The sequence below is a fragment of the Citrobacter sp. Cc139 genome, from assembly GCF_030334645.1.
Classification (GTDB): Bacteria; Pseudomonadota; Gammaproteobacteria; order Enterobacterales; family Enterobacteriaceae; genus Citrobacter; species Citrobacter werkmanii.
On sequence record NZ_JAOWDM010000069.1, the window covers coordinates 288,034 to 344,597 of the forward strand.

Here is a 56,564-nt window from a genome sequence, read left to right on the forward strand (position 1 = left end):
CATTTTTCGTTTTTGTCTATGACGTCTCAGACGACGAAATCAATAAACTGCGCGCAACCAGCGATAAAATTCAGGTTATCAATATTGATAAAGAAGAGATTGAGAAATATAACAATGACTTTGCAATCAAACACCTGAACCGTTCAACCTATATGCGCCTTGCCGTTCCGCGCTTATTAAAAGATAAAGTTGAGTACTTTATCTATTTAGATGCAGACACTCTGTGTTTCGATAAACTCAATGATATTAACAGTATTGATATCAGTAACGTCATTTGCGCAGTCAGCCACGACTCGCTCGATATCCATGATACAAAAAATGCCAAACGCCTGGGTCTCAGTACGGGTCATTACTTCAATGCTGGTTTTTTGTATATTAATATCGCAAATTGGATTAAATTCGACATCGAAAACAAAGCTAATACTGTGCTATTTGAACAAGGGAAAACTCTACCTTACTTTGATCAAGATGCTCTGAATATTGCAATGGATGGCAACGTCAAATTTATTGATAATCGATGGAATTTTTTGTTTAACTGGTTTAACGACCAACAAAAAGAGAGTTTCTTCTATCAAAAAGATATCCTGCCACGCATTATCCATTTCACCGGTGGACGAAAGCCATGGTATAAAGAACACACTGGGCTTTCACAGCAACTGTATCTTTTCTACCATCATTTCACACCATGGCAGAACACAGAAATGCGCTCTTATGCTCCACGAATGAGACCTACTGATTATCGGGTTTACTCACGTCAGGAAGCCAAAAGAGGAAATTACTGCGCTTCTATCAAATGGTATCTGAAATATCTCAAGACAAAACTACGCTAAATAAAAAACTCCCTTTCGGGAGTTTTTTTACTTACTTTGTAACTTTGCACGTAAATAGCCGATATAGCTAATTACTGAAGCGAAATACTTTCCTTGTAGCCTTTCATGCCGTGATTTCTTTTTGTATTGCTTTGGTGTTCTGGCTGGTAACAAAGGAACATCAGCCCATGGAGAAGACTTCCACGCTTCAACAAAATACTGTGCTGAAGGATAGTTAGCCCATGAATTCCATGGCTTGGTAACGCCTATATAATGAATCAAAATGGTTTCAGGCGTTATAAACTCTTTATATTTTGAAATATCTTTGCTCTTAAGCTCTTGTTTAATACCATATATTGCATCATAAATTCGTGGTAAGAAAATAGTTTTCCCCAAAAACATGATATTCAAAACATCCTGGTCAAGAAACGCAAATTTCTTAGTTTTATCTAACAGAGTAGAAAATGCTTTAGAGAAAAATTGTTGTTCCTTCCATTCCTTTAAATTAGCAAAAATAACCCCAGCATTAAAATATTGCTCATTAAACTCTGGAACATTAAGACGAGTAGCGGCATATGAGCGACTATCATCAACATCCTGGATAACGGCAGCAACATGATGCTCAAATTTGATATTCGTTAAATCAATCAACGAACCCTTACATACCACATCGGCATCAATATAGAGCAAACTATCGATTTTTTCACTAAGATATTCAAATGCAATAAATCTAAAATAAGTCGCATGAGACCAGGCATTTCCACATGGCAAGACCTTTAGTCCTTCAGCATTCATTACATAGACAGTTATATTAGTAGCAAATTTTTTTGCTAGTTTTTCAAGCCGTTGTCGATAATCTGAATCAATATAATCAGTAAAAAGGTGAAAATGAATGCTGATATCTTGATTATGTAGTAAAACGGACGACATCGAAACTGCCGCTCCGAACATAAAATTCTGATCAACCCCCCATGCAATATTCAGCTGCGGGGTATGATCTGTTGGAGCACCAAAGATCTCAATGGTATCCTTGATAGACTGATGACAATCAAAATTCATGTACTACACCTTTTTTATGCTATCTGAAAATTATCTGCACAACAGACTAGTGCGACCGTGCATTATGTAGTTTATTTTTTATATACATAACATGACTTAGCACAGAACGGATATATTTTCGCTGCACTCTTTCATGTCGTGACTTACGTTTATACAACTTGGCTGTGTTTGCGTTTAACAGAGACTTTTCCGCCCATGCGGATTTCTGATATGCATCAATAAAAAACTTAGCCACCGGGTATTTAGCCCATGAATGCCATGGTTTAGTGACGCCCACATAGTGAATTAATACCGTATCATCGGTAATGAAATCCTGATAAATCTTATCGTTTTTATTTTTGAGCTCCTGATCAACGCCATAAATGCAGTTAAAGTCTCTTCTCAGGAAAATAACATTCCCGACAAACAAAATATTGAGTACGTCCTGGTCGAAATAAAGCAATTCTTTTTGGCGTTTGTCTAATATAGAAAATGCTTTAGTTAACAACTGCTGCTCACGCCATACTTCGAGATTCGCAAATACAACACCCGAATTAAAATACCCATTACTCAGTTCAGGGATACCGAGTCTGGTACCGGATTTAATTCGCACTTCATCAACATCATTAATAACAGCTGCATATTCCCCACAGAAATTAATCTCAGTAAGTTCCCGTAGAGAACCTTTACAAATGACATCGGCATCCAGATACAGTACCGAGCTTAATTCGGTGCTTAAATATTCAAATGCAAAGTAACGATAGTACATTGCATAAGTCCAGGCTTTCGTGCTCGGCAGTTCACGAAATGCCGCATTATCGAAAACAAGGACAGTCACGGTCGTACTGTACATTTGTGTCAGTCGTTTTATGCTTTCCAGATAGTCGTCATCAATATAGTCAGTGGCGATATAAAAATGGATATCAATATCAGGATTATTCACTAATACTGAGGTCATAGAAATGCCAGATCCAAACAAAAAATTACGATCAACACCATACGCAACGCTTAGTTTTTTACTCTTGTCATGCGTAGAGCTGTCGATGATATGTTTTTGAATGATCAACTTCTGGAAATCGATGTTCATAATAAAATAGCCTCAAACTTCATGTGTAATTTATAGCGCTTTTCTTATTGTTCTTTGTCTTATTTTTTGCGCTTTTGTGACAGCCTGTTCAAACAACCTGACTTCCTGACGAAAGATTTCACGTAATGGCATCGAAAAATAGACACGTAAAAAACGGTAGATATCTCTGGACGTTAGACCAATTTCCAGTGAGGAGAAATAGAGCCCGATCAAATCCTTATCCCGCCAGCGGCGTGGTACCTGCTGACGTATTTGAGCACGATGTAGATCAATCACAGAAAGTTTGATATCCGCAACATCTGCTGGCATCGGCTGTTGGAGCAGGAAGTGGCAAATATAACAATCCCGATGATTTACCCCACCTCGATGCATTTTACCCACCATTTCCGCCACGCGGGTAATAATGGTCCGTTTTAATACAAAATCGGGCCGTTCAACTCCCCAATTGGCGCAAAAATCTTCAAGACTGATGGCAGGAGAAAGATCCTCGGTGATAATAAATGAGGTTCGCTCTAACGGATTCAGGCCTTTCTGTCCAAAAGCAACCCCCGTCATTGTTTCCACATTCAGTGCTTGCAAACGGTGAATCGCCAGCCACTCCCGGTCCGCGCCAAGCACAGGCATGCGCAGAGAAATAAGGTTTTTCACCACTTCTTTAAGCGTGGTCCCATGATGATATTTAAGAAAGTAACCTTTTCCCATCATCTCAAAACGCAGGGTACGCCGAGTTTCCAGAGCGCGAAAAACCTCGCCATCCAGCTTAGTGACTTCCGTGAACGGGTCTTTTCCTTGCCATTGCGTGGCAAATGGTTCTTTCAATTCAATCATTTTCGAGACCTAAAATGATATCTGCAGCTTTATCTGCCAGACTGTAGAGATCTTCTGTATCAGCAAAATGTCGCGCATTTCCAGCCCAACGACTTCTCTGCTCATTATTTTGCAGCGCATCGAAAAGCGCTGTATTCAAATTTTCCTGCGCAAAAGGTTCAGGAATCACCACGCCGCATCGGGCGGCAGTGATATAACCTGCGTAGCCGCATACCTCAGTAGTTAATACTGGCAGCCCGGCTACTACGGCTTCTAGCAAGACAATACCAGCGGCTTCCTGAACTGCCGGGTGAAGCAATAAATCAGCAGCGGACATCAATTCAGCGACATCATCTCGCCCCGAGAAGAATTGCACATGCTTTTCAATACCCAATTGGCGGGCCAGAGCACGATAACGATCGGCCTTATCCTGACCAACAACCATCAACTGAGTACGGTGACGTATAGTCTCAGGTAAAGAAGCCAACGCGTGTAAGCTTCTTGGCACACCTTTACGCTTGAAATCTGATCCGACCTGCAGAAGCAGGAACTGATCGAGAGCAATACCATTCTTTTCTCTGACAATCTGCCTGCTGTTTTCAGGTTGCAGGCTGTATTTTCTGTCTGGGTAGATACCTGGCGGCAGAATACGAAAACGCTGGCTCTCGGTATGATAATGCTGTTTGAAATCACCGATTTGCTTATCGGTTAACATCAAAAGCGTGGTACCGGAACCTTGTTGAAACGTCGCTTTTTCAAATGCAGAGTAGTGCCGATACCGACGCGTCAACTTATAGAAGAAGCCCTTCTCGCGAGCGACCTTTTCCGCATAGCAAACGTCGGCGGCGTAATACACATCCAACCCAGGCATTTTATTAAAACCAACGATACGATCGACGGGATGCTGACTTAAATAATTCTGAACCCACTGATAATATTGCTCGTTTTTCCCATGATTAGTTCTGGCTGTGACGGGTACGAGTATAATTTCGAGTCCTTCCGGACGTTCGCCCTGCCATGACTGGGTAAACACCTGGACATGATGACCTCGCGCAGCAACCGTGAGCGCTACTCGCAGAAAATCACGCTGTAGCCCACCATAGGGGAAATACTTGTACAAACAAAAAGCAATATTCATGCATTAATATCCGCATCGCGTCGCCAGGCATAGCAGGTCTGATACATCCAAAGTTTACCGCCCATGTTTTCGAAACGTTTCTGCCGGCTAGCTACCTGAAATTGCGCAGTAGTATATCATTTATTACCACGCATTCCGAAACGAATATTTTTTGAACAAAATAAAGAAATAAATCATTAAAAACAAAAAGATATAAAATTAACGCATTCACCTTAAAACACGCGCCGCACAAGACGTTAAGCCGCGTCAGTACGTTTATAGGCATTTTTAAAAATGCCGCCGATTAAAACAGTGCCGCGACGATTCCATCGTTTTGCTGCGACCTGGATAAAAATGATGGTAAAGCCATAGTTAAATACATAGAATCCCCAGCACATTCATAAGTTAGCTACCATTATGCTCGAATTGCTTTACACCGCCCTTTTCTACCTTATTCAGCCTTTGATCTGGATACGGCTTTGGGTGCGCGGACGTAAGGCTCCGGCCTACCGTAAACGCTGGGGTGAACGCTACGGTTTTTACCGCCGTCCGCTAAAACCAGGCGGCATCATGCTTCACTCAGTTTCTGTGGGCGAAACGCTGGCAGCTATTCCATTAGTCCGTGCTCTGCGACATCGTTATCCCGACTTGCCGATCACGGTAACCACCATGACGCCAACCGGCTCTGAGCGCGTACAATCCGCGTTTGGTACTGACGTTCAGCACATTTATTTGCCATACGATTTACCGGATGCTTTGAACCGTTTCCTAAATAAAGTTGACCCCAAGCTGGTGTTAATCATGGAAACCGAGCTGTGGCCAAATCTGATCGCGGCACTCCATAAGCGCGGTATTCCTCTGGTCATCGCCAACGCACGGCTTTCTGCGCGTTCAGCCGCTGGCTACGCAAAATTAGGCAAATTTGTTGGTAAGCTACTGCGTCGAATTACGTTGATTGCCGCACAGAACGAAGAAGATGGCGCGCGTTTTATTACGCTTGGCGCCAGGAGCAATCAGGTCACCGTCACCGGCAGCCTGAAGTTTGATATTTCCGTCACGCCACAGTTGGCCGCCAAAGCGATTACGTTGCGTCGTCAATGGGCGCCTCATCGCCCGGTGTGGATTGCAACCAGCACGCACGATGGTGAAGAAAGCATTATCATTGCAGCCCACCAGGCGTTATTAAATCAGTTTCCTAATCTTTTGCTGATCCTGGTTCCCAGACATCCTGAGCGATTCCCGGATGCCATTAACCTCGTACGCCAGGCTGGGCTAAGCTATACCACACGCTCTTCTGGCGAAGTTCCATCCTCAGATACACAGGTCGTTATCGGCGACACCATGGGCGAGCTGATGTTGCTTTACGGCATTGCTGACCTTGCTTTTGTCGGTGGTTCACTGGTTGAACGTGGCGGGCACAACCCACTGGAAGCCGCGGCACACGCCATTCCGGTACTGATGGGGCCACATACCTTTAATTTTAAAGATATTTGTGCTCGTCTCGAACAGGCAAGCGGATTGATTACCGTCACCGACGCAACCACGCTGGTGAAAGAGGTCTCTTCTTTACTGACCGATGCCGATTATCGTAATTTTTATGGCCGTCATGCAGTTGAAGTCCTGTATCAAAATCAGGGCGCGCTACAGCGCCTGCTGCAGCTGCTGGAACCTTATCTGCCACCCAAAACGCATTGAGGCAAATCATGCAAAAACGGGCGATTTATCCAGGAACCTTTGATCCCATAACTAACGGCCATCTTGATATCGTGACGCGTGCGACCAGCATGTTCGATCACGTGATCCTGGCGATTGCCGCAAGTCCCAGTAAAAAACCGATGTTTACCCTTGAAGAACGCGTCGAGCTGGCGCAACAGGCAACGGCGCATCTTGGCAATGTGGAAGTTCTGGGATTCAGCGACTTAATGGCAAACTTTGCCCGTGATAATCAGGCTAACATTCTGATCCGTGGCCTGCGCGCGGTAGCAGATTTTGAGTATGAAATGCAGTTGGCCCACATGAACCGCCACCTGATGCCGCAACTGGAAAGCGTCTTTCTGATGCCGTCTAAAGAGTGGTCATTTATCTCATCGTCACTGGTGAAAGAAGTCGCCCGCCACCAGGGAGATGTGACGCACTTTCTGCCGGAAAACGTCCATCAGGCGTTAATGAGTAAACTAAAGTAATACGTCTGCCCGGATAAGACATACAGCTTATCCGGCCAGCAACGAATGTTATTTCTGACAGCGACGGCAGTAGAACGTCGTACGCTGGGCGTGTTTTGTCGCAATGATCGGCGCGCCGCATACGCGACAGGGTTCGCCTTCTCTCCCATAGACCTGCAGCTCCTGGGCAAAATAGCCCGGCTTACCGTCGCTTTGCAGGAAGTCCTTCAGCGTCGTTCCACCCTGTTCGATCGAACGCAGCAAAACCGCCTTAATGACGCGCACCAGTAGTTCGCACTCATCCTGCGACAAAGATGACGCCAGACGATCAGGATGGATACCCGCTGCAAACAGCGACTCGCTGGCATAGATATTACCTACCCCCACCACCAGCTTGTTATCCATCAGCCAGGGTTTAATCGCGGTTTTCTTCTTCGCGCATTTCTGCTGCAGATAACTGGCGTTGAAATCGTCGCTCAGTGGCTCTGGTCCAAGATGAGCGAGAACATTATGCCCATCGAGCTCTGTCGTCCACAGCCAAGCGCCAAAACGGCGAGGATCGGTATAGCGCAGAACTTTGCCGTTACTCATCACTAAGTCGACGTGGTCATGCTTTTCTGCCGGAAGCTCTTCAGGAAGGATACGCAAACTACCCGACATCCCCAGATGAATGATAATCCAACCATCCGGCAGTTCCAGCAACAGGTATTTCGCGCGCCGCTGTACGCTGAGAACGGGTTTATCACTCAACCGGTAGATTTCCTCGGATACCGGCCAACGCAAACGACCGTTACGCACAGTCGCGTGCATAATCGTTGCCCCAACCAGATGCGGCTCAATACCACGGCGGCTGGTTTCGACTTCAGGTAATTCAGGCATAGTATCTCCGGCGATGTATCAGGTCACATTAATATGGGGACGGCCAGAAAACAAAAAACCCCGCCGAAGCGAGGTTTTTTATTACATCAAAGCGAGAATTACTTGATTTTCGCTTCTTTGTAGAGAACGTGCTGACGGACAACTGGATCGAATTTTTTCAGTTCCAGTTTTTCCGGCTTAGTACGTTTGTTCTTCGTAGTGGTATAGAAGTGACCAGTACCAGCAGAAGAAACCAGCTTGATTTTCTCACGAATACCTTTAGCCATGATTTATTTCCTCTTAGTACTTAGTACTTTTCGCCACGGGCACGCAGTTCAGACAGAACTGTTTCGATGCCTTTCTTATCAATAACACGCATACCTTTAGCAGATACACGCAGGGTGACAAAACGCTTTTCGCTCTCAACCCAGAAACGGTGAGAGTGCAGGTTAGGCAGGAAACGGCGTTTAGTCGCGTTCAGTGCGTGGGAACGGTTGTTACCGGTCACCGGACGCTTGCCAGTAACTTGGCAGACTCGGGACATGTCTATTCTCCAAAAATCAAATTAGCTCGAGCTTCGTATGGGGTATCGGCGCCTCGTCAGGCTTTACAGCCCGGTCATCGCGTAGTTCTAAGTGAACTCTCGATTGCCAGGCCCAAATGCCAAACCCGAGATTCTCAAAGGTGGCGTAGTATACGCTGACCCGGCGTTATGCTCAAGTCCCGAACAGACAAAGATCCCGATGGATCGCGTAAAGTGCGTTAAATCCAACCGCGTTCCGCAAAAGAAACGTACTCTCCGCGCCCAATGACCAGATGATCAAGCACCCGGATATCCATGAACTGACAGCATTTCACAACACGCTCGGTGATGAGTTTATCTGCTTTACTCGGCTCTGCACAACCCGAAGGGTGATTATGGGCAAGGATCACCGCTGACGCATTCATTTTTATCGCTTCACGCACAATTTCTCGTGGATGCACCTCAACATGGCTAAGCGTGCCGGAAAAAAGTTTGCTGTGTTTAATCACACGATGTTGAGAATCCATAAAGATCACCAGAAAGATCTCGCGTTCCTCTTGCGCGAGCTGGCTTTGCAGAAATTCTCGCGCCATTTCCGGGCTAAGTAACGCGCGCTCTTCCATCACTCGCACGTTATGGTAGCGCCTTGCCAGTTCGGCAATCCCTTTAAGCTGTGCATACTTCGCCAGGCCAATGCCGTGAACGTGGCTAAACGCCATATAGTCTGCTGATAACAGGCCATACAGCGAACCAAAATGCTGGATCAACTCTTTTGCCAACGTCAGCACATCTTTACCCAGAATCCCGGTGCGTAAAAAAAGCGCCAGTAGCTCAACATCGCTAAGTGAACCAGCCCCCTGCGCCAACAGCTTTTCCCGGGGCATCATACGTCCTGTATTTTCCATGCTTTCCCCTCCTTTCGCGTCCGCATAGTGGCATAACGCTTGTCGCGAATCGACGCTCTGTTATCACTTCTTCGTAGCGGCTCGCAAACTGAAGCGCGGGCAAAAGCACGACTCATTGCGGATTGTGATAAAATATCCGCCTTCTGGTGAAACCCAACAGGAAAGATCATGATGAGCCTGGCCGGTAAAAAAATCGTACTTGGCGTCAGTGGCGGCATTGCTGCGTACAAAACCCCTGAACTGGTGCGTCGTTTACGGGAACGCGGCGCTGACGTCCGCGTGGCGATGACCGAAGCGGCAAAAGCGTTTATTACTCCCCTGAGCTTACAAGCGGTTTCGGGTTATCCCGTTTCCGACAGCCTGCTTGACCCCGCCGCCGAAGCCGCGATGGGCCACATTGAGCTGGGGAAATGGGCCGACCTGGTTATTTTGGCGCCTGCTACGGCAGACCTGATTGCCCGCGTCGCCGCGGGGATGGCTAACGATCTGGTTTCAACGATTTGTCTGGCAACGCCTGCTCCTGTTGCTGTGCTGCCAGCCATGAACCAGCAGATGTACCGCGCTGCCGCGACCCAGCACAATCTGAGCATTCTTGCCTCGCGAGGTTTGCTCATTTGGGGTCCTGACAGTGGTAGCCAGGCATGTGGCGATGTCGGTCCTGGACGCATGCTGGATCCGTTGACGATTGTCGATATGGCCGCAGAACATTTCTCTCCTGTCAACGATCTGCAACATCTCAATATCATGATTACGGCGGGTCCGACGCGCGAACCGCTGGATCCCGTGCGTTACATTTCCAATCACAGCTCCGGAAAAATGGGATTTGCTATCGCAGCCGCAGCCGCAAAACGCGGGGCAAACGTCACGCTGGTGTCGGGACCTGTTTCGTTACCCACACCGCCATTTGTGCAGCGCATTGATGTGATGACCGCACTGGAGATGCAAGCCGCCGTGCAATCTGTGGTGCAACAACAGCATATTTTTATCGGCTGCGCCGCAGTCGCTGATTATCGCGCCGAGACCGTCGCCCCCGAAAAAATCAAAAAACAGGCGACGCAGGGTGATGAATTAACAGTAAAAATGGTCAAAAACCCGGATATTATCGCCGGTGTTGCCGCACTGGATGCTAATCGTCCTTTTGTCGTTGGGTTTGCCGCCGAAACAAATAATGTGGAAGAATATGCCCGGCAAAAACGCATCCGCAAAAACCTTGATGTGATCTGTGCTAACGACGTTTCGCTATCAAATCAAGGGTTTAACAGCGACAGCAACGCATTACACCTTTTTTGGCAGGATGGAGATAAAATCTTACCGCTTGAGCGTAAAGAACTCCTGGGCCAATTATTACTCGACGAGATCGTGACCCGTTATGATGAAAAAAATCGACGTTAAGATTCTGGACCCGCGCGTAGGGCAACAATTTCCGCTCCCGACGTACGCCACTTCTGGCTCTGCCGGACTTGACCTGCGTGCTTGTCTTGATGACGCCGTAGAGCTGGCGCCAGGTGCAACTACGCTGGTGCCAACCGGGTTAGCCATCCACATTGCCGATCCCTCTCTGGCGGCGGTGATGTTGCCACGTTCCGGGCTGGGCCATAAGCACGGCATCGTACTGGGCAACCTGGTCGGCCTGATTGATTCCGACTATCAAGGACAATTGATGGTATCTATCTGGAACCGTGGCCAGGACAGCTTCACAATTGAACCGGGCGAACGTATCGCGCAGATGGTATTTGTACCGGTCGTGCAGGCTGAATTTAATCTGGTGGAAGAGTTTGAAGCCACCGATCGTGGCGAAGGTGGCTTCGGCCATTCCGGGCGCAAGTAACCCGCAGAAAAGTATCCCACAGCGTAATAACGCAATAACACACCGCAAACAGCCGTTTGCGGTCGCTGTGTGGATGCCTGCCTGGCAAGAGCTTATTTTCAGGGGTATTTTGTAACATGGTAGAAAAGCAAACTGCGAAAAGGAATCGTCGCGAAGAAATACTTCAGTCTCTGGCACTGATGCTTGAGTCCAGCGATGGAAGCCAACGCATCACGACAGCGAAACTGGCAGCCTCTGTAGGCGTTTCCGAAGCGGCGTTGTATCGCCATTTTCCCAGCAAGACTCGCATGTTCGATAGTCTGATTGAGTTTATCGAAGATAGTCTGATTACCCGTATCAATCTGATCTTAAAAGATGAAAAGGACACCAGCGCACGTCTGCGTCTGATCGTTCTGCTGATTTTAGGCTTCGGTGAACGTAACCCCGGTCTGACGCGCATTCTGACCGGGCATGCGCTCATGTTTGAACAGGATCGTCTGCAAGGCCGCATTAACCAGCTTTTCGAACGTATTGAGGCCCAGTTACGCCAGGTTCTGCGCGAAAAAAGAATGCGTGAAGGCGAAGGTTACACGGTGGATGAAACGCTGCTGGCCAGCCAGTTACTGGCTTTCTGCGAAGGGATGTTGTCCCGGTTTGTACGTAGCGAATTTAAGTATCGACCAACGGATGATTTTGACACCCGCTGGCCGCTGGTTGCCGCTCAATTGCAGTAACACAATTGCCGGATGGCGACTTTGTCTTATCCGGCCTGTGCAACCCGTAGGCCCGGTAAGCTTAACGCCACCGGGCAATGCAGCGACGATTAAACCCCAAACTCTTCTCGGTATGCCCGCACTGCTGCCAAATGTTCTGCCATCTCAGGCTTCTCTTCCAGATACGCAATCAGGTCTTTCAGGGTAATGATCGAAATTACCTTGCAACCATAATCACGTTCCACTTCCTGAATCGCTGAAATCTCGCCACGACCGCGTTCCTGACGATCAAGAGAAATCAGTACCCCAGCAAGCGTAGCGCCATTAGCCTGAATAATCTCCATCGACTCACGAATTGCTGTTCCCGCGGTGATAACATCATCCACCAGCATGACACGCCCCTCAAGTGCGCTACCTACCAGATTACCGCCTTCACCATGGGTCTTCGCCTCTTTACGGTTAAAGCAGTACGGTAAATCTTTATCGTGGTGTTCCGCCAGCGCAACGGCAGTGGTGGTCGCAATCGGAATACCTTTGTAGGCTGGGCCAAACAGCAAATCGAACTCGATGCCGGAATCCACCAGCGCTTCGGCATAAAAACGGCCTAGCAGTGCCAGATCGCGCCCGGTATTAAATAGCCCGGCGTTGAAGAAATAGGGGCTTTTGCGCCCGGATTTCAGCGTAAATTCGCCAAACTTTAGTACCTGCTTGCTAAGCGCAAACTCAATAAACTGGCGCTGATACGGTTTCATGGATTCGCTCCTCATCTCACTTTATTACAGACAAAAAAAAGGCGACTCTTCAGTCGCCTTTAAAATCAATTTTCTAACGCCGCCTTCTGCGTCGCTACAATGGATTCGATTCCCCCTCGGGCCAATGCCAGTAGGGTGAGAAGTTCTTCATGGCTGAACGGCTCACCTTCCGCCGTGCCCTGCACTTCAATAATGCGACCATCTTCAGTCATCACTACGTTCATGTCTGTTTCTGCGGCGGAGTCCTCAACGTACTCGAGGTCACAGAGCGCTTCACCGTTGACAATGCCCACGGAAACCGCGGCAACCATCCCTTTCATCGGGTTAGTTTTCAGCTTACCGCTCGCCACCAGTTTGTTCAGCGCATCCGCCAACGCAACGCATGCGCCAGTAATCGATGCAGTACGCGTACCGCCATCAGCCTGAATAACATCACAGTCCAGCGTAATAGTGAATTCACCGAGCGTCTTCAGGTCAACAGCAGCGCGAAGTGCGCGGGCGATCAAACGCTGGATTTCCATGGTACGACCGCCCTGCTTACCTTTCGCCGCTTCACGGGCGTTACGGGTGTGCGTGGCGCGTGGCAGCATGCCATATTCTGCGGTGATCCAGCCCTGGCCCTGACCTTTCAGAAAACGTGGGACGCCTTCATCAATAGAAGCGGTACACAGCACTTTGGTATCACCAAATTCGACCAGCACGGAGCCTTCAGCGTGTTTTGTATAATTACGGGTCAGGGTGACGGGACGCACCTGATTGGCACTACGACCTGCTGGACGCATGATAAAATCTCCGGCTTGAAACGAATGTGGCTGCGCATTATACGGACTTCCGACGGTTATTCCTATCCTGACAAGACGTGGATGGCTATAATCCTCCCATCTCATCTTTAAAAACAGGAACGTCTATGATCCGCAGCATGACCGCCTACGCCCGGCGTGAAATCAAGGGTGAATGGGGTAGCGCAACCTGGGAGATGCGCTCGGTAAACCAGCGTTATCTGGAAACTTATTTTCGCCTGCCGGAACAGTTCCGTAGTCTCGAACCCGTGGTTCGCGAACGCATCCGCACGCGTCTGACGCGCGGTAAGATCGAATGTACGCTGCGTTTTGAGCCGGATACCAGCGCTCAGGGCGAGCTGATTCTGAATGAAAAGCTCGCTAAACAGCTCGTGAGTGCTGCTAACTGGGTCAAAATGCAGAGTGATGAAGGTGAAATTAACCCGGTTGATATCCTGCGTTGGCCTGGCGTAATGGCAGCCCAGGAGCAAGATCTGGACGCCATTGCCGCCGAAATCCTCGCTGCGCTTGACGGTACGCTGGATGACTTTATCGTTGCGCGTGAAACCGAAGGTCAGGCGCTGAAGGCGCTGATCGAGCAGCGTCTGGAAGGCGTCAGCGCTGAAGTGACGAAGGTACGTGCGCATATGCCGGAAATTCTGCAATGGCAGCGTGAGCGTCTGGTGGCCAAACTGGAAGACGCTCAGGTGCAACTGGAAAATAACCGCCTTGAGCAAGAGCTGGTGCTGATGGCACAACGTATCGACGTGGCTGAAGAACTGGATCGCCTGGAAGCTCACGTCAAAGAAACCTACAACATTCTGAAGAAAAAAGAGGCGGTTGGCCGTCGTCTGGACTTCATGATGCAGGAATTCAACCGTGAGTCGAACACTCTGGCATCCAAGTCTATCAATGCCGAAGTGACTAACTCCGCAATTGAACTGAAAGTTTTGATCGAGCAAATGCGCGAGCAAATTCAGAATATCGAGTAATTTTGCGTACCATGCCTATGCTATCGTAACGTACTAGATAGCCTGCTCAATGCAGGCTATCCGTATCTCCAGTAAGTACTGGCTTATATAAAATTGAATACTTATTTATCTGGCATATATTTGTCGTTATAAAGACTCTTCAGAATATCAACCCGAACAGCGTTGCTGCTGTTCATCTTCACGACTGTCAGTACTTCATCAGATCCCCTGAGGCGCCAGCATTCTGCCTCTATATCGCATTTTTCCTGTTTTTCATAGCCCACCATTGAGAGATATTCACCAATTTTCCACGTATCCCTGGTATCATGGAACGTCACACTCCATACATCAGCCTTAGGGCCAGAAATGTTCGTATAATTAAAGTCATATACTTGGGATATTCTCGGCATTTTTTTAAAAACCTGGGGAGTGTAATAATCATATTTGGCTTTATCAAACTCTGTATATTGTGCATTACATGCAAGTCTCATTTTAATATTAGGCCAGAAATAAGAGCTGCATATAGCTATTACCATCAGCACTATTATGACTGCCTGTTTCATATGTTTCTCTTTTTTACCAGTTAACGACCGTTCCATCTCTGGAAACTATTTTAACGTTACCAGACCTAAAGTCGCTGTAAGGTATCACTGTTCTCATGAATGAGGGTAAAACACCTTTTACAGGAAGAGCTAAAGCTGATTTCATAGGATCGGGAAATAAAATCGGTTGGAATGAGGTGTTTTTAAAAGAGCCGATTGGACCATAATAATCCCAACGTCTGAGGGCTTCCTCTTTGCTGACGGGTTGCAATAGCGGGAATGGGTTACTATATGAGACTACGCGGTAGAACCCCAGCAAATCGGATACTAAATCCTCACCACTGAAACCGCTGTCGGTGTAAAGATAAAAGGGGAAATTTGACTGTAAACCCTCAAAACGATGAGCAAGCGCCATCATCATGGAAAGCGCTATACTATATCGTTCAAATAAGCTACGCCCTTTTCTAATTCTCCATCTGATGAACTTCCCAATTATAAGCCCTCCTCTTCCCATACTTTGAGTGTATTTTACATCGTAATAATCCTTTCCTGAATGCTCGCCTTGGTGCATATCCGAGAGTAACTTTCTAACATCATCTCCCCGAGCATGTCCCATATCTATCCACCCCAAAACTTCGGTGTAGATTATCCCACTTCTTAAAATTCCAGCCTCTCTGCCATCCTGAATTTCTTCTCTGGCGCTCATATCTACCACTCCGACTGACTAAATGCTGAAGATTTTGCTGTAAATGCCCCTACACACATAGAAGCGATAGCTGAGGGGGCCATTTTTCAGAATAGAGGCCGCTGAATATCAGAGTTTACTCATGATGACTTCCCTAATGGCTTCTGGCGTGTCAACTTGTCCTATGGTCGAGGAGTAATAGCTTGATGAAATATCATACGTAGCCCGCCAGTAAACGGCGGGACTACGTGTTTTTCCCGACGTTTCGCTTCCGCCCCTTCACTTCAAATTACATTTTCTCATCGTTTATTATTACACTCCACACTTCAGACAGCATGCCATAACGCATTTCTGACAAATTCACATTAGCTGTAGTTATTAAAATCGTTTCACCTTAGAAAATCTCAATCGTGACAATGCGCACAAATCGATAACCTTAGCCCCCAGCACAACAGGGGGAATACATGCTGTTACACGTTTTATATTTAATTGGTATTACTGCCGAAGCCATGACCGGCGCGCTTGCGGCAGGACGTCGCCGTATGGATACATTTGGCGTCATTATTATTGCCACTGCGACCGCCATTGGCGGTGGTTCAGTACGCGACATTCTTCTCGGCCACTATCCGCTTGGCTGGGTAAAGCATCCTGAATACGTCATCATTGTGGCGGCCGCTGCGGTACTCACCACCATTATTGCTCCTGTCATGCCCTACCTGCGTAAAATATTCCTTGTACTGGATGCGCTGGGCCTGGTGGTCTTTTCTATTATTGGCGCACAGGTGGCGCTGGATATGGGTCACGGGCCGATTATCGCCGTGGTCGCTGCGGTCACTACCGGCGTCTTCGGTGGCGTGTTACGCGACATGTTCTGCAAACGCATTCCGTTGGTGTTCCAGAAAGAGCTATATGCTGGCGTTTCTTTTGCCGCTGCCGTGCTTTACATCGTGCTGCAACATTACGTCTCCAGCCACGATGTGGTGGTTATCTCTACCCTACTCTTCGGTTTTACCGCCCGCTTACTGGCGCTACGCCTGAAGTTGGGCCTGCCAGTATTTTATTATCGCCATGAAGGCCATTAAGGCATAAAGCCCGTAATACGCTGAGCAGCCAGCCAGTTGCTCAGCGCTATGACCTCCCTGACCTCCAGCCACTGAATAATCTGTCGTGCCCGGCGCTCCCCCATTAAAGGGAGTTGTCGCCAGCTTTGTTCATCACGGTCCTGCAATTGTTGCCACGAAGCATCCCGACTGGCATTCAGCGTTGCCTGTGTTAACGGTATTCCCATGGCTATAACCCAACGTGTGAACGGAAGATGGCGCGACAGGTTGAACTGATGCCACATCTTCTCCCCTTTGCTTACGCCTAATGTGGACCGGAGCTGCTCCTGAGTTAATCCGAGCCAGGAAAAGATATGTTCAAAGTGATACGTCTGATGAAGGTTACGCCATCCCGCTTCACCAATACCTTCTAATTCCAGCACTTCTTTCGCGCCCAGCCAAACCAGTCTGGCAATAAACTGCTCATAACACGCCGGCGTGGCATAAAAGCAGGTCATTGAATTGAAATGTCCCACAGGCGGCGTTGGCTTAGTGCGTTGAGTGCTACGCCAGACCACTTCGTCGATACGCGGGATCCCTTGTCCGGCCAGGCTTATCAGGATCCGATCTCCAGGCGCGATATCCCATTCATTCCAGCGGCGTACAGAGCCAATATTGACGCGTTGCACGCGTTTATCATCCAGCATGACGGGTGCCAGCAGCGCGACTACGGCAATTTTCCCACTTTTACCGACTGAAAACTGAATATCTGTGACCTCGGATACCTGAGCCACGGGCGGATATTTCCATGCCGCCAGCCAGTCTCCCTGCCCAGGTAACCAGTATCGCGCCTGCGGTTCTTTCCCCGATCGCACCACGACGCCATCCGTCACAAAAGGGAGTGCCGAAGTCCACCAACGGGTACGGGCATGCTCGACATCGTCCGCATTTTTCACGGGCTGGGTATAGCGTTGCGTGAAACTGAACCCAGCGGCAGTGAGTTGTTCCAGCCTTTCCGACATGACCGCCGGACCATCAGGCCAGGCCCAGATGAAAATAGCCAACGAACGTAACAATTCCGGGTTGCTCTGGCGCATCATCATTCCAGCGACCTTTGAGCGGGCATTCATTCCCCCGCTCTGTTGCTGGATATGCCCTTCCTGCTGTAAAAATATCTCACCCTGCAACGTACTGTTTGCCAGCAGACCTTTGGAAGTGTGTGGTACGGAAGGTATCCGCAGCACCTTTTGCGTCCAGTCTTCACCTTTCAGGCCATTACCTCGGCTAATCGCTCTTACCAGATTGCCATTGCGATAGACCAGCGTGACCGCCACGCCGTCGACCTTTGGTTGTACCCAGAGATCGCTGCGAACACGCATCCATTGCTGTAACGCTTGCTTATCAGCCAGCTTGCGGACCCCCGTGTGAGGTACTGGATGCGAGACTGTGCCACTTATTGGGGGCGCAGACAGATCAGGTGGAGCTTCATCGCCAAAACAGCACTGCCATTGGATGAGTTGCGCATTGAGCTGGTCATAAACGCCATCATCAACGGCGCTGACACCCTGTTTCCAGTAACTCTCATTCCACTGTGTTATCTGCTGCTGTAATCGTGAAATTTCCTCGCTTGCCCGAGCTGGAGACCAGACAGGGCATACCGCCCAGACCGGCAAATTCCAGAACAATAAAACTATGCCAAGGCATTTCCATAGCCCCATATTGCCTCCGCTAACCAATGTGTTTCCCGGCAGGTATAGCGCGGAGTGCAAGCGAAACAGAGCGACAAAAATTCATCGTGCGAGCAGGCTTCCTGACATTTTCACGTGTTGCTGCAAATTGCCGGTAAAACAGGAAACGGGTACGCAAAACGCAATAAACATGCGCAAAAAGTGTGACAAAGGCTACGTCACATAGCGGCTACGTGTATAATAAGCCCGTATGTAGGCTCTCTTTCGACAATCACATACATTAAGATACTCATGGCTCAAGGCACGCTTTATATTGTTTCTGCCCCCAGTGGCGCGGGTAAATCCAGCCTGATTCAGGCTTTATTAAAGACCCAACCGTTGTATGACACCCAGGTTTCTGTTTCGCACACCACGCGCGCACCGCGCCCGGGGGAAGTGCATGGTGAACACTATTTCTTTGTGAACCATGACGAATTCAGAGCCATGATTGGCAGAGACGCGTTTCTGGAACACGCTGAGGTTTTCGGTAATTACTACGGCACTTCGCGTGAGGCCATTGAGCAAGTATTAGCATCCGGCGTAGACGTCTTTTTAGATATCGACTGGCAAGGTGCGCAGCAAATTCGTGAAAAAATGCCGCATGCGCGCAGTATTTTTATTTTGCCGCCCTCTAAGATTGAGCTGGACCGCCGTCTTCGTGGTCGAGGTCAGGATAGCGAAGACGTGATCGCAAAACGTATGGCGCAAGCTGTTGCAGAAATGAGCCATTACGCCGAATATGATTATCTTATTGTGAACGATGATTTCGATACCGCCCTGGGCGATTTGAAAACCATCATTCGCGCCGAACGTCTGCGCATGAGCCGCCAAAAGCAGCGTCATGACGCTTTAATCAGCAAACTGTTGGCAGACTGAACCCACATTCAGTATCATGCCCAGTCATTTCTTCACCTGTGGAGCATTTTAAGTATGGCACGCGTAACTGTTCAGGACGCTGTAGAGAAAATTGGTAACCGTTTTGACCTGGTACTGGTCGCCGCGCGTCGCGCTCGTCAGATGCAGGTAGGCGGAAAGGATCCGCTCGTACCGGAAGAAAACGATAAAACTACCGTTATCGCGCTGCGCGAAATCGAAGAAGGTCTGATCAACAACCAGATCCTCGACGTACGTGAGCGCCAGGAACAGCAAGAGCAGGAAGCCGCTGAATTACAAGCCGTTACCGCTATTGCTGAAGGTCGTCGTTAATCACAAAGCGGGTCGCCCTTGTATCTGTTTGAAAGCCTGAATCAGCTGATTCAAAACTACCTGCCGGAAGACCAGATTAAGCGTCTTCGGCAGGCGTATCTCGTTGCACGTGACGCTCACGAGGGCCAGACACGTTCAAGCGGTGAACCTTATATCACGCACCCGGTAGCGGTAGCCTGCATTCTGGCCGAGATGAAACTCGACTACGAAACGCTGATGGCTGCGCTGCTGCATGACGTGATTGAAGATACCCCAGCCACCTACCAGGACATGGAACAGCTTTTTGGTAAAAGCGTTGCAGAGCTGGTAGAAGGGGTATCTAAGCTTGATAAGCTTAAGTTTCGCGATAAGAAAGAGGCGCAAGCTGAAAACTTTCGCAAGATGATTATGGCGATGGTGCAGGATATCCGCGTCATTCTCATCAAACTCGCCGACCGTACCCACAATATGCGCACGCTGGGCTCATTACGCCCCGATAAGCGCCGCCGCATCGCCCGTGAAACCCTCGAAATCTACAGTCCGCTGGCACATCGTTTAGGTATTCATCACATTAAAACCGAGCTGGAAGAGCTGGGTTTTGAAGCGCTGTACCCGAACCGCTATCGCGTGATTAAAGAAGTGGTAAAAGCCGCCCGCGGCAACCGCAAAGAGATGATTCAAAAAATCCTCTCGGAGATCGAAGGGCGTTTGCAGGAAGCTGGCATTCCGTGTCGCGTAAGCGGTCGCGAGAAACACCTGTACTCGATCTACTGCAAAATGGTGCTCAAAGAGCAGCGTTTTCATTCGATCATGGACATTTACGCTTTCCGCGTCATCGTTCATGACTCCGATACCTGCTATCGCGTACTCGGCCAGATGCACAGCCTGTACAAACCGCGCCCAGGTCGCGTGAAAGACTATATCGCCATTCCCAAAGCGAACGGATATCAGTCTTTGCATACCTCAATGATCGGCCCGCACGGCGTGCCTGTTGAAGTACAAATTCGTACCGAAGACATGGACCAGATGGCGGAGATGGGGGTCGCGGCACACTGGGCGTACAAAGAGCATGGCGAAACCAGCACCACGGCACAAATCCGCGCACAACGCTGGATGCAAAGCCTGCTGGAACTGCAGCAAAGCGCCGGTAGCTCGTTTGAATTTATTGAAAGCGTTAAATCTGATCTCTTCCCGGATGAGATTTATGTTTTCACACCGGAAGGGCGTATTGTCGAGCTGCCTGCCGGTGCGACGCCTGTCGACTTCGCCTACGCCGTACATACCGATATCGGTCATGCCTGCGTTGGCGCACGTGTCGACAGACAGCCTTATCCGCTTTCCCAACCGCTGTTTAGCGGTCAGACCGTTGAAATCATTACCGCGCCGGGCGCCCGGCCGAATGCGGCATGGCTCAACTTCGTCGTCAGCTCGAAAGCGCGAGCAAAAATTCGCCAACTGCTGAAAAACCTTAAGCGCGATGATTCCGTCAGTCTGGGGCGTCGACTGCTTAACCATGCCCTGGGTGGTAGCCGTAAACTGGCTGAAATCCCGCAGGAAAGTATCCAGCGTGAGCTTGAGCGTATGAAGCTCGCCACGCTTGACGATCTGTTAGCGGAAATCGGTCTTGGCAACGCCATGAGCGTGGTGGTAGCGAAAAACCTTCAGCAGGGCGAAGCATCGGCGAACGTTCCTGCGCAATCTGGTCATGGTCATCTGCCGATCAAAGGCGCAGACGGCGTACTGATCACCTTTGCCAAATGCTGTCGTCCAATTCCTGGCGATCCGATCATTGCCCACGTCAGTCCGGGTAAAGGTCTGGTGATTCACCATGAGTCCTGCCGTAACATTCGTGGCTACCAGAAAGAGCCAGAGAAATTTATGGCGGTGGAATGGGATAAAGAGACAGAGCAGGAGTTCATCACCGAAATTAAGGTGGACATGTTTAACCACCAGGGTGCTCTGGCGAACCTGACGGCGGCAATCAACACGACGACCTCCAATATTCAAAGTCTGAATACTGAAGAGAAAGACGGTCGTGTTTATAGCGCCTTTATTCGCCTGACCGCTCGCGATCGCGTGCATCTGGCGAATATTATGCGCAAAATCCGCGTCATGCCGGACGTGATTAAAGTCACCCGCAACCGAAACTAGAGATATGAACTCAAAACGCTATGAGCGCATTTGCGAAATGCTTGCCAGGCGTCAGCCCGATCTGACCGTCTGCATGGAGCAGGTCCATAAACCTCATAACGTTTCTGCGATCATTCGTACCGCAGACGCAGTCGGCGTACATGAAGTCCACGCTGTCTGGCCGGGTAGCCGTATGCGTACCATGGCCTCTTCTGCCGCGGGCAGTAACAGCTGGGTGCAGGTTAAAACCCACCCGACCATTAGCGATGCGGTCACGCAGTTAAAAAGCCAGGGCATGCAGGTTCTGGCGACCCACCTCTCTGATAAAGCCGTCGATTTCCGCGAAATTGATTACACGCGACCAACCTGCATCCTGATGGGCCAGGAAAAAACCGGCATTACTCAGGAAGCACTCGCTCTGGCAGACCAGGACATCATCATTCCGATGATTGGCATGGTGCAGTCACTGAACGTTTCAGTTGCCTCTGCGCTGATTCTGTACGAAGCACAGCGCCAGCGACAAAATGCTGGCATGTACCGACGAGAAAACAGCATGTTGCCGGAAGAGGAACAGCAGCGCTTGCTGTTTGAAGGCGGTTATCCGGTGCTGGCGAATGTCGCTAAGCGCAAAGGACTTCCCTACCCTCACGTAAACACGCAGGGCGAAATTGAAGCCGATGCAACGTGGTGGGCCACTATGCAGTCTGCGAAATAATCGCGATGAAAGGCCGTTTACTGGATGCCATCCCGCTCAACTCTCTGACGGGCGTTGGCGCAGCACAAAGCAGTAAACTGGCGAAAATTGGCTTGCACACCGTGCAGGACCTCCTGCTCCACCTCCCTCTGCGCTACGAAGACCGTACTCATCTGTACCCCATTGGCGAACTGCTGCCGGGCGTCTATGCCACCGTTGAAGGCGAAGTGCTGAACTGCAATATCACTTTTGGTGGCCGCCGGATGATGACCTGCCAGATAAGCGATGGCTCCGGCATTCTCACTATGCGCTTCTTCAACTTCAGCGCAGCAATGAAAAACAGCCTCGCCACCGGGCGTCGGGTACTGGCCTATGGCGAGGCGAAACGTGGCAAGTACGGCGCAGAAATGATCCACCCGGAATACCGCGTACAGGGCGATCTCAGCACGCCGGAACTGCAGGAAACGCTCACGCCGGTGTATCCGACCACGGAAGGCGTTAAGCAGGCAACGCTGCGCAAGTTGACCGATCAGGCGCTGGATCTGCTCGATACCTGCGCCATTGCCGAGTTGCTCCCTCCGGAGTTACTACAAGGCATGATGAGCCTGCCGGAAGCGTTGCGCACATTACACCGTCCGCCGCCGACGTTACAGCTTAGCGACCTTGAAACCGGACAACACCCGGCTCAGCGACGCCTGATTCTGGAAGAACTCCTGGCGCACAATCTCAGCATGCTGGCGCTTCGCGCCGGGGCGCAACGTTTTCACGCCCAACCGCTGAGCCCTGACAATCGGCTGAAAGATCAACTGCTGGCGGCGCTCCCCTTTAAACCAACCGGCGCACAGGCCCGGGTCACTGCCGAAATTGAACGCGATATGGCGCTGGATGTCCCAATGATGCGCCTGGTGCAGGGCGATGTCGGTTCCGGTAAAACGCTGGTTGCAGCACTTGCCGCCCTGCGTGCGATTGCGCATGGTAAGCAGGTGGCGCTGATGGCCCCCACTGAATTACTGGCTGAACAGCACGCAAATAATTTCCGCAACTGGTTCGAACCTTTGGGCGTTGAAGTGGGTTGGCTGGCGGGTAAGCAAAAAGGTAAAGCACGCCAGGCACAGCAGGAAGCCATCGCCAGCGGTCAGGTACAGATGATTGTCGGCACGCACGCAATTTTCCAGGAACAAGTTCAGTTCAACGGGCTGGCGCTGGTGATTATCGACGAACAGCACCGTTTTGGCGTGCATCAGCGTCTGGCGCTGTGGGAGAAAGGCCAGCAGCAGGGTTTCCACCCACACCAGCTCATTATGACCGCCACCCCGATCCCGCGTACGCTGGCCATGACCGCCTATGCCGATCTCGACACGTCTGTCATTGACGAACTGCCGCCGGGGCGTACGCCGGTCACCACAGTGGCGATTCCCGACACCCGCCGTAGCGACATCATTGACCGTGTGCGCAACGCCTGCACCCACGAAGGGCGTCAGGCGTACTGGGTTTGTACACTAATCGAAGAGTCTGATTTATTAGAAGCGCAGGCGGCAGAAGCCACATGGGAAGAACTTAAGCTTGCCTTACCAGAGCTGAATATTGGCCTGGTGCATGGGCGCATGAAGCCCGCCGAGAAGCAGTCGGTGATGGCCGCCTTTAAGCAGGGTGAATTACATCTGCTGGTCGCCACCACGGTGATTGAAGTGGGTGTGGACGTGCCGAACGCCAGCCTGATGATCATTGAAAACCCGGAGCGATTAGGCCTGGCGCAGTTGCACCAGTTGCGTGGCCGCGTAGGCCGCGGCGCCGTGGCTTCCCACTGCGTGCTGCTCTACAAATCGCCGCTGTCAAAAACGGCGCAGAAACGCCTGCAGGTTCTGCGGGACAGCAATGACGGGTTCGTGATTGCACAAAAAGATTTAGAGATCCGCGGACCCGGCGAGCTGTTAGGTACGCGCCAGACCGGAACGGCAGAATTCAAAGTAGCGGATTTATTGCGCGATCAGGCCATGATTCCGGAAGTTCAGCGTATAGCCCGCCATATTCACGAACGTTATCCGCAACAGGCTGCCGCGCTGATAGAGCGCTGGATGCCGGAAACCGAACGTTACTCCAACGCATAATCGACTTATCGCGGCGGATGTTACTCCGCCGCACAGCCGTTATTGCGCAAAAATCGGCAGCAGCAGATACAGCTTAATCACTAACGCGTTGACGATATCGATAAAGAACGCCCCCACCATCGGCACCACCAGGAACGCCATATGGGATGGTCCGAAACGTTCGGTAATTGCCTGCATGTTAGCAATCGCCGTTGGCGTTGCGCCAAGTCCAAAACCGCAGTGGCCGGCTGCCAGTACAGCGGCATCGTAGTTTTTGCCCATCATGCGCCAGGTAACAAATACCGCGTACAACGCCATAAAAATCGTCTGCACAACCAGTATCGCCAGCATCGGCAGCGCCAGAGATGCCAGCTCCCACAGTTTCAGGCTCATCAGCGCCATCGCCAGGAACAGCGACAGGCTCACGTTGCCCAGCACTGAAACCGCCCGTTCGAACACCCGATAAAAGCCCATGAGCGCCAGGCCATTACTGAGGATCACACCAACAAACAGCACGCAGACGAAGGTTGGCAGTTCGAGCACCGTTCCGACCAGCATTTGCGCAACGATTTTACCTAACGTCAGACAGATAGCGATCAGCGCGATAGTTTCAATCAGCACCAGCGAGGTGATTATGCGTCCAACGTCCGGCTTTTCAAACGCGGTCGGTACAGCCTGATCGTCCGGCATACCGTCAGGCGTGGTGGAGTGTTTAACCAGATAGCGCGCCACCGGTCCGCCAATCAGCCCCCCCAACACCAAACCAAAGGTTGCGCAAGCCATTGCGACTTCAGTCGCATTGGTAAAACCGTAGCGCTCAATAAACAACTTGCTCCACGCAGCCCCGGTTCCGTGTCCGCCAGAGAGCGTGATCGAACCGGCAATCAGGCCCATCAACGGATCCAGGCCCAGCAGGCTCGCCATACCGATACCGATGGCGTTCTGCATCAACAGCAGTCCCACAACGACAATCAGAAAAATACCCACCACGCGGCCACCGGCGCGCAGGCTGGCGATATTAGCGTTCAGGCCGATGGTAGCGAAGAACGCCAGCATCAGCGGATCACGCAGGGTCATATCGAAGTTTACTTCCCAGCCCATGCTTTTTTTCAGCACCAGCAACGCAATCGCCACCAGCAATCCACCGGCTACAGGTTCGGGAATAGTGTATTTTTTCAGGAAGGAGACAGACTGGACGAGCTTACGTCCCAGCAGCAATACAAGGGTTGCCGCAACCAGAGTAGATAACGTATCGAGATAAAACATTTACAGCTCCATTAGTACGTTTAGCACAATCACGCACGATGCATTCCAGACCGATTTTTTAGCTCTTATTGAGTTTTCGGGGTGGATTTTAAGCAGAAAATGATGAAAAGTTATATAAAAAAGTTTGTTTATCCGTTTTAAATATTAAGAATAACTGCTGGCAAACGTTTGCTTTTCCGCCCTGGTCAGATAAAATCACCGCTTTTCCACCATGGGATTGCCTCTGATGTCCGTTAACGCCGTAGAGTCAACAAATGCGCAACCGGTTGCGCAGACTCACAATAGTGAACTGATTTACCGTCTTGAAGATCGCCCCCCGTTAGCCCAGACCCTGTTTGCCGCCTGTCAGCACCTGCTGGCCATGTTCGTCGCGGTGATCACCCCGGCACTGTTAATTTGCCAGGCGCTCGGTTTGCCGGCTCAGGATACTCAACACATTATCAGTATGTCGCTGTTCGCTTCCGGCGTAGCTTCTATCATTCAGATCAAAGCCTGGGGGCCGGTTGGTTCCGGGCTGTTATCTATTCAGGGCACCAGCTTTAATTTTGTTGCGCCGCTGATTATGGGTGGCACGGCGCTAAAAACCGGTGGCGCAGATGTCCCAACCATGATGGCGGCCCTGTTTGGTACGCTGATGTTAGCGAGCTGCACTGAAATGGTTATCTCGCGTGTACTGCACCTGGCGCGGCGTATTATTACCCCGTTGGTTTCAGGCGTGGTGGTGATGATTATCGGCCTGTCGCTGATTCAGGTGGGTCTGACGTCGATTGGCGGTGGTTATGCCGCAATGAGCGATAACACCTTTGGCGCACCGAAGAATTTACTGCTGGCTGGCGTTGTGCTGGCGCTGATCATCCTGCTTAACCGCCAACGCAACCCGTACCTGCGCGTTGCGTCCCTGGTGATTGCGATGGCGGCAGGCTACCTGCTGGCATGGTTTATGGACATGCTGCCGCAAAATACCGCACCGGTAAGCCAGGACCTGATCATGGTGCCAACGCCGCTGTATTATGGCCTCGGTATCGACTGGAGCTTACTGCTGCCGCTGATGCTGGTCTTTATGATTACGTCGCTGGAAACCATCGGTGATATTACGGCGACCTCCGATGTTTCCGAACAGCCGGTTTCTGGTCCGCTGTATATGAAACGCCTGAAAGGCGGCGTGCTGGCGAACGGTCTGAACTCGTTTGTTTCCGCCGTGTTCAATACCTTCCCGAACTCTTGTTTTGGTCAGAACAATGGGGTCATTCAGTTAACGGGCGTAGCCAGTCGTTACGTCGGTTTTGTGGTGGCGCTGATGCTGATAGCATTGGGTCTGTTCCCGGCAGTTAGCGGTTTTGTACAGCATATTCCTGAACCGGTACTGGGCGGCGCAACCCTGGTAATGTTCGGTACTATCGCCGCATCTGGCGTACGTATTGTCTCTCGCGAGCCGCTGAACCGCCGCGCTATTTTGATTATTGCGCTGTCGCTGGCCGTTGGCCTGGGCGTCTCCCAGCAGCCGCTGATTCTGCAATTTGCCCCGGATTGGGTGAAAAATCTGCTCTCCTCAGGCATTGCCGCAGGCGGTATCACCGCTATCGTTCTGAATCTGGTGTTCCCACCAGAGAAGCAATAAGCAAAATGCGGCGTTGGCTCTGAATCAACGCCGCTGTAACGCTCTTTCACCATTCCTGCCTTGAGCATTGCCTCTAAATCGTGCATAACTTGACTATGTGCACTTCGCGGGATGGAAGACCATGAAATTTATTGGAAAGCTGCTTCTTTACGTGCTGATCGCCTGTGCAGTGGCGATTCTCGGCCTTTATTTTCTACTGCAAACCCGTTGGGGCGCAGAGCACGTCAGCGCCTGGGTCTCAGAGAACAGCAGCTATCATCTGGCATTTGATGCTATCGATCACCGGTTTTCTTCCCCTTCCCATATTCTGCTGGAAAACGTCACCTTTGGTCGCGATGGTCAGCCCGCAACGCTGGTCGCTAAAACGGTCGATATTGGGCTGAGCAGCCGCCAAATCACCGACCCGCGGCACGTAGACACTATCCTCTTGCAAAACGGCACGCTGAATCTTTCCCAGCAAACCGCACCGCTACCGTTCCAGGCCGATCGCCTGCAGTTACAGGATATGGCGCTCAACAGCCCCGGCAGCGAGTGGAACCTGAGCGCCCAGCGCGTGAACGGCGGCGTGATTCCCTGGAGCCCTGAGGCAGGTAAAATTCTCGGCAGCAAAGTACAAATTCAGCTCAGCGCCAGCTCATTGACGCTGAACGATGTCCCCACCACCAACGTATTGATTGAAGGCAGCATTGACCATGGTCGGGTGATGCTAAGTAATATTGGCGCAGACGTCGCGCGTGGCGCATTAACCGGCGTGGCGCAGCGCAATACCGACGGTAGCTGGGTGGTAGAGAATCTGCGCCTGAACGATATCCGGCTGCAAAGTGACAAATCGCTGGCCGACTTTTTTGCGCCGCTAACCACTATTCCATCCTTGCAAATTGGTCGTCTGGAAGTGACGGATGCCCGTCTGCAAGGTCCTGACTGGGCGGTCACGGACCTTGATCTGAGCTTGCGCAACATGACGTTTAGCAAAGATGACTGGCAAACACAGGAAGGAAAACTGTCGATGAACGCCAGCGAGTTTATCTACGGTTCACTGCATTTCTTCGATCCGATTCTGAACGCCGAGTTCTCGCCGCAGGGCATTGCGCTGCGCCAGTTCACGACCCGCTGGGAAGGGGGAATGCTCAGAACATCCGGAAACTGGATGCGTAACAACAAAGCGCTGGTTCTCGACGATGCCGCGATTGCCGGCCTGGAATATACGCTACCGGAAAACTGGAAACAGCTATGGATGAAGCCTCTGCCAGCCTGGCTAAACAGCCTGACGCTGAAGAAATTCAGCGCCAGCCGTAATCTGGTGATCGACATTGACCCGGCCTTCCCGTGGCAACTCACCGCCCTGGACGGTTACGGCGCTAACCTCGGGCTGGTACAGAACAACCAGTGGGGGATCTGGAGCGGTAACGCCACGCTCAACGCCGCTGCTGCCACCTTTAATCGCACCGACGTGCGCCGTCCTTCGCTGGCGCTCACGGCGAACAACAGTACCATCAATATCAGTGAACTAAGCGCCTATACAGAAAAAGGGCTGCTGGAGGCCACCGCCAGCATTTCGCAACTGCCTCAGCGTCAGGCACAGGTCAGCCTGAACGGGCGCGGCGTGCCAATGACCATCCTGCAACAGTGGGGCTGGCCAGCACTGCCGCTTTCCGGCGACGGTAACATTCAAATCACCGCCAGCGGCAACATTCAGGCCGATACGCCGCTCAAGCCCACAGTCAACGGCCAGTTACATGCGGTGAATGCAGAGAAACAGCAGGTCACGCAGACCATGCAGGCGGGTGTGGTATCAGGTAGTAACGTTGTCGCCCCACCCGTTGCGCAGTGATTATTGCCCGGTGGCGCTTCGCTTACCGGGCCTACCGCTCATAAACGCTTATATTCACTGCATAACAACCACTTCACCGGCTCGTCTTCTTCTATCGTCGGGAAACGACCGCCCGGTTCAAGGAAGTGATTGTCATGCTGGTCGTCATTGACCATCGAGATTTCCCAGCCCAGCACAAAAGCTTTCTCAGCCCAGAAACGATGATACAACCGCGGCGGCAGACACACACCCTGCCCCGGTTTTAGCACCAACGTATCACCAGATTTAACGGTACGCCGCTGACCATCGACGCTAACATCAACAATGCGCCGGGGATCATACCCATCATCGGACATGGACCATGCCAGCTGCATACACAAATCGCCGCCGCCGCGGTTAACGATATCTTCCATCTTATGGCGATGAAAATGCCACGGTGTTTGTTGATCCTGCTGAATTTGCAGCATCTTTTCGGCATACGGTTTGGGGTAATCGGCTGACCCCATCAGACCATTGCGCAACGTCAGTAACGTCAGCCCCGTTTGCGCAAAATCCCCGCGCCCAAAGTCAGTAACGTCCCAGCCCAGCTGGAGATCGCGCACTTCACGCCACAAAGCAGGGTCCTGTTGTCGCCAGGCGTCGACCGTTAAATACGCAAAATCAGGCAGACAGACCCGAAAGGTCTCGGCGATGGCATGCGCTTTATCGATGACATAATTAATATGTGAACGCTTCATTGCACTTTTCCTTGTTGCGAAAGAGGCGGGTCACCCCGCCTGCATGCCGTTAGTAAAGTGACGCTTTGCCGGTTGAGCCAAACAGTTTCATTTTGTGGCGGATCACGTCCCGCGCGGCGCTGATGGCTTCCGGGTAGATGACGTTCGGGTCCCACCAGGTCTCTTTTGCCAGGATTTCGCGGACTTTCTGGAAGTAGGCGTATTTCATATCGCTGGAAATGTTGATTTTGCCCACGCCGAGCGTAACGGATTCAGCGATTTCCGCATCCGGGTTCGCGGAACCGCCGTGCAGCACCAGCGGAATGTCCACCCGCCCGGCGATATCGCGCAGGATGTTCATTTGCAGCTCTGGCTGCATCCCTTTCGGGTAGATTCCGTGCGCGGTACCAATCGCCACTGCCAGCGTATCGGCCCCGGTACGGGTGATAAAATCCTGCGCCTGGGCGGGATCGGTGTAGGTAACCTTCGACACGCCGCCTTCCACGGACGTTCCGGTCTGGCCAATCGTTCCCAGCTCGCCTTCAACCGAAACGCCTACCGCATGCGCCAGCTTGACCACTTCACGGGTCAACGCCACGTTCTCTTCATACGGCAGCAGCGAGCCATCAATCATCACCGAGGTAAATCCACACTGAATTGCCCGCAGGACATGCTCTACCGAAGCGCCGTGATCCAGATGCAAAGTAAAGGGGACCGGGCTACGCAGGGTGATATCTCGCACATAGCTAAAGAACGCATCGCCGAGGAAATCATGTTCGCTGGGGTGAATGGAGATAATCGCTGGGGTGTTGGTCGCTTCCGCTTCTTCCACCACCGCACGCACAAAGCAGCTATCCGCTACGTTGAATGCGCCGATGGCAAAACCGTGCTGACGGGTCGGTTGCAGTAATTCTTTCATCGAAACTAACATGTTAATTCTCCAGTTTCAGGGTGTAGAAAGCCCTGCCAGTGCGTCATCGCAGAGGCATAAAAGGCGTTACAGAAAATGAATCAGACCTGGTCGATAGCGCCGCTGGCCTGTAGATACGGAATAATGGCTTCCTCGCAGGCCTGCTCCATCAGGGCCAGGGCATCAACAAGTTCGCAGGATGTGTCGCGACACAAGGTGTGCAATAGCGCGGCCTTTCCGGCTTCGAAGACCGCCGCGCCAACATTAATCTTGGCGACGCCGAACGTCGGGCAACGCTGTAGCTGGTCAAACGGCGTCCCGCTACCGCCATGCAGCGCCAGCGGCACCGTTGATAAACGGGCAATTTCCTCCAGCCGTTGAAAATCAATGGCTGGCGTTACGCCCGGCGCGTACATACCGTGCGCCGTACCGACCGACACCGCCAGTAAATCAATCCCGGTCTGTTGGATAAATGGCTCCACGTCAGCGGCCTGAGTCATCAAATCAGCGTTAGCGGCATGGTCATAGCGCGGGGCGTCGGCCAGGTGGCCCAGCTCGCCTTCCACGCACAGAGAAACGCTGGCTGCGAGCTCGACCACCGCCCGGGTCTGGCGAATGTTTTCTTCCAGCGCAAAGGCGGAGGCGTCGATCATTAACCCGCTGAATCCGGCGCGAAAAGCCTGGCGAATGCGTACAGGATCCTTTCCATGATCTAACGCCAGCGCGATCGGTACCGAAGCTTCCTCTGCCAGCGCTTTGACCACCGCCGCCGCTATCGGTGCCGGAAAATGGTCCAGATGCCCCTGATACAGATTCAGAATAATGGGCGCACGGTGTTTCTCTGCCACCCGCACCGCCGCACGGGCGCTTTCCAGGTTCATACAGTTGATAGCCAGCAGCGCATACTGCCCGCGCCAGGCTTTCGTCACCATGCTTTTCATATCGGCAAACATACGACCTCCGGTTATTCCAGGGTGAAGGTGATCTCTTCGTCTTTCAGCTTTTGATCGCTGAGCTCATCAAACTCTTCGTCACGCTCGGTCACCGGTTTCTTCCACAGCGATAGCATGACGCCGCAAATCACCGTCCCGATCCCCAGCGCCAGGCAAAACAGCAGCGGATGCGTAAAGAGTGGAACCACAAACATGCCGCCGTGCGGTACCGGGCTTTCGACGCCCCATACCATAATCAGGCCACCCGCTATCGCCGAGGCCACCACGCAGGAGCCCACCACGCGCAGCAGATCACGCGCCGCAATCGGAATAACCCCTTCGGTTATCATGCAGATCCCCATCGGGAATGCCGCTTTCAGCGCCTCACGTTCCGCACGGGTGTACTTGTGGCGCGTGAGCAGGAAGGAGAGCGTAATGCCGAACGGAGGGATTATCGAACCGACAAACTTCACCGCTTCGGGGCCATACACGCCGCTGACCAGCATGCCGTCAGCGAACAGCGACATGGTTTTATTCACCGGACCGCCGAAGTCGAATGTCGCCATTGCGCCGAGAATGGCGCCCATCAGGAAGCGTGACCCGCCTTGCATGGACTCCAGCAGATGAATTAGCGCGTCCTGCAGCCAGGCTATCGGCTTGCCAATCAGCGTCATCATCAGCAACCCGCCGATGACGGTGCTCAATACGGGCAGCACCATGATGGGCATCAGACCCTGCATCGACTGCGGTAAACGGATATAGCGTTTGAGCAGCAGGACGGTATAGCCAACCAGAAAGCCGCCCAGCATCCCGCCAATAAAACCGGTATGAATTTCGCCGCAGACAAAGCCGACAATCAGACCCGGCGCAAATCCGGGGCGATCGGCAATGGAGTACGCAATCGCCGCGCTAATCAGCGGCACGATTAACCCCATCCCCCAGCCGCCAATCTGATTGAGCATCCAGGGGATAGTTCCTGTTTTTTCACCCACGTTAGTACCGCCAAGTATTTGTCCGAGGGCAATACAGATCCCGGCGGCTACAATTAACGGGATCATCCACGAGATCCCCGTTAATAAATGTTTTTTTATTTCCTGAGATAGCGGAATTTTATTTTCACTCATGTGAAACCCCTCCAGAATGAGGATCGCTACTGGTTATTATTAGCTAATGATTTTTCGACCTTTTCAAGGAACTGAATGGGCGATTTTATGACGATTTCGGTTTTTACTCGCACAATACGTTTATTTGAGAAGCGTTCCTCCCCTTTTATTTTGACATCGACGGCAAGAATCACGACATCCGCAGCAGAAATATCATCTGCCAGCAGTTCGTTTTCCGTACCGATGGTGCCCTGGGTTTCAACTTTTATATTATGCCCAAGCGCTTTAGCACCTTTTATTAATTTTTCACGGGCAATGTAGGTGTGCGCAATACCCGCCGTACAGGCGGCAACACAAACAATATTCATAACATGCTCCACATTTTATTTAGCAGACGTTGGATTCAGCATATTGGCTAAACAGCTCAATAATTTTCTGTGGACTACTTTCAACTAAGAGTTGTTCAATAATGTCGTCATCCGCTAGCGCGCCGGCAACCTGCGAGAGCAGACGAATATGGGTAGTGTTTTGATCTTCAAGACGTACGGCAAACAGAATGATGCAGCGCACATTGCTGCCGTCCAGGGTTTCCCAGGGAATATCCTGACGGGTACGACCAATCGCCAGGGTGGTATTAACCACCGCCGAGGATTTCCCGTGGGGGATCGCAATATGATTTTCGAAGCCGGTCGAGCCTTCGGATTCACGCTGCCAGACATCCTGAATAAACGTTTCCCGGCAGCTAATTGCCCCATCCTTTTGCAGAATATCAGTAAGTTCCTCAATAGCCTCCGTTTTGTTCGTAGCCTTCATATCCAAAATAACGCGATTTGTATTGAGAATTTTCGTGATGTCCATCAATCATACCTCATGGAGTTCAGACATTAATTTTCAACGACCAGCGACGTCGCCCGATGTAATTTTTCCGTAATAACCGTTTCCGTTACCCGCTTAATATCCGCATCATTGAAAAAGGCGGTGACATAGACGACCGGCATGGCAATGGCGGGTAAATTAATGGTCGATACCACCAGCTCAATATCGTCCGTCAGTACGGAGGGCAAACTGCCAGCTGACACCACGCCGACAATTGTCCAGTCCGGAAAGGCGCGCAGAATGCGGCTCTTGAGTAAATGCGAAGTGCCAATCCCGGTTGAGCAGACTAACAACACCCGCTTACGCGCTATCTGGCGCTCCATTGCGGCCTGAAAATGGACGGTTAAGTATCCCACCTCATCTTCCGAAACGGCCCGCTCGCCCCAACCGCAAAATACCCGATTCACCGCACACTGGGTCAAACGCCAGACGTCCTGCAACTCGCCTTTGATATCCTCCAGTAGCGGATTACGAATGCGGATCTGGTAGTTCAGGCGGTTAATCAGCGGCTTAATATGGATCAGCAACCCGTCATACAGCGCAGTATCCTGGCTGAGATCGCTGTCGACCATCTCGGCGAAGATGGCAATCAGTCGATGGGTAATCAAGCGCGCTTCGTCGCTGGAGTGCATATGACCAATCACGCTCACATCATTATGTTCCTCAATCACCACGCCGGACGAGATAATATATTGATAGATAAACCAGACCTCGTCTTCCGGCAGCGGGTGAGCGATGCGTTTTTCGATATGCTGAATCATACGACTGGCAATAGAAAAAATATTCTCGTCGCATGAGGTGATGTTTTCATCTTTTCTCGGCAGCGCATTTCCGCGTGTGATGCGGTACATCATGATCAAAATATGGGTGAAGATATTGACGTAATAAGGCTCCCCCAATGACCAACACAGGTCGTTCTCCATTTCCTGCAGCAGCGTCTGGACAAATAAAACGTCTTCCTCGCCGAAGTAATGCACCAACGCTTTATAGCTGCCGGGATCAAGACGCGAATACACCATGCTGCCGGGTTCATTATGGTTAATCACACCGTTAATCAGCGATGCCATCGCCTGGCGCACGCTGCTCTCACTACCTTCAATGTGCGTGCCGCTTTGACTGCGGATAAGCGATAACCCCAATGGCGTTATCCAGGATTCAATCACTTTCAGATCGTTAACAATCGATGCGCTACTAATAAAATAACGCTCAGATAATTTACTGATCGACGTTTCATGCGGCGTTTCGCTTAATAATTGCGATGCTATCTTAACGCGCCGCGAATTACTCATCATACCATCAGTATCATCACCCTCGTTCCCTAATAACTGGTCCAGATACAAAAGGTCTGTAATATTATCGGCACTTAATATTACGCCTGCGCCAGTACGTTTATCGATGGCTATTTTCCATTCCGCTAACCATGGTTCCAGTAACCGCAGATCGCGCTGCACGGTTTTCTCTGAAACCGATAAATATTCGGCAATTTTCAGCAGCGTGACATATTCCTTCCGGGACAGGAGGAATTTTAATAATCTGTTTTGTCGCGAGGTAATCATTTGCATTATTTACCCTTATCACACACCAGATTAAATATCTAAAGAAGCGTTTATGCTCCACGTGTAATCCGTGATGATAAATATAAGAGGACTACGATGCGCCAACAATACTAAATCGTGTCCTGTATTCCGGACAGAAATAAGACAAAACGGGGAAATAGTGAGATATTTACGGCGCAGATCACATTTTTTACGGGAATTAGAGTGATAGCGCTCGCAAATATGGGTAGGTAAAATTTTAAGTCAAAATATTTTTGATTTTCAGATCTGGAACGCTGCTCGCAGCGTGGGCCGGATAAAACACATCCGGCACCACGTAGACTGAATTTACAGGGTAATCGTCAGAGTATCACCTTCAGGCGTTACCACTACGCCCTGCTCACTGCCGGCATATGAACCGCCCTTCACGCCGCTAATTTGCGGGATATTACGCAGGCACAACGTCCAGTTACGCGCTTCACCGCGACCTTGTACGGTGATGGTTTTACCCGCACGTATCGCCTTCAGCGTGAAGATAACCGACCCGTCAGCAGCCGGGACCTCACAGACCGCTTCCCTATCCTCTTGCAAATGGAACAACTGGAATGCGGTCCCTTCATGCCAGGCATAGTCCGGCTTCTGGTTATTACTGCCCAGCGCCAGCAGGGTGTTGTCGCGCACATACACCGGCAGACTGAGGAAGTCATGCTGCTGTTTGTACCAGCGGCAGCCCTGCACTTCGTCGTTGTGCCACAGATGCGTCCAGCGGCCTTCCGGCAGATAAAACTGCACGTTACCGGCTTCGGAGAAGACTGGCGCCACCATTACCGAATCACCCAGCATATACTGGCGATCGAGATAGTCGCATGCAGGATCGTCCGGGAACTCCAGCATCATGGCGCGCAGCATCGGCGTGCCGTGTTCGTTCGCCAGCGCGGCCTGACGATACAAATACGGCATCATGCGGCATTTCTGCTCGGTGAAGTAGCGCACCACGTCGCAGGACTCCTCATCGTACGCCCATGGCACGCGGTAGGATTTGCTGCCGTGCAGGCGGCTATGGCTGGAGAGCAGCCCGAATGCACACCAGCGCTTGTAGACGTCCGCCGGGGCGGTGTTTTCGAAGCCGCCAATGTCGTGGCTCCAGAAGCCAAAGCCGGAGAGACCAATGGATAAGCCGCCGCGCAAGCTTTCGGCCATGGATTCATAGTTGGCGTAGCAGTCCCCGCCCCAGTGCACCGGAAATTGCTGCGCGCCCACGGAGGCGGAACGGGCGAATAGCACCGCCTCTTCTTCTCCGACGGTCTCTTTCAGCACGTTCCACACCAGTTCGTTGTAGATGTAGGCATAATGGTTGTGCATTTTCTGCGGGTCTGAGCCATCAAACCACTGCACATCCGTTGGAATGCGTTCGCCGAAATCAGTTTTGAAGCAGTCCACGCCCATCTCCACCAGACCTTTCAGCTTGTTGGCATACCATTCGCAGGCTTGCGGGTTGGTGAAGTCATAAATTGCCAGCCCCGGCTGCCATTTATCCCACTGCCACAGGGAACCGTCCGGGCGTTTGAGCAGATAACCTTTCTCTTTCAGCTCCTTGAAAACAGGTGATTTCTGACCGATGTACGGATTGATCCATACGCAGACCTTCAGCCCTTTCGCTTTCAGGCGCTGAATCATGCCTTTCGGGTCCGGGAAGGTCACCGGGTCCCACTCGAAGTCACACCACTGGAAAGCCTTCATCCAGAAGCAGTCGAAGTGGAAAACGTGCAGCGGTAGATTGCGCTCGGACATGCCGTCGATAAAGCTGTTCACCGTCGCTTCGTCATAGTTGGTGGTAAACGAGGTGGTCAGCCACAGGCCGAACGACCAGGCGGGCGGTAGTGCTGGACGACCGGTAAAGCGGGTATAGCGATCCAGCACCGCTTTCGGCGTCGGGCCGTCGATGACGAAATATTCCAGATACTCGCTTTCGACGCTGAACTGCACTTTCGATACTTTCTCAGAGCCAATTTCAAACGATACGCACTGCGGATGGTTCACCAGCACGCCGTAGCCACGGTTGGTGATATAGAACGGGATGTTCTTGTAAGACTGCTCGGTACTGGTGCCGCCATCGCGGTTCCAGGTCTCTACCGTCTGCCCATTACGCACCAACGCGGTAAAGCGCTCGCCCAGCCCGTACACCGTTTCACCGACGCCCAGATCCAGGCGCTCGAACATGTAATTGCGTCCGCTGTTGGCGTCCTGTACATAGCCGTTGTTTTTCAACTGGCTGCCGGTAATGCGTTCACCGTTACGCAGGAAATCCAGCGACCAGAACTCGCCTTTGGTGACGCGAACGCTTAAATTACCGCTCTTCAGCTCAGCGAACTCAGCGGTGTTCTGCATCTCTACGTTTACGTCCTGCTGCACGTTCAGCGGGTAATGCGGACCGGTATCCAACGCGCCCTGGAAGTGTTCCATCCGGATACCCACCACGCCTTCCTGCGGCGAAAAAAGGCGCAGCGTGAACAACGGGGTATCGAGTTGCCAGGTCCGTTCACGCACGTCACGCGGCGCAACGTAGACCAGCATCTCATTACCTTGCTGTTCAACCTCGAACACCTGGACAGGGTTAATCACATTCAGGCCAGGCTGAATCAGCCAGTTTCCGTCGCTAATTTTCATAATCGGTTCCTTAGTTCTGTAATTCTTTCGTCGTAAAATCTTGCTGATTACGGTGCGCACCCTGCGCCAGCTGACGCATAATTTCAGTCAGATACGGGGTTTTCAGGGTGTAGAAGCGTTTGGCAATCACGGCACTCAGCAGGTAGCAAATAGCCGGAATAAGGGTGAACAATGCAATGATGATGGTGATGGTGGCGCTGTTTTGCGTTTTCGCCGCGGCATCGTAGCCACCGCCTGCCAGCATCCAGCCAATCAGCGCCCCGCCAAGCGCCAGACCCAGCTTGAGCACGAACAATGTTCCTGCAAAACTGATGCCCGTCAGACGTTTGCCGTTACACCACTCGCCGTAATCAACGGTGTCGGACATCATTACCCACTGGATTGGCGTTACGAGCTGATGCAGGACGCCAATCACGAAGATAAAGACGAACATGGTGATGTTGGCGTGCATCGGCACGAAGAACATCGCCACGCTGATGACGGCCAGCAGGGCATTCGTCCACCAGAAGACGCTGACTTTGCATTTCCAGTCAGTCAGCGGTTTTGCCAGCGCAGAGCCAATCAGATTGCCGACGCAATAGGTGGTAAGGAAAGCGACAAATACTTCCGGTGTGCCCAAAATCCAGGTGACGTAATACATCATCGCACCGCCGCGAATGCAGACCGCCATAATGTTGAGGATGGTGAGCAAGCCGACAATGCGCCACTGGTCGTTCTGCCAGATATCACGCAGGTCTTCACGCATTGAATTGTTGGTTGGCGGCGCTTCAACACGTTCTTTGGTAGTGAAAAAGCAGAATGCGAGCATCAGGAACGCCACAACCGAGAGCACTGCGATTCCCCCCTGGAAGCCCAGCGCCTTGTTTTCACCGCCAATCAGCTTTACCAGCGGCATCATCAGGACGGTGGAGAGCATGCCGCCCGCCGTTGCCAGCACAAAGCGCCACGATTGCAGGGAGATGCGCTGCGCCGGGTCATTGGTGATCACGCCGCCCAGCGCGCAATAAGGGATATTGACCACGGTATAAAGCAGGGTTAGCAGCGTGTAGGTGATGACGGCATAAATCATTTTGCCGTGCAGGCTGAAGTCCGGCGTGCTGTAGGCAAGCACACAAACCAGACCAAACGGCAGCGCGCCAAACAGCACCCACGGACGAAATTTCCCCCAGCGTGAACGGGTTCGGTCAGCAAGCAGCCCCATGCAAGGGTCTGAGATGGCATCCAACGCGCGGGCCAGTAAGAACATGGTGCCGACAAATCCGGCGGGGATACCAAAGATATCGGTATAAAAGAACATCATATATAACATGACATTATCGAAGATGATGTGGCTGGCGGCATCGCCCATGCCGTAGCCAATCTTCTCCTTAACAGACAGAATCTCACTTTTCATTACGCATCCTTGTTTGCACTTTCACACGCACTGGTACCGGTTACAGTTCTTGTAAACCATCCCTGTGAGCACGGGTATTGCGATATCTCGTTATCAAATTACGATTCTTGTTTTCTGTGATCAGGGTAGCGTCTAAAAATGTGTCCAAGTGTAAGTAATGGATTTTGCGAGGATTTATTTGAAACGGGTCATGGTATGGAGAAACGGAAGTTAAAAAAGTGAGTGAGGGGGTGTGGAAACCCGAGGAAGTAGCTATAATGCGCCCCGCCTCCATGTAGCAATCGAGGCGCGGAAGATCGTCATCTCCGGTGAGGTGGCTGGACTTCAAATCCAGTTGGGGACGCCAGCGTTCCCGGGCAGGTTCGACTCCTGTGATCTTCCGCCAAAATTTATTAAAAAATCACGCTAATTGTTTTTACTTTTCACAGAATTAATAACATCATTAAATTAATTACTCTGGAAAAACTAAAAATTTTGTGACATTTTGATATATATTTTCTAAATCATAGATGAGGGTATATGACTCCTGGCGAGATTGCTGCATACATTGGCGCGGCTGCATGGCTTCCTCAACTCATTAATGTATTCTATAAGTACATAACAAAGCCTAAACTTAGAGTATTTTTCAATAATACAGCTGAGATAAGTTACACTTCTTTAGGGCCAATCCTCAATATTAGAATGGGCGTATTGGCGGAAAAAAAATCTCTTTTGTTAGAAGACATATCTCTCGAAATCAGGCATTCCGATGGTGATTTACACTTTTTGAAATGGGCGGGAATTACTGAGATTCATAGCGAAATAATTGATCAGAATGGAAACAAGCAAGTCATTTCAAAAGAACAACCTCCGATTGCATTGAAATTATTTCAAGATTTACTTACAGAAAAATTCATAAAATTTCAAGAGCCAAAATATCATGAGCAAGATTCAATATTAATTAATGAATTAAACTCACATGTTAGCTTTTAGCCAGTATAGATACCACTGATGTCGTTGCCGAAGCTCTCAAATCATCTCAATTACATAATGTTCTTACTTATCGAGAGAATTATTTTTGGTGGAAGAAGGGGAAATATATTGTTAAGCTAAAAGCTAAGTCCCCCGATAAATTTAGCTTTGAGGGAAACACCTTTAGCTTTACGTTAAACCAAACAGAAATTGATTTATTAAAATTTAACAGTAAAAGTTTGTCCGAATTTTTAAATGCACATATTGAGAAAAAAGAAGAAATTGCAAATATAAAATGGAATTGGATAAACCCCAAAATTACTAAAGGCGAATAAAATCTTAAGGCCCTAATTGTATGGGCCTATCACTTAGTTCCTTCACTCATATCTATTCCAAGCCTTTTTAATTCCTTTCTCCCCAAAGTTTTGAGCCAATTCCCCAAACTCATCCCCTCTGCTTTTGCAGCAGCCTCGAACTGCGCCTTTAACTCAGGCGTGATACGAATCTGAAAAGTTGGTGCTTTTCCAGATTTAGACTGATTTGGATCACGTTTAGCTGTTGACATGTACGTACCTAGAAGCGCAAGATATCACCAATCAGGTACGTACCTTTTTTTTCTGCCGACCTGACTTATAAACGCCCTCGCCCGGTATTCGCAGTACCCGACGAGAGCTAACCTCACCAACTATCAAGGAGTTGATTCTGGCTAATTCGCATTCTACCTCAGACACCGACCAATCCGGAACCGAACGTTCGGTAATTGTGGGATATCGCCCGAATGTTTTCGACAAATCCACGCCAAAAATTATTCTTTCCGGCAAGTGGCTACGCGACGCGGGGTTTGATACCGGCCAACAGATTACCGTAAAAGTGATGAATGGCTGTATCGTCCTGATGGTCTATGGCGAGCAGGAACAACGGTTGCAGGATGAACTGAAAGAGGCCAGTCAGAAGCTGAACAGAATCGAGAGCACACTGGCGACTCTCCAGTGAAATACGGCTGAACCTGCAAGCGGTACTTACAGGTTCACCTGGTGCCGGATGGCGCTGACGCGTATCCGGCCTACTTTCACAATACCCTCTGTCTGACCACCCACCTCATAGTGACCACCAGAAAGATATCGACTATACTGAACGAATCGAACGATTCATGCGAAATGGTGACAATATGCATACTCTTACGGCAAATGAAGCCAAAACCCAGTTTGGCGATATGCTACTTAAAGCGCAGCGAGAGCCTGTGCAAATTAATCGTAACGGTAAGCCTGTTGCAGTTGTTGTTTCCATTGAAGACTATGAACAAATGGAAGCCATGAAGCTCCAGTTACTGAAGGCCAAAATTCAGCGTGCTCAAAACGATATTCATTTGGGCAATATTGTTGATGGTGATGCTTTTTTTGATGCGTTGATGGATCAACACAAAGGATAAAAAGTGAGTTACAAACTTACTGGAGAAGCACAGCACGATATTATTGAAATCCGTGATTACACATCAAGAAATTGGGGCGCTAAACAGTCCAGGGATTATCTTAGAAAATTACAGGTCGTTCTCTCTCAGTTAGCTGAAATGCCAGGCATGGGTCATCATCGAATTGATGATTTTGGTGAAGATATTTACAGCTTTCCTTATGTTAGCCATATGATTTACTACAGTGCACAAGACACAAATATTGTTGTACTGGCAGTCTTACACCAAAGCCGAGTACCAACAAAACATCTGGGACAACGTTTGTAGCCCACCACCTTATTTGCCGGATGGCGCTTGCGCTTATCCGGCCTACGGGCTGCACGCAACAAGTGACAACATTGCGGCTTTTTATTGCAGTTGTTCGGTTTTACCGAACAACTGCAATAACCATCATATTTCATACGTAATAAAGCCGCAGATCGGTTAATCAGCGGCTTTTCCATTACTGCATTACATCAGAAATTATATTTTACGCCGAGCATACCGCGGGTATCGCTGTAGCCTTTGTCGCCAACCTGTTGGGCCACGTTGCTCCATACGTTGAGGCGCGGAGTAATTTGACCTTCAACACCCACTTTCAGCTCGCCGATGTTCTTCGTGCCGCGCATGTCGTTTCTCACATCGTCCATCTTCACGCTGGCAGTCTGCGTGTTATGTATCCAGTTGGCTTCGACAAACGGCTGGAACTCGCGAGATTTACCGTCATCGATGGCGTTGTGACCGTTGATAAAGGCTTTTACACCCAGACGGGTCATCAGGTTGCCATCGGTGTTGTCCTTCACGCGAGTACCGTTTGCTTCACGGTGGCTGTCGGCCTGCACGTCCATCCACACCACCTGCGCTTTCGGTTGCAGCCAGTAGCTGTTGCGCTCGTTTTCACCCAGTTTGAAGCTGTAACCGGCTTCAACCGAGGCGGTGATACCGCTGGATTTATATTTCTCTGCCGCCTGCTCCTGACCCATCACTTTGTTATCAAACCAGTTGTACAGCGCCCAGGTATCCACATAGGTGCCGGTCTTGTCTGCGTCATTGGCATACCATGTGCCGTACAGCCCCACGCTATAACCGGTAATCTGCCCACGAGAATGGTAGCCGGTCAGGCTGGACTGTGTGCGGTTCTGGCTGTTGGCATAACCTGCCATCGCACCAATGTGCCAACGGTCAAGGCCATCGCTACTCCACTGCGCCAGATCGCCGCCTAACTGTAAGACATAGCTGTTGCTTTGGGTTTTCAACTGCCCGCTACCGTCTTTGAAACGGGTATGCGCGCCAACGTTACGCATCCACAGACTGGTCACTTTTTTCTCACCGGTCAGCATGTCGATGTACTGGGTTTCACCCAGACGATCGTGCAGTCGGGTCATGAACAGTGTGTTAGCCGCATAGTTGTTGGCCAGATAACTGCCGGCTTCCGGGCGATACTGCTGCTCCGTGACCGGCGGAACATGAGGCTCTTCCGGCTCAGGAATAACCGGGTCCACAGGATCGATCGGGTCCGGGTCTACGGGATCGGGGTCAACAGGGTCCACCGGATCGGGCGGAGCAGGAATAAAGCTGGTCAGATACCAGTTGCTGCCCTTCTGCACTACGTTATAGTCGTACGCCCCGGCGACAATACGGCTCGCTTTCTCAAATGTACCGTCAGAGTTGCCAGCAACCTCGATTATCTCAATGCCTTCAACGGTCTGCGCCCCGGTACCGCCAATGTTGTTTACCGCCACAAAGGCATTACCCGTCGTGTTGCCGAGCACTGTCAACTTATTGGTTTCGGAGGCATCGTCATTCAGGACGGTATTGAAAACCAGTTTGCCGCCATTCCCGGTAAAATCTTCGTTAATCGTAAGCGTCTGCCACGGTTCGCCGTCAGCATGGCCAAAGTTAACCACTGCCCCACTGTTCAGCGTCAGGTCGGTCAGCGTTGAGCTGTTGGTCATATTCCATGTCGCATCGCTCATTTGCAGCGAGATGACCCCCGTCCCGGCAGTCGCGCTGGTGATATAAGACGCCCCGCTCCATAGCGAGTTGTCGGTCATGTTGAGCTTAATCGTACTGTTTTGCTGGGGCAGGCTGCTGGTCGCGTTTGTCCCTCCGGCAGCATGAAGATCGCCGTCGATAAGAAAGCATCCACCGGCGGATCCGTCTACGGTGCCGCCCGTTTCGGTGCTGATGGCATAGCTTTCAGTACTGTGGTCGCCCACCATAGTAATCGCGGCGCCGCCGGCCAGGTTTATCGCCCCGCGTGAAATCGCAAACAGGCCGCGTGGCGCTTTGCTGTATGAAGCCGCTTTTCCAGAACTGTTCACGCTAATGGTCGCGTTATCGCCCAGGTTCACGGTCGCGTTGGTGGAATAGACCGCATGCGCGCTCGCGCCGTTAACCGTAATAGTGGCGTTATTACCCAGTTCCGTTTTAGAAGATGTGGCGGCATAAATGCCCGTTGAGGAGGCGCCAGACGTCTCGATGGTAGCGTCATTGCCAAGCAGGATTGAGGAACCGCTCTGCCCGGAGCGAAGACCTTCAGAGCCGTCGCCGGTCGTCACAATATGCGCACGATCGCCAACGACAATCGTATTTTTGGCAAGCGTCGCATCTCGCATGGCATTGGCGGTGATACCACGCCCCTGGTTACCCGTCGTTTTAATGTACAGATCATCACCGACGTAGATATTAGCCGAGCCTATCCAGCCCTGGCCTATCGCGTTATAACCGGCGTTAATACCGTCACCATCCTGACCGTCTACATAAATACTGGTGCGATCCCCGGTGATGATAAAGACCGGGTTATCCGGCGTATTGGCCCCATGCGTGCGGATACCGTCAACATCTTTACCATTATTGGCGGCATTCTTTGACTGGGTGCGGATCGTCAGGTCGTCACCAAAAATAACGCCCGGACTACCCGTCGCGCTGTTCTGAATAACAGTAACAGAGTGCTCAAAAGCTTCAGCACCGGGTCCATTTAACGTTAATCCATTACCATAAACAGGAATGGTGCCCGCACTCCACTGATAAACATAATTTGGCATGGCGCTGGTTTTAGCGAAATTGGCATTGGCCTGCGCAGGGATTATTGCCTGCAATTCCGGGGGCAGACTGCTAACCAGACCGCTGGAAGGAAGACTATCAACATCAACCCAGGCTGCATGGGCTGAAAATACCATAGACGTTAATGCGGCTGAAACCGCGATGGCAATACGAGAGTAAGATTTGGGATTTGGCATATTAGCCTCCTGCTATCAGGCGTAGAGCGTCCACCACATCGCAAGGATGTGAAATAATAAAAATCAGAAATGCGTTATAAAATATTCGATAGTATTTGATGAATACTATGGCCCAACTTATCTTCAAGCCGGAGCTTATAGACGTATATTTTCTTAATATCAATATTATCTATTTGGGTAATTTGCTGAATACTTTTTCCTGAGACAAATCGCTTCAGTAATATCATTTCTGTATAGTTGAGTGTGCGCCCACGTTTACTGTTAGCGAGATGACCCGTAAATAATCGTCTCATCTTCTGATGCTGTACGTCATCATCATCATCAGAATATATAATGCCTTGTATTTTATTGCTTTTCGACAGCCAGTAGTTGGCTAACGGCGCCAGGTTCCGGTCCGCAATCAAAACAATACGCATACCGCTATACGCCAGACGATCAACCCATTTCGGGTCAGCGAACAGGCGCAGGTTGGGGAAGGAGAAATCCACAAAAATAAACCCGCGGGATAAATGGTTTTGATTATTAAGCAAAAGTTTTTCAATAACGCCTCGTTGTAAAAAACCGTTTCCCTCAGGCCAGATCGCAAAAGCGGCACGGTGACAGTAGCTGGCGCGTACCGCAGTATCCGGAAATAATTGACAGGATAATTCACAGCTTATGCAACGAATACTCTGTGATGGGGATCTGTTCATAAAAAATGACTCCTGTTATTTTTCCATAAATATTTCATCGGTAAATAAATGTGTCAATCCGACACGTATGACATTCCTTGTCAGTTAATAACAGCAACCCTAAAAAAATGTAATAAACTCTTGATGCGATAATATGTACGTACGGTAAGCAATGCCATACCGCTAAGTTTTTTTGTGTTTTATCTCAGAATAACAATCTGGGCATTAGGAATTTTATGCATAAATTAAAACCCTAGGATAAATCTTAAAAAAGCACTATTTGCTAAAAAATAACCGCTGTAAAGGTTACTCGTTAATTACACAATTCAGATAACTCAATACCCCTTGTTGCTCTGTGGATAAATATAATGATAACCCAGATAAAACTGTAATGAATTCTCATTATTTAACATTAGCTAATTCCCACCTAAGAAATTAAGTTAATAACATATTGTATTTGAAGGATTTTTACCCCCTAAGTGAAATTCTTATCTTAGATCATGTACAAAGATAGAGGCGTCTTATCGATTTGGATGTAAAATTTAAGGGGTGTGCAAGGACACGCTGTGATACGTTTTGGTTACTGAGGGCTGGGCAATTGTATCTTATCAATCAGTTGGTCGAATTTAATCCTGATAGCAAAAGTCTGGTCAATCGTCAGACCGGGCGCACAATACAACTCCAGCTCCCAGCTTCGCTCTGTTTTCTCTATTTAATTACTCACGCAAGTGACATTGTTTCCCAGAACACGTTGATGATAGTGGGTTGGGGAGAGAGAAATAATGTCACCAGCACCAACACGTTCTACCAGGCAATTCTGACGTTACGTAATGCGCTGGCGGAAGTGGGACTACCGCGTGATACGGTGAAAACTATTTCCCGGCGAGGGCTGAGATTGAATGAAAACACTCAAGTAGAAGTGATAACGGATCCTCAGAGTGACGTTTCCCAGTTACCGGTTATTGAGGAGCGCGCGCCTGCAAAGGTAATTCTTACCGCACCACAACAAACGACGCAGATCTCCTGGTGGAACATTTTATTTAGCGTTAGTGTTGTTATTGCCACTCTGGTTATCTGGCTGGTGTGGTATCAGACTCGCCCGGTTATGCCATTTAGTAAGTTTGTCTCTGTTTCCATGCAGATCCCTTCGCGGCAAAACTGCAAAATTTATTACTCTCCGAATGAGTACGACCAGCATGGCTATTTCAGTCTGATGCAACTTCATCCTTTTCTCTGTGAAAACAACAAACACGTGTTTCTATCCGGCTACCTCAAAGCAGAAAGGATGGTGGCATTTGTATGCGATAAAGATGCGCGGATTGATGCCCACGCATTTTGTACTACCCATTATTACTGGATGCGCGGGCAATGAAAAAAACACGCCACATAATCTTGCTCACTATTGGCCTGGTTACCTTGCTCGGTTCGGGCAGTTGGCTATGGTATTCGCGCTATGCCGAAAAGCCGCTGAATTGCGTTGGGAACGTTGAATGGAATATTGGCAGCAACCGCTTTGCCGGTACGGTTTCATTTCGGATGTACAACCAGGAAGGATTATCAACAATTACCGGTAAACTGTATGGGCGTAATACCTCAGACATCAGCAGGAACATCTATTTCAGCTACACCCAACAGCGTGATGCGCGGGTGTTACAGGCCATGCAAGTCGTCAAAACCTTCGCCGACACGGCCGATGAAGCGGATATCAACAATACATTGCCCGGGTTTTATCGTCAGACCGGACGCAGCCTGAGCCTGGTCATGGAGGAGTATAAGGGCGCATGGATTTTCGCCAGTTCCAATGTTCCCTCGCTGTATTGCCGCAAAAGGTAACGTCATATCCGGAAACAAAAAGCACGGTGCTGCCACGGGATTCACTTTTGTCATCATTAACTTACGCGACACAGGTCACTGAATCCACTAATAAGCCATTCTATTCTTCACCGCGAATCAGGAAACATCCTGAATATCAGGATATTCGTTGCGTAATAATTAAGCGAAATGGACGTTTTATTTTGTCCAGAAGACTTCAACCTACGCATGAATATTTGGAGAAGACGTGGGCAGGGGCGTTTATCTCTCTCGCGAGACATGTCTGAGCATTCAGACGTTATCGCATTTCAGGAAACGGTATGTTTCCGGTGTATTTTTGGCGTACATATGAGGGATACGTAATGTTTACTTTTAAAAAGTGCCTGATTGCACTTTCAATAAATTTGGCGGTTGTTTCATCAGGTTTTGCTTGTACGACCCTGCTGGTCGGCAATGAAGCATCCGCGGACGGCTCCATGTTGGTCGCCCGTAGCGCAGACAGCGATGCCCTGAAAGCACAGCATTTTGTCATTCATCCGGCAAAACAGAATCAGACCGGGGTATACAGCACCAAAGCACATAATGGCGCGAATGATTTTACCTGGCCACTGCCGAAAAACTCTCTGCGTTATACCACCGTCCCAAACTGGAAAACTCAACTGCACGGCGCGACCGGATTTAACGAACTGGGCGTCGGTGTGAGCGGAACAGAATCTATTTTTGCTTCACCAAAAGCGCTGGCCGCCGACCCGTATGTTGAGGATAAAGGGATCACTGAAGACGATATCCCGGATATTCTGCTGTCGCAGAGCAAAACCGCACGTGACGCCGTTGCGCTGCTGGGACATATTGTTGAAACCGTCGGTGCGGGCGAAGGCTTTGGCGTTGCCGTCGTCGACGATAACGAGATCTGGTACCTGGAAACCGGCAGCGGCCACCAGTGGATGGCGCAGCGCCTGCCTAATAACCAATATTTCGCCACCGGTAATCAGGGCCGCCTACAGGATTACGATCCTAAAAACCCGGATATGATGGCGTCAAAAAATCTGATTCAGTTCGCAACGGAAAAAGGTCTGTACGAACCGGCGAAAGATGGCAAATTCAACTTCTCTAAAGCCTATACCCGTGATGACGAGCGTGACCGTACGTATAACGATCCTCGCGTATGGACCATCCAGAAAACGTTCAATCCTTCCGCAAATCAGGATATGGCCAAAGGACGTGAATTCCCGGTCTTCATGAAGCCAGAGAAGAAAATGACGCTGGACGATGTAAAAGCCGTGCTGCGTAGCCACTATGAAGGCACCAGTCATGACCCGTACACCAACGGCCTGAACGGTAAAGAGCCGTGGCGTCCGGTCAGCGTCTTCCGCACCTATGAAGCGCACGTTATGCAGGTACGTCCGTGGTTGCCAAAAGAGATCGGTGAAACAACCTACATTGGTCTGGGTATGGCCGATCTCACCGCCTTTGTTCCGTACTACAGCGGCCTGAAAGCATATCCGGCCAACTATACAATGGGTACAGATAAGGCTGACGATCAATCCATCTACTGGAAATATCGTAAATTGCAGACGCTGACGATGACCGATTATCCGAAGCTCGCGCCAATCGTCAAAAAGGCCTACAAAGCGTGGGAAGATAAAGTGGCGAAGGAGCAAAAAGAGGTCGAAGCAGAATATCTGAAGATGGCGAAAACCAATAAACCTGCCGCAGATAAAATGCTGAATGACTTCAACCTGCGCATAATGGCTGATGCAGAGAAGTTAACGGAAGATCTCACTAATCAGTTGTTTACCATCCGCACCAAAGACATTCAGTCTGATATTTTCTTTGCTAACGCAGCGAAAAAAGACTAAGTCACACCACAGTAATGTACTGGCGCAAAGCGTATCTTAGCTCTGCGCCAGCATTTCACATCGCGCCTTCACGGCGTCATGCAGCAAGCGTACCGCCGTTGAAAGCTGCTTACGATGCGGGCAAATCATATTCAGCGGGACTTTCTCTCCCTGATAATCCGTCATCAGCAGCTGCAATCGCCCTTCGCGTACATCCTCGCTAATATCCAGCCACGACTTGTAGGCAATCCCCTCACCCGCAATCGCCAGCCGTCGGATCACTTCGGCATCATCGCTCATAATCGTGCCGTAGACCTGCACACTGCTGACCTCGCCGTCGTGCGTAAAGGTCCAGCGGTCGTGCAGGCGTCCACGTAAGACAAAGGTCATGGCGTTCAGTTGCGCTAAATCTTCCGGGGTTTTCGGCGCTCCGTTTTGTAAAACCCAATCCGGGGACGCCACCAGCACGCGTCGGTTACCCGGCGCAACGGGCAGCGCAATGTATGACGCATCTTCGGTATTGCCATAACGAAATGCGACGTCGACAGGATCTTTAAAGACATCCGTCACCTGATCGGAGAAAAAGATCCGCAAACGCAGCGCAGGATAGCGGCGTCGAAAAGATTGAAAGACCGGCAGCAGCAAATTCCGCCCAAGATCGGAAGGAACGGCGATTTGCAGCGTGCCAGAAACTTCATCTTCCGGGGTCTGAATTTTTTGCAGCCCGGCATGCATCACGTCCAGCATCTGGCGGGCATAGGGCAACCAAATCTCGCCTTCCGGCGTCAGGCGCAGGCTGCGTGTGGAGCGAGCGAACAGGCGGATAGTCAACGTAGACTCCAGACGCTTGATAGCAGAACTGACCTGAGCAGGCTGAACGCCGGCTTCGCGTGCCGCATCGCTAAAACTATTCAGCGCCGCGGCGCGGACAAACAACGTGAGATCTTCAAGCCGGAACATTTTCACTCCCCGAGTATAAGTCCTGTCGCCGTAGGGCTATTTTTCCCGTTCTGCTGCCGGTTTACCATCGAATTATTCAACTGATTCCTGTGACCGGAGAGACTATGAAAGCCATCGCCATTACCCGCGCCGCGACCGACGGCAATAACATTGAATTTTTACAAGAGATTGACCTGCCCATGCCAGTTGCCACAGGACATGACCTGCTGGTTGAAGTAAAGGCCATTTCCGTCAACCCCGTTGATACCAAGGTCCGCGAAGGTTTTAACGCTGATGTGCCGCGCGTACTGGGCTGGGATGCCGTTGGTGTGGTGAAGTCCGTGGGCGAAGCCGTTACTTTGTTCTCGCCTGGCGATGAAGTCTGGTACGCCGGGGCCCTGGGACGTGCGGGCAGTAACAGCGAATTTCAGTTAGTTGATGAACGAATCACCGCGCTGAAGCCGCAATCGCTGGATAACGCCTCTGCGGCAGCGCTACCGCTGACCGCAATCACCGCCTGGGAAATGCTGTTCGACCGCCTGGGCATTGAGGAAAATGGCAACGAAGGCGATGTGTTACTGATTGTCGGCGCGGCTGGCGGCGTGGGTTCTATTCTGACGCAACTGGCCAGTAAGCTGACCAAAATGACCGTCATCGGCACCGCATCACGTGCGGAAAGCCAGAAATGGGTACGTGAAGCGGGCGCTCATCATGTGATTGACCACAGCAAGCCGTTGACGGAAGAGCTGGCACGGATAGGTATTAAAGAGGTGACACACGTTGCCAGCCTGAATAATACCGAACAGCACTACTCGCAAATTATTGCTGCCCTGGCTCCACAGGGGAAACTGGCGCTGATTGACGATCCGCAAACCCTTGATGCGCGTCCGCTGAAGGCAAAAAGCATTTCGCTGCACTGGGAGTTTATGTTTACCCGTTCGATGTTTACCACCCACGACATCATTGCCCAGCATCAGCTATTGACCCGCGTGGCCCAGTTGATCGACGACCACACCATCCATACCACGCTGGGTGAACATTTTGGCGCGATCACGGCGGCGAATCTGCAAAAAGCGCATGCGCAAATTGAAACGGGTCGCTCGGTCGGCAAGATTGTGCTGGAGGGGTTTTAACATGTCTGATGCAGAAGTGATTTCAATTATTGCCGTACTGAAAGCCAAACCAGGGAAAATCGATGCACTGAAACAGGCGCTACAAGCTCTCTTACTGCCCACGCGCCGGGAGGAGGGCAATATTGAGTATGCGTTGTTCCAGTTACGCGACACGCCAGATGTATTTTATGTGCGCGAATCCTGGCGCGGTCAGGCTGGTCTGGACGAACATATCGCCCTGCCGCATTTCCAGTCGTTTGTATTGCAAATGAACGATCTACTGGCCGAGCCGCTACGACTGGATTATCTGACGCCTATAGAGCCGTAATATTAATACCGTGCTTCTCTGCTGTTCGGGGGAGCACAATAAATATCAACTTGAGAATTTACTTAACTCAATAATAACTTAGAAAATAAAATAGACATGATCATTATCCTCTGGAAAACTGTGGCATTAGTCACAAAATTGACATTGAAGATATATCGTTAATATTCATTTTATTTCACAATAATAATAACCATATAAAAATAAATCACTCAGAAACACCCGCCGAATCTCCATCCCCTTACTTCCAGTACACACCATAAAATAATGTGAATGCAGAAATATAATTTCATAATAACAAGTATTGTTATTTTAATGGGGCAGGAGGAAATTAATTCACTAAGGCAATTCTGATAAAGATAGCTTTAGCCTCCCCCTGAAATTAACCATGAAGATGTCAATAATGGTTAATGAACTGTAGAGCAAAAATGGATATCGCCCAGGCGATTTAGACTTTACTGCAGGTTAGATAGCCTGCAAAAAGCAACAACAAGGAATGGATCATGTCTACACCCGCTAATTTTAATGGCCAACGCCCAGTGATTGATGTCAATGACGCAGTTATGTTGCTTATCGATCATCAAAGCGGCCTGTTCCAGACCGTTGGCGATATGCCAATGACTGAACTGCGTGCAAGAGCTACGGCTCTGGCAAAAATCGCCACCTTATGCAAAATGCCGGTGATTACCACCGCCTCTGTGCCGCAGGGGCCAAACGGTCCGCTTATTCCGGAAATTCATGAGAACGCGCCTCACGCACATTATGTCGCACGCAAAGGTGAAATTAACGCCTGGGATAACAAAGAGTTTGTTGCGGCAGTAAAAGCGACAGGCCGTAAGACGCTGATTATTGCTGGTACCATCACCAGTGTATGCATGGCATTCCCGGCCATCAGCGCGGTAGCAGAAGGCTATAAAGTCTTTGCCGTCATCGATGCTTCCGGTACCTACAGCAAAATGGCGCAGGAGATCACCATGGCCCGCGTCGTACAGGCTGGTGTCGTGCCGATGGATACTGCCGCGGTTGCGTCTGAACTGCAGAAAACCTGGAATCGGGAAGACGCAGCGGAATGGGCTGAAGTCTATACCAAAATCTTCCCGGCTTATCAGTTACTGATTGAAAGCTATACCAAAGCCCAGGATGTTGTGAAAAATAACGAGCTGCTGGACTCTCAGCGCGCTTAACTTTTCCGATCTTGCACAAACGCCTGTTTCGTATAAGCAGGCGTTTTGTAATGCGCAACATCAGCCCCTGTCAGCGATTACGTCCAGCCATAACACCGCCATCGACATCCCAGACAGCGCCAGTCACCCAACCCGCCTTGTCGGACAGCAGGAACGCGACGGTTTCGGCAACGTCAAGCGGCTTACCGACCCGACCGATCGGGTGGAAACTGTCAAAGCTGCTCATCACACCTTGTACATCTTCTTTCGGGATAAACCCTTCATAGATGGGGGTATGCACGACCGCTGGCGAAACGGCGTTCACGCGAATCCCATGCGCACCCAGCTCAATAGCCAGATTTTTGGTTAAAGCATGCAGACCCGCTTTGGCCATCGAATAGGCCGATGAAGGTGTCGCGCCCACCGCTTGTTGCGCCCACATTGAACCAATATTCACGATGGCGCCGTTTATATTGTCTGCCAACATATTGCGCACCACGTCGCGGGTGATGAAAAACGTCGCCCGATTGAGGCTCATATATAGCTCATAATCTTCAACTTCATGTTCAGTAAAAGGTTTCGGGAAAAACACGCCAGCCGCATTCACTAACAGGTTGATGTCTTTATGATCAGCATTCACCGTTGCCATCACCTGCCTAACCCCCGCTTCCGACATCAGATCTGCCACAATGACGGAGACGTCACCCAGCTCCGCCAAGGCCTGACGGGCCCGTTCCGCTTTCTCGGCGCGGTTGCCTACCAGCACCACGCTACCGCCGCCCTGGAGGATCAGTTTCGCCGTTTCGAACCCCATCCCACTGGTCCCACCCACCACTAATAATTTCTTTCCGGCAAAGAATGCGCTCATCGTTAACCTCGTTTAAAGAATTCGTTGACGCGCTAAAGATGCCACTCGGCTCAGGAGTTGACGACTGAGAAGAAATAGCATCTCAAGAAAGAAAATCTATCTCGCTGGCGTATACTGGAAACAGTTAATAAGAATGGAAAAAAGCAGATGCGTTCACTCAATCGGCTAAAATGGTTACACGCTTTTGAAGCCACCGCCCGCCATGGCAGCTTCACCGGCGCGGCGCAGGAACTGGGCGTGACGCCTGCAGCCGTTGGTCAACTGGTACGTGCGCTGGAAGATTGGGTAGGCCATCCACTGTTACATCGCACCCGCACGGGCAAAGAACGTCTCACGCTGGTCAGCGAAGCACAGGACGCATTGCGCGACATCACTCTGGGACTGGATAACCTGGAATCCGGACTCAACAAACTGCGCGGCCGTCGGGCGCGCTCGGTGGTGATCATTACCGCGTCGCAGGTCCTGGTCATGAACTGGTTGATGAGTCGTCTCAATCGTTTCTCACAAACGCATGAAAACATCGAATTACGTTTGAATGTGACGGAAAAGCTGATGGATGTCGCCCACGGCGAAGCCGATCTGGGCGTACGCTGCGGCAAAGGTGACTGGCCCGGCGTCAATAAAACCTGGTTAATGGATGAAGAAGCCGTTCTGGTCTGCAGCCCACGAATGGTACCGGTAGATAAAATCGCCTGCGGGGAATGGCTGGCCGCGCAAAAGCTGATCCACGACGATACCCCCCACCCCGGCGCTCATTTTCCTGCGTGGGATGATGTCTTGCACGCTACCCATGCCCCGGCCGTCCGCGACAGTGGACTGCACATTAACTCCACCTCTGCGGTGATCCTGGCGGCAATCAGCGGCCAGGGGGTGGCTATCGTTCGTCGGGCGCTGGTTCAGCAGTTACTTACCGACGGACAGCTGGTGCAACTTCATCCCAACACCCGTTGGCCGCTGGCGTGGTCATACTACATCGTCACGCCGCAACACGCGGTAATGCGTCCGGAAGTGAAAATCTTTAATGACTGGCTGATTGCGGATGTGCTGGCAGAAATCGCAGCTATCTCTGCTATGATGCCTGCACACAAATAAAACAAAACAACATGCCGAGGGAAAGATGGGTTCCACCAGAAGAGGGATGATGAACGTCCTGATTGCCGCCGTATTATGGGGAAGTTCGGGCGTTTGTGCACAGTACATCATGGAGCAAAGTCAGATGTCATCTCAGTTCCTGACCATGACGCGTCTGATTTTCGCCGGACTTATTCTGCTGATGCTCTCCTTCGTTCACGGCGACAAAGTATTCTCCATTATCAAAAACCGCAAAGACGCGGTTAGCCTGCTGATTTTCTCGGTGGTAGGCGCGCTTACCGTACAGTTGACCTTTCTGTTAACTATTGAAAAATCTAACGCCGCCACCGCGACGGTACTGCAATTTTTGTCACCAACCATCATCGTGGCGTGGTTTTCCGTAGTACGTAAAGCGCGACCAGGCATTTTGGTGCTAACCGCGATCCTGACCTCGCTCATTGGCACGTTCCTGTTGGTCACCCACGGTAACCCGACGTCGCTGTCTATCTCACCTGCCGCGCTGTTCTGGGGAATTGCCTCCGCATTTGCCGCCGCGTTTTATACCACCTACCCTTCAACGCTTATCGCGCGCTACGGTACGCTGCCGGTTGTTGGCTGGAGTATGTTAATTGGCGGGATGATCCTGCTGCCGTTTTATGCCGGGCAGGGAACAAACTTTGTCGTTAATGGCAGTTTGATTCTGGCATTTTTCTATCTGGTGGTTATCGGTACGTCACTGACGTTTAGCCTGTACCTGAAAGGTGCGCAGATGATTGGCGGCCCGAAAGCGAGCATTTTGAGCTGCGCGGAACCGCTAAGCAGCGCGTTGTTGTCTCTGCTGCTGTTAGGCATTACGTTCACCCTGCCTGACTGGCTGGGCACGATGCTGATCCTCTCGTCGGTAGTGCTGATCTCAATGGACTCACGTCGCCGCGCCAGAGCGGTTTAACCCCAACCGGCGCGGCAACGGGTTAATTACCAGCCCGGAACCGCGCCGCCGTTGAAGATGGATTCCGCCGCTTTTGCCACTTCCGGTGATTGATAAGATTGCAGAAATTCTTTCACGTTTTCGGCATCTTTGTTGTCTTCTCGCGCCACCAGGATATTCACATACGGCGAGTTCTTATCTTCGATAAATACGCTGTCATGCACCGGGGAAAGTCCGGTTTGTTGGATATAAGTGGTACTGATAATCGCCACATCCACTTTCCGATCGTCCAGTACGCGTGGTAGCTGCGCGCCTTCCAGCTCCATGATATTCAGATGCCGTGGATTATCAGTAATATCCAGTGCCGTAGGCAGCAGGCCTGTCCCCGCTTTCAGGGTGATTAACTTTTCTTTTTGCAGCAACAACAGCGCCCGCCCAAGGTTGGTCGGATCGTTAGGTATTGCAATCGTTGCGCCGTCTTTCAGTTCCGCTACCGTTTTGATTTTCTTCGAATAACCGGCCATTGGAAAAACAAAGGTATTTCCCACCGCCACCAGCTTATAGTTATGCGCTTTATTATCCTGTTCAAGGAACGGACGATGCTGGAAGACGTTGGCATCCAGTTCACCATGATTAGTGGCATCGTTGGGTAATAATGAACCGCTGAAGCCCACCAGCTCGACGTCCAGGCCGTATTTCTCTTTGGCTACTTTCTTCGCGACCTCCGCCACGTCCTGCTCTGCGCCGTTAATCACGCCCACTTTAATATGTTTCGCGTCGTTGCTCTGCTGATCGCACCCTGCCAGCAATAATCCCGCCAGTAATACCACCGTCCCGGCTGCAAAATGAGGTATCTTCAGTTTCACGTTTTTATCCTTTTGAAATAACCGCCTGATGAGTAATGAAATGACTATAGCGGGAAGGCCACTGCGGTTTAAAAAACGAAAAAGCAT

General features: G+C 50.6%; 56 protein-coding genes and 1 tRNA gene (1 of these 57 running past the window's edge). 28 read left to right on the forward strand and 29 right to left on the reverse strand.

Features of this window, described 5'->3' with window-relative positions:
- Nucleotides 1-830, forward strand: partial view of a glycosyltransferase family 8 protein gene (locus OGV69_RS06015; protein ID WP_069323710.1) — the 3' portion only. The gene continues 115 nt to the left of window position 1, outside the view; only the last 830 of its 945 coding nucleotides appear in the window; its start codon lies beyond the left edge, outside the window; the stop codon is at nucleotides 828-830.
- A 27-nt stretch (nucleotides 831-857) separates the two neighbouring features.
- Here OGV69_RS06015 and OGV69_RS06020 read toward each other — a convergent pair whose 3' ends face one another.
- Genes OGV69_RS06020 through OGV69_RS06035 form a run of 4 tightly spaced genes read right to left on the reverse strand, consistent with a single transcriptional unit; the run spans nucleotide 858 to nucleotide 4,879 of the window.
- Nucleotides 858-1,868, reverse strand: coding sequence for a glycosyltransferase family 8 protein (locus OGV69_RS06020; RefSeq protein WP_069323709.1), 1,011 nt, complete (start codon nucleotides 1,866-1,868; stop codon nucleotides 858-860).
- A gap of 46 nt (nucleotides 1,869-1,914) precedes the next feature.
- Nucleotides 1,915-2,934, reverse strand: coding sequence for a glycosyltransferase family 8 protein (locus tag OGV69_RS06025; protein ID WP_038635351.1), 1,020 nt, complete (start codon nucleotides 2,932-2,934; stop codon nucleotides 1,915-1,917).
- A 30-nt stretch (nucleotides 2,935-2,964) separates the two neighbouring features.
- Nucleotides 2,965-3,762: a lipopolysaccharide core heptose(I) kinase RfaP gene (rfaP, locus tag OGV69_RS06030; RefSeq protein WP_069323708.1), complete on the reverse strand. Its 798-nt coding sequence runs from the start codon at nucleotides 3,760-3,762 to the stop codon at nucleotides 2,965-2,967.
- Entirely contained in the window at nucleotides 3,755-4,879 is a 1,125-nt protein-coding gene (locus OGV69_RS06035) for a glycosyltransferase family 4 protein (RefSeq protein WP_069323707.1), read from the reverse strand. Before OGV69_RS06035 ends, rfaP begins: the two co-directional genes overlap by 8 nt.
- Before the next feature lie 396 nt (nucleotides 4,880-5,275).
- On the opposite strand from OGV69_RS06035, the gene waaA reads away from it, so the two are divergent.
- Together waaA and coaD are read left to right on the forward strand one after the other, a co-directional pair.
- Nucleotides 5,276-6,553, forward strand: coding sequence for a lipid IV(A) 3-deoxy-D-manno-octulosonic acid transferase (gene waaA, locus OGV69_RS06040; RefSeq protein ID WP_069323706.1), 1,278 nt, complete (start codon nucleotides 5,276-5,278; stop codon nucleotides 6,551-6,553).
- 8 nt (nucleotides 6,554-6,561) lie between these two features.
- Nucleotides 6,562-7,041: a pantetheine-phosphate adenylyltransferase gene (gene coaD / locus OGV69_RS06045; protein ID WP_003024099.1), complete on the forward strand. Its 480-nt coding sequence runs from the start codon at nucleotides 6,562-6,564 to the stop codon at nucleotides 7,039-7,041.
- 48 nt (nucleotides 7,042-7,089) lie between these two features.
- On the opposite strand, the gene mutM is transcribed toward coaD, so the two are convergent.
- The 4 genes from mutM to radC form a co-directional block, all read right to left on the reverse strand.
- Nucleotides 7,090-7,899, reverse strand: a complete 810-nt coding sequence (gene mutM, locus OGV69_RS06050; RefSeq protein WP_069323705.1) for a bifunctional DNA-formamidopyrimidine glycosylase/DNA-(apurinic or apyrimidinic site) lyase — start codon at nucleotides 7,897-7,899, stop codon at nucleotides 7,090-7,092.
- Between the two features lie 98 nt (nucleotides 7,900-7,997).
- Nucleotides 7,998-8,165 carry a 50S ribosomal protein L33 gene (gene rpmG / locus OGV69_RS06055; RefSeq protein WP_003024094.1) on the reverse strand — a complete coding sequence of 56 codons (168 nt, stop codon included), beginning with the start codon at nucleotides 8,163-8,165 and terminating at the stop codon, nucleotides 7,998-8,000.
- Between the two features lie 20 nt (nucleotides 8,166-8,185).
- Nucleotides 8,186-8,422 carry a 50S ribosomal protein L28 gene (gene rpmB / locus OGV69_RS06060; RefSeq protein ID WP_003024071.1) on the reverse strand — a complete coding sequence of 79 codons (237 nt, stop codon included), beginning with the start codon at nucleotides 8,420-8,422 and terminating at the stop codon, nucleotides 8,186-8,188.
- A gap of 218 nt (nucleotides 8,423-8,640) precedes the next feature.
- Nucleotides 8,641-9,306 (reverse strand): RadC family protein, encoded by a 666-nt coding sequence (radC, locus tag OGV69_RS06065; RefSeq protein WP_038635368.1) that lies wholly within the window; start codon nucleotides 9,304-9,306, stop codon nucleotides 8,641-8,643.
- 171 nt (nucleotides 9,307-9,477) lie between these two features.
- Between radC and coaBC the strand changes: the two genes are divergently transcribed.
- From coaBC to slmA, 3 genes are all read left to right on the forward strand, one after another.
- Nucleotides 9,478-10,698, forward strand: a complete 1,221-nt coding sequence (gene coaBC / locus OGV69_RS06070) for a bifunctional phosphopantothenoylcysteine decarboxylase/phosphopantothenate--cysteine ligase CoaBC (RefSeq protein WP_087857269.1) — start codon at nucleotides 9,478-9,480, stop codon at nucleotides 10,696-10,698.
- The gene (gene dut, locus OGV69_RS06075; protein WP_006687626.1) at nucleotides 10,676-11,134 is read left to right on the forward strand and encodes a dUTP diphosphatase; all 459 of its coding nucleotides are present in this window, start codon (nucleotides 10,676-10,678) and stop codon (nucleotides 11,132-11,134) included. Before coaBC ends, dut begins: the two co-directional genes overlap by 23 nt.
- A 116-nt stretch (nucleotides 11,135-11,250) precedes the next feature.
- Entirely contained in the window at nucleotides 11,251-11,847 is a 597-nt protein-coding gene (gene slmA, locus OGV69_RS06080) for a nucleoid occlusion factor SlmA (protein WP_003024060.1), read from the forward strand.
- A gap of 89 nt (nucleotides 11,848-11,936) precedes the next feature.
- Here the strand turns inward: slmA and pyrE are convergent, their stop codons facing one another.
- Entirely contained in the window at nucleotides 11,937-12,578 is a 642-nt protein-coding gene (gene pyrE / locus OGV69_RS06085) for an orotate phosphoribosyltransferase (RefSeq protein ID WP_061066836.1), read from the reverse strand.
- 65 nt (nucleotides 12,579-12,643) lie between these two features.
- On the reverse strand, nucleotides 12,644-13,360 hold the full coding sequence (gene rph, locus OGV69_RS06090; protein ID WP_003024054.1) for a ribonuclease PH: 717 nt from the start codon (nucleotides 13,358-13,360) through the stop codon (nucleotides 12,644-12,646).
- Between the two features lie 125 nt (nucleotides 13,361-13,485).
- On the opposite strand from rph, the gene OGV69_RS06095 reads away from it, so the two are divergent.
- Nucleotides 13,486-14,349, forward strand: a complete 864-nt coding sequence (locus tag OGV69_RS06095) for a YicC/YloC family endoribonuclease (protein ID WP_069323703.1) — start codon at nucleotides 13,486-13,488, stop codon at nucleotides 14,347-14,349.
- A 101-nt stretch (nucleotides 14,350-14,450) separates the two neighbouring features.
- Here OGV69_RS06095 and OGV69_RS06100 read toward each other — a convergent pair whose 3' ends face one another.
- Together OGV69_RS06100 and OGV69_RS06105 are read right to left on the reverse strand one after the other, a co-directional pair.
- Entirely contained in the window at nucleotides 14,451-14,891 is a 441-nt protein-coding gene (locus OGV69_RS06100; protein ID WP_069323702.1) for a hypothetical protein, read from the reverse strand.
- Nucleotides 14,892-14,904: 13 nt separating this feature from the next.
- Nucleotides 14,905-15,576: a hypothetical protein gene (locus tag OGV69_RS06105; protein WP_038635407.1), complete on the reverse strand. Its 672-nt coding sequence runs from the start codon at nucleotides 15,574-15,576 to the stop codon at nucleotides 14,905-14,907.
- 443 nt (nucleotides 15,577-16,019) lie between these two features.
- Between OGV69_RS06105 and OGV69_RS06110 the strand changes: the two genes are divergently transcribed.
- Nucleotides 16,020-16,637: a trimeric intracellular cation channel family protein gene (locus tag OGV69_RS06110; protein ID WP_038635410.1), complete on the forward strand. Its 618-nt coding sequence runs from the start codon at nucleotides 16,020-16,022 to the stop codon at nucleotides 16,635-16,637.
- On the opposite strand, the gene ligB is transcribed toward OGV69_RS06110, so the two are convergent.
- Nucleotides 16,634-18,313 (reverse strand): NAD-dependent DNA ligase LigB, encoded by a 1,680-nt coding sequence (gene ligB / locus OGV69_RS06115; RefSeq protein ID WP_069323701.1) that lies wholly within the window; start codon nucleotides 18,311-18,313, stop codon nucleotides 16,634-16,636. The genes OGV69_RS06110 and ligB overlap by 4 nt on opposite strands.
- A 261-nt stretch (nucleotides 18,314-18,574) precedes the next feature.
- Here ligB and gmk point away from each other — a divergent pair, with 261 nt between their 5' ends.
- From gmk to recG, 5 genes are read left to right on the forward strand one after another with little or no spacing between them, the layout of a single operon-like run.
- Nucleotides 18,575-19,198, forward strand: coding sequence for a guanylate kinase (gene gmk, locus OGV69_RS06120; RefSeq protein ID WP_038635416.1), 624 nt, complete (start codon nucleotides 18,575-18,577; stop codon nucleotides 19,196-19,198).
- Between the two features lie 54 nt (nucleotides 19,199-19,252).
- Nucleotides 19,253-19,528 (forward strand): DNA-directed RNA polymerase subunit omega, encoded by a 276-nt coding sequence (rpoZ, locus tag OGV69_RS06125; RefSeq protein ID WP_000135058.1) that lies wholly within the window; start codon nucleotides 19,253-19,255, stop codon nucleotides 19,526-19,528.
- A gap of 18 nt (nucleotides 19,529-19,546) precedes the next feature.
- Nucleotides 19,547-21,658, forward strand: coding sequence for a bifunctional GTP diphosphokinase/guanosine-3',5'-bis pyrophosphate 3'-pyrophosphohydrolase (gene spoT / locus OGV69_RS06130; RefSeq protein ID WP_038635422.1), 2,112 nt, complete (start codon nucleotides 19,547-19,549; stop codon nucleotides 21,656-21,658).
- Nucleotides 21,659-21,662: 4 nt separating this feature from the next.
- Entirely contained in the window at nucleotides 21,663-22,352 is a 690-nt protein-coding gene (trmH, locus tag OGV69_RS06135; RefSeq protein WP_069323700.1) for a tRNA (guanosine(18)-2'-O)-methyltransferase TrmH, read from the forward strand.
- Nucleotides 22,353-22,357: 5 nt separating this feature from the next.
- Nucleotides 22,358-24,439: an ATP-dependent DNA helicase RecG gene (gene recG / locus OGV69_RS06140; RefSeq protein ID WP_069323699.1), complete on the forward strand. Its 2,082-nt coding sequence runs from the start codon at nucleotides 22,358-22,360 to the stop codon at nucleotides 24,437-24,439.
- A 39-nt stretch (nucleotides 24,440-24,478) separates the two neighbouring features.
- Here recG and gltS read toward each other — a convergent pair whose 3' ends face one another.
- On the reverse strand, nucleotides 24,479-25,684 hold the full coding sequence (gene gltS / locus OGV69_RS06145) for a sodium/glutamate symporter (RefSeq protein WP_069323698.1): 1,206 nt from the start codon (nucleotides 25,682-25,684) through the stop codon (nucleotides 24,479-24,481).
- A gap of 226 nt (nucleotides 25,685-25,910) precedes the next feature.
- Here gltS and xanP point away from each other — a divergent pair, with 226 nt between their 5' ends.
- The gene (xanP, locus tag OGV69_RS06150) at nucleotides 25,911-27,302 is read left to right on the forward strand and encodes a xanthine/proton symporter XanP (RefSeq protein WP_038635433.1); all 1,392 of its coding nucleotides are present in this window, start codon (nucleotides 25,911-25,913) and stop codon (nucleotides 27,300-27,302) included.
- A gap of 121 nt (nucleotides 27,303-27,423) precedes the next feature.
- Nucleotides 27,424-29,133 carry an AsmA family protein gene (locus OGV69_RS06155; RefSeq protein WP_069323697.1) on the forward strand — a complete coding sequence of 570 codons (1,710 nt, stop codon included), beginning with the start codon at nucleotides 27,424-27,426 and terminating at the stop codon, nucleotides 29,131-29,133.
- A 38-nt stretch (nucleotides 29,134-29,171) separates the two neighbouring features.
- Here OGV69_RS06155 and OGV69_RS06160 read toward each other — a convergent pair whose 3' ends face one another.
- The 9 genes from OGV69_RS06160 to OGV69_RS06200 form a co-directional block, all read right to left on the reverse strand.
- Nucleotides 29,172-29,849 (reverse strand): D-lyxose/D-mannose family sugar isomerase, encoded by a 678-nt coding sequence (locus OGV69_RS06160; protein ID WP_069323696.1) that lies wholly within the window; start codon nucleotides 29,847-29,849, stop codon nucleotides 29,172-29,174.
- A gap of 49 nt (nucleotides 29,850-29,898) precedes the next feature.
- Nucleotides 29,899-30,759: a ketose-bisphosphate aldolase gene (locus tag OGV69_RS06165; protein WP_069323695.1), complete on the reverse strand. Its 861-nt coding sequence runs from the start codon at nucleotides 30,757-30,759 to the stop codon at nucleotides 29,899-29,901.
- An 80-nt stretch (nucleotides 30,760-30,839) separates the two neighbouring features.
- Nucleotides 30,840-31,691 carry a class II fructose-bisphosphate aldolase gene (locus OGV69_RS06170; protein ID WP_069323694.1) on the reverse strand — a complete coding sequence of 284 codons (852 nt, stop codon included), beginning with the start codon at nucleotides 31,689-31,691 and terminating at the stop codon, nucleotides 30,840-30,842.
- Nucleotides 31,692-31,702: 11 nt separating this feature from the next.
- A complete protein-coding gene (locus tag OGV69_RS06175; RefSeq protein ID WP_042311543.1) occupies nucleotides 31,703-32,794 on the reverse strand; it encodes a PTS fructose transporter subunit IIC in 1,092 nt (363 codons plus the stop codon).
- A 26-nt stretch (nucleotides 32,795-32,820) separates the two neighbouring features.
- Complete coding sequence (locus OGV69_RS06180; protein ID WP_069323693.1) at nucleotides 32,821-33,141, reverse strand: PTS fructose transporter subunit IIB; 321 nt, start codon at nucleotides 33,139-33,141, stop codon at nucleotides 32,821-32,823.
- Nucleotides 33,142-33,160: 19 nt separating this feature from the next.
- Nucleotides 33,161-33,631: a PTS sugar transporter subunit IIA gene (locus OGV69_RS06185; RefSeq protein ID WP_003024008.1), complete on the reverse strand. Its 471-nt coding sequence runs from the start codon at nucleotides 33,629-33,631 to the stop codon at nucleotides 33,161-33,163.
- A gap of 26 nt (nucleotides 33,632-33,657) precedes the next feature.
- Nucleotides 33,658-35,211, reverse strand: coding sequence for a BglG family transcription antiterminator (locus OGV69_RS06190; RefSeq protein ID WP_069323692.1), 1,554 nt, complete (start codon nucleotides 35,209-35,211; stop codon nucleotides 33,658-33,660).
- Between the two features lie 321 nt (nucleotides 35,212-35,532).
- A complete protein-coding gene (gene yicI, locus OGV69_RS06195) occupies nucleotides 35,533-37,851 on the reverse strand; it encodes an alpha-xylosidase (RefSeq protein WP_069323691.1) in 2,319 nt (772 codons plus the stop codon).
- 10 nt (nucleotides 37,852-37,861) lie between these two features.
- Nucleotides 37,862-39,244: a glycoside-pentoside-hexuronide family transporter gene (locus OGV69_RS06200; protein WP_204564325.1), complete on the reverse strand. Its 1,383-nt coding sequence runs from the start codon at nucleotides 39,242-39,244 to the stop codon at nucleotides 37,862-37,864.
- 290 nt (nucleotides 39,245-39,534) lie between these two features.
- Here OGV69_RS06200 and OGV69_RS06205 point away from each other — a divergent pair.
- Nucleotides 39,535-39,629: transfer RNA gene (locus tag OGV69_RS06205), tRNA-Sec, on the forward strand.
- Nucleotides 39,630-39,763: 134 nt separating this feature from the next.
- A complete protein-coding gene (locus OGV69_RS06210) occupies nucleotides 39,764-40,216 on the forward strand; it encodes a hypothetical protein (protein ID WP_114140318.1) in 453 nt (150 codons plus the stop codon).
- Between the two features lie 343 nt (nucleotides 40,217-40,559).
- Here OGV69_RS06210 and OGV69_RS06215 read toward each other — a convergent pair whose 3' ends face one another.
- Nucleotides 40,560-40,760, reverse strand: coding sequence for a toxin-antitoxin system HicB family antitoxin (locus OGV69_RS06215; RefSeq protein WP_069323689.1), 201 nt, complete (start codon nucleotides 40,758-40,760; stop codon nucleotides 40,560-40,562).
- 137 nt (nucleotides 40,761-40,897) lie between these two features.
- On the opposite strand from OGV69_RS06215, the gene OGV69_RS06220 reads away from it, so the two are divergent.
- The 3 genes from OGV69_RS06220 (at nucleotide 40,898) to OGV69_RS06230 (ending at nucleotide 41,930) form a co-directional block, all read left to right on the forward strand.
- Nucleotides 40,898-41,188 carry a SymE family type I addiction module toxin gene (locus OGV69_RS06220; RefSeq protein ID WP_069323828.1) on the forward strand — a complete coding sequence of 97 codons (291 nt, stop codon included), beginning with the start codon at nucleotides 40,898-40,900 and terminating at the stop codon, nucleotides 41,186-41,188.
- Nucleotides 41,189-41,363: 175 nt separating this feature from the next.
- Entirely contained in the window at nucleotides 41,364-41,624 is a 261-nt protein-coding gene (locus tag OGV69_RS06225) for a type II toxin-antitoxin system Phd/YefM family antitoxin (RefSeq protein WP_069323688.1), read from the forward strand.
- 3 nt (nucleotides 41,625-41,627) lie between these two features.
- A complete protein-coding gene (locus tag OGV69_RS06230) occupies nucleotides 41,628-41,930 on the forward strand; it encodes a type II toxin-antitoxin system RelE/ParE family toxin (protein WP_074458492.1) in 303 nt (100 codons plus the stop codon).
- 188 nt (nucleotides 41,931-42,118) lie between these two features.
- On the opposite strand, the gene misL is transcribed toward OGV69_RS06230, so the two are convergent.
- Both misL and OGV69_RS06240 read right to left on the reverse strand, forming a co-directional pair.
- Complete coding sequence (gene misL / locus OGV69_RS06235) at nucleotides 42,119-44,884, reverse strand: intestinal colonization autotransporter adhesin MisL (protein WP_069323687.1); 2,766 nt, start codon at nucleotides 44,882-44,884, stop codon at nucleotides 42,119-42,121.
- Between the two features lie 74 nt (nucleotides 44,885-44,958).
- Complete coding sequence (locus tag OGV69_RS06240; protein WP_069323686.1) at nucleotides 44,959-45,576, reverse strand: helix-turn-helix transcriptional regulator; 618 nt, start codon at nucleotides 45,574-45,576, stop codon at nucleotides 44,959-44,961.
- A gap of 577 nt (nucleotides 45,577-46,153) precedes the next feature.
- On the opposite strand from OGV69_RS06240, the gene OGV69_RS06245 reads away from it, so the two are divergent.
- The 3 genes from OGV69_RS06245 to OGV69_RS06255 all read left to right on the forward strand — a co-directional run bounded on the left by OGV69_RS06245 (nucleotide 46,154) and on the right by OGV69_RS06255 (nucleotide 49,226).
- Nucleotides 46,154-46,927, forward strand: a complete 774-nt coding sequence (locus tag OGV69_RS06245; protein WP_038635558.1) for a winged helix-turn-helix domain-containing protein — start codon at nucleotides 46,154-46,156, stop codon at nucleotides 46,925-46,927.
- Complete coding sequence (locus tag OGV69_RS06250; RefSeq protein ID WP_069323685.1) at nucleotides 46,924-47,388, forward strand: YqeJ family protein; 465 nt, start codon at nucleotides 46,924-46,926, stop codon at nucleotides 47,386-47,388. Before OGV69_RS06245 ends, OGV69_RS06250 begins: the two co-directional genes overlap by 4 nt.
- Nucleotides 47,389-47,729: 341 nt before the next feature.
- Nucleotides 47,730-49,226 carry a C69 family dipeptidase gene (locus OGV69_RS06255; protein ID WP_069323827.1) on the forward strand — a complete coding sequence of 499 codons (1,497 nt, stop codon included), beginning with the start codon at nucleotides 47,730-47,732 and terminating at the stop codon, nucleotides 49,224-49,226.
- Nucleotides 49,227-49,262: 36 nt separating this feature from the next.
- Here the strand turns inward: OGV69_RS06255 and OGV69_RS06260 are convergent, their stop codons facing one another.
- Nucleotides 49,263-50,165, reverse strand: coding sequence for a LysR family transcriptional regulator (locus OGV69_RS06260; protein ID WP_286469214.1), 903 nt, complete (start codon nucleotides 50,163-50,165; stop codon nucleotides 49,263-49,265).
- 104 nt (nucleotides 50,166-50,269) lie between these two features.
- Here OGV69_RS06260 and OGV69_RS06265 point away from each other — a divergent pair, with 104 nt between their 5' ends.
- The 3 genes from OGV69_RS06265 to OGV69_RS06275 all read left to right on the forward strand — a co-directional run bounded on the left by OGV69_RS06265 (nucleotide 50,270) and on the right by OGV69_RS06275 (nucleotide 52,765).
- Complete coding sequence (locus tag OGV69_RS06265) at nucleotides 50,270-51,277, forward strand: zinc-binding alcohol dehydrogenase family protein (protein ID WP_069323683.1); 1,008 nt, start codon at nucleotides 50,270-50,272, stop codon at nucleotides 51,275-51,277.
- 1 nt (nucleotide 51,278) lies between these two features.
- On the forward strand, nucleotides 51,279-51,584 hold the full coding sequence (locus OGV69_RS06270) for a putative quinol monooxygenase (protein ID WP_042311525.1): 306 nt from the start codon (nucleotides 51,279-51,281) through the stop codon (nucleotides 51,582-51,584).
- Nucleotides 51,585-52,084: 500 nt separating this feature from the next.
- Nucleotides 52,085-52,765 (forward strand): hydrolase, encoded by a 681-nt coding sequence (locus OGV69_RS06275; RefSeq protein ID WP_038635572.1) that lies wholly within the window; start codon nucleotides 52,085-52,087, stop codon nucleotides 52,763-52,765.
- A gap of 70 nt (nucleotides 52,766-52,835) precedes the next feature.
- On the opposite strand, the gene OGV69_RS06280 is transcribed toward OGV69_RS06275, so the two are convergent.
- On the reverse strand, nucleotides 52,836-53,612 hold the full coding sequence (locus OGV69_RS06280; RefSeq protein ID WP_069323682.1) for an SDR family NAD(P)-dependent oxidoreductase: 777 nt from the start codon (nucleotides 53,610-53,612) through the stop codon (nucleotides 52,836-52,838).
- Nucleotides 53,613-53,759: 147 nt separating this feature from the next.
- Here OGV69_RS06280 and OGV69_RS06285 point away from each other — a divergent pair, with 147 nt between their 5' ends.
- A complete protein-coding gene (locus OGV69_RS06285; protein ID WP_069323681.1) occupies nucleotides 53,760-54,704 on the forward strand; it encodes a LysR substrate-binding domain-containing protein in 945 nt (314 codons plus the stop codon).
- 25 nt (nucleotides 54,705-54,729) lie between these two features.
- Nucleotides 54,730-55,632: a carboxylate/amino acid/amine transporter gene (locus OGV69_RS06290; RefSeq protein ID WP_069323680.1), complete on the forward strand. Its 903-nt coding sequence runs from the start codon at nucleotides 54,730-54,732 to the stop codon at nucleotides 55,630-55,632.
- Nucleotides 55,633-55,658: 26 nt separating this feature from the next.
- On the opposite strand, the gene nlpA is transcribed toward OGV69_RS06290, so the two are convergent.
- Nucleotides 55,659-56,477, reverse strand: a complete 819-nt coding sequence (gene nlpA, locus OGV69_RS06295; RefSeq protein ID WP_069323679.1) for a lipoprotein NlpA — start codon at nucleotides 56,475-56,477, stop codon at nucleotides 55,659-55,661.
- Between the last annotated feature and the right edge of the window lie 87 nt (nucleotides 56,478-56,564).

What these genes read in the sequence shown, in the direction of transcription:
- OGV69_RS06020 (WP_069323709.1), bottom strand. Translation starts at nt 1,868, where the DNA reads ATGAATTTTGATTGTCATCAGTCTATCAAGGATACCATTGAGATCTTT.
- OGV69_RS06025 (WP_038635351.1), bottom strand. Translation starts at nt 2,934, where the DNA reads ATGAACATCGATTTCCAGAAGTTGATCATTCAAAAACATATCATCGAC.
- rfaP (WP_069323708.1), bottom strand. Translation starts at nt 3,762, where the DNA reads ATGATTGAATTGAAAGAACCATTTGCCACGCAATGGCAAGGAAAAGAC.
- OGV69_RS06035 (WP_069323707.1), bottom strand. Translation starts at nt 4,879, where the DNA reads ATGAATATTGCTTTTTGTTTGTACAAGTATTTCCCCTATGGTGGGCTA.
- waaA (WP_069323706.1), top strand. Translation starts at nt 5,276, where the DNA reads ATGCTCGAATTGCTTTACACCGCCCTTTTCTACCTTATTCAGCCTTTG.
- coaD (WP_003024099.1), top strand. Translation starts at nt 6,562, where the DNA reads ATGCAAAAACGGGCGATTTATCCAGGAACCTTTGATCCCATAACTAAC.
- mutM (WP_069323705.1), bottom strand. Translation starts at nt 7,899, where the DNA reads ATGCCTGAATTACCTGAAGTCGAAACCAGCCGCCGTGGTATTGAGCCG.
- rpmG (WP_003024094.1), bottom strand. Translation starts at nt 8,165, where the DNA reads ATGGCTAAAGGTATTCGTGAGAAAATCAAGCTGGTTTCTTCTGCTGGT.
- rpmB (WP_003024071.1), bottom strand. Translation starts at nt 8,422, where the DNA reads ATGTCCCGAGTCTGCCAAGTTACTGGCAAGCGTCCGGTGACCGGTAAC.
- radC (WP_038635368.1), bottom strand. Translation starts at nt 9,306, where the DNA reads ATGGAAAATACAGGACGTATGATGCCCCGGGAAAAGCTGTTGGCGCAG.
- coaBC (WP_087857269.1), top strand. Translation starts at nt 9,478, where the DNA reads ATGAGCCTGGCCGGTAAAAAAATCGTACTTGGCGTCAGTGGCGGCATT.
- dut (WP_006687626.1), top strand. Translation starts at nt 10,676, where the DNA reads ATGATGAAAAAAATCGACGTTAAGATTCTGGACCCGCGCGTAGGGCAA.
- slmA (WP_003024060.1), top strand. Translation starts at nt 11,251, where the DNA reads ATGGTAGAAAAGCAAACTGCGAAAAGGAATCGTCGCGAAGAAATACTT.
- pyrE (WP_061066836.1), bottom strand. Translation starts at nt 12,578, where the DNA reads ATGAAACCGTATCAGCGCCAGTTTATTGAGTTTGCGCTTAGCAAGCAG.
- rph (WP_003024054.1), bottom strand. Translation starts at nt 13,360, where the DNA reads ATGCGTCCAGCAGGTCGTAGTGCCAATCAGGTGCGTCCCGTCACCCTG.
- OGV69_RS06095 (WP_069323703.1), top strand. Translation starts at nt 13,486, where the DNA reads ATGATCCGCAGCATGACCGCCTACGCCCGGCGTGAAATCAAGGGTGAA.
- OGV69_RS06100 (WP_069323702.1), bottom strand. Translation starts at nt 14,891, where the DNA reads ATGAAACAGGCAGTCATAATAGTGCTGATGGTAATAGCTATATGCAGC.
- OGV69_RS06105 (WP_038635407.1), bottom strand. Translation starts at nt 15,576, where the DNA reads ATGAGCGCCAGAGAAGAAATTCAGGATGGCAGAGAGGCTGGAATTTTA.
- OGV69_RS06110 (WP_038635410.1), top strand. Translation starts at nt 16,020, where the DNA reads ATGCTGTTACACGTTTTATATTTAATTGGTATTACTGCCGAAGCCATG.
- ligB (WP_069323701.1), bottom strand. Translation starts at nt 18,313, where the DNA reads ATGGGGCTATGGAAATGCCTTGGCATAGTTTTATTGTTCTGGAATTTG.
- gmk (WP_038635416.1), top strand. Translation starts at nt 18,575, where the DNA reads ATGGCTCAAGGCACGCTTTATATTGTTTCTGCCCCCAGTGGCGCGGGT.
- rpoZ (WP_000135058.1), top strand. Translation starts at nt 19,253, where the DNA reads ATGGCACGCGTAACTGTTCAGGACGCTGTAGAGAAAATTGGTAACCGT.
- trmH (WP_069323700.1), top strand. Translation starts at nt 21,663, where the DNA reads ATGAACTCAAAACGCTATGAGCGCATTTGCGAAATGCTTGCCAGGCGT.
- recG (WP_069323699.1), top strand. Translation starts at nt 22,358, where the DNA reads ATGAAAGGCCGTTTACTGGATGCCATCCCGCTCAACTCTCTGACGGGC.
- gltS (WP_069323698.1), bottom strand. Translation starts at nt 25,684, where the DNA reads ATGTTTTATCTCGATACGTTATCTACTCTGGTTGCGGCAACCCTTGTA.
- xanP (WP_038635433.1), top strand. Translation starts at nt 25,911, where the DNA reads ATGTCCGTTAACGCCGTAGAGTCAACAAATGCGCAACCGGTTGCGCAG.
- OGV69_RS06155 (WP_069323697.1), top strand. Translation starts at nt 27,424, where the DNA reads ATGAAATTTATTGGAAAGCTGCTTCTTTACGTGCTGATCGCCTGTGCA.
- OGV69_RS06160 (WP_069323696.1), bottom strand. Translation starts at nt 29,849, where the DNA reads ATGAAGCGTTCACATATTAATTATGTCATCGATAAAGCGCATGCCATC.
- OGV69_RS06165 (WP_069323695.1), bottom strand. Translation starts at nt 30,759, where the DNA reads ATGTTAGTTTCGATGAAAGAATTACTGCAACCGACCCGTCAGCACGGT.
- OGV69_RS06170 (WP_069323694.1), bottom strand. Translation starts at nt 31,691, where the DNA reads ATGTTTGCCGATATGAAAAGCATGGTGACGAAAGCCTGGCGCGGGCAG.
- OGV69_RS06175 (WP_042311543.1), bottom strand. Translation starts at nt 32,794, where the DNA reads ATGAGTGAAAATAAAATTCCGCTATCTCAGGAAATAAAAAAACATTTA.
- OGV69_RS06180 (WP_069323693.1), bottom strand. Translation starts at nt 33,141, where the DNA reads ATGAATATTGTTTGTGTTGCCGCCTGTACGGCGGGTATTGCGCACACC.
- OGV69_RS06185 (WP_003024008.1), bottom strand. Translation starts at nt 33,631, where the DNA reads ATGGACATCACGAAAATTCTCAATACAAATCGCGTTATTTTGGATATG.
- OGV69_RS06190 (WP_069323692.1), bottom strand. Translation starts at nt 35,211, where the DNA reads ATGCAAATGATTACCTCGCGACAAAACAGATTATTAAAATTCCTCCTG.
- yicI (WP_069323691.1), bottom strand. Translation starts at nt 37,851, where the DNA reads ATGAAAATTAGCGACGGAAACTGGCTGATTCAGCCTGGCCTGAATGTG.
- OGV69_RS06200 (WP_204564325.1), bottom strand. Translation starts at nt 39,244, where the DNA reads ATGAAAAGTGAGATTCTGTCTGTTAAGGAGAAGATTGGCTACGGCATG.
- OGV69_RS06210 (WP_114140318.1), top strand. Translation starts at nt 39,764, where the DNA reads ATGACTCCTGGCGAGATTGCTGCATACATTGGCGCGGCTGCATGGCTT.
- OGV69_RS06215 (WP_069323689.1), bottom strand. Translation starts at nt 40,760, where the DNA reads ATGTCAACAGCTAAACGTGATCCAAATCAGTCTAAATCTGGAAAAGCA.
- OGV69_RS06225 (WP_069323688.1), top strand. Translation starts at nt 41,364, where the DNA reads ATGCATACTCTTACGGCAAATGAAGCCAAAACCCAGTTTGGCGATATG.
- misL (WP_069323687.1), bottom strand. Translation starts at nt 44,884, where the DNA reads ATGCCAAATCCCAAATCTTACTCTCGTATTGCCATCGCGGTTTCAGCC.
- OGV69_RS06240 (WP_069323686.1), bottom strand. Translation starts at nt 45,576, where the DNA reads ATGAACAGATCCCCATCACAGAGTATTCGTTGCATAAGCTGTGAATTA.
- OGV69_RS06250 (WP_069323685.1), top strand. Translation starts at nt 46,924, where the DNA reads ATGAAAAAAACACGCCACATAATCTTGCTCACTATTGGCCTGGTTACC.
- OGV69_RS06255 (WP_069323827.1), top strand. Translation starts at nt 47,730, where the DNA reads ATGTTTACTTTTAAAAAGTGCCTGATTGCACTTTCAATAAATTTGGCG.
- OGV69_RS06260 (WP_286469214.1), bottom strand. Translation starts at nt 50,165, where the DNA reads ATGTTCCGGCTTGAAGATCTCACGTTGTTTGTCCGCGCCGCGGCGCTG.
- OGV69_RS06265 (WP_069323683.1), top strand. Translation starts at nt 50,270, where the DNA reads ATGAAAGCCATCGCCATTACCCGCGCCGCGACCGACGGCAATAACATT.
- OGV69_RS06270 (WP_042311525.1), top strand. Translation starts at nt 51,279, where the DNA reads ATGTCTGATGCAGAAGTGATTTCAATTATTGCCGTACTGAAAGCCAAA.
- OGV69_RS06275 (WP_038635572.1), top strand. Translation starts at nt 52,085, where the DNA reads ATGTCTACACCCGCTAATTTTAATGGCCAACGCCCAGTGATTGATGTC.
- OGV69_RS06280 (WP_069323682.1), bottom strand. Translation starts at nt 53,612, where the DNA reads ATGAGCGCATTCTTTGCCGGAAAGAAATTATTAGTGGTGGGTGGGACC.
- OGV69_RS06285 (WP_069323681.1), top strand. Translation starts at nt 53,760, where the DNA reads ATGCGTTCACTCAATCGGCTAAAATGGTTACACGCTTTTGAAGCCACC.
- OGV69_RS06290 (WP_069323680.1), top strand. Translation starts at nt 54,730, where the DNA reads ATGGGTTCCACCAGAAGAGGGATGATGAACGTCCTGATTGCCGCCGTA.